This window comes from Streptomyces sp. NPDC059092 (assembly GCF_042756365.1).
Lineage (GTDB): Bacteria > Actinomycetota > Actinomycetes > Streptomycetales > Streptomycetaceae > Streptomyces.
The window spans coordinates 42382-100052 of the sequence record NZ_JBHZEJ010000020.1 but is presented as its reverse complement, the minus strand read 5'-3'; the positions used below and the strand labels follow the sequence as shown (position 1 = coordinate 100052).

Sequence of the window (57671 nt, the reverse complement as noted above, 5' to 3'; positions counted from 1 at the left end):
CTCCACCGCGCGCCCGCTGATCCTGACGTCTCCGTCCGCCATTCGGTCATCCGGCCCGGGATTCGCGTGCACGGCGAATCGCGGGTCGCGCGCCAGGTCCTGCGCCTTCCGTGAATGGGGCATCATCCCGATCCACAACTCCCCCCACCGGAAGGTGACTTCGAGCCCGGTGACGCGCGGGGAGCCGTCCTTCCTGAGGGTGGCGAGCACATGGTGGCGGTACTTCTCGAACCGCGACTGAACGGTCCCGGCGAAGCGCGGCTCCGCCGAGACGAAATCAGCCCAGGTAAATGTCATGGGCAACAGCCAATCGGCAATACCGGACACCTGCTGTCGCCATTTACCACGCGTTCAGCCGTGCGCGCCCACCGACCCCCAGGCCCCACTGGTCACCCGCCGTGGGTGGGGGCGGCGGAGGGGCGAAGGGCATGAATTGCATCACAATGCCGCGAGTCGGACCAGCTCTGCCGTCCGGGGCGCGGTGGCGGCAACGGCCCATCCCTGTCGGCCGTTCCGGGAGCGCCGAGCCATGGGGTCCGAAGCAACGGTGCCCCGGACCGTTTCCGGAGGGGCTCAGGCGACCCTTCCCTGTCGCTGGGGGCGCCTGGTAGAGAGGAGTGGGGGCTCTGTCACCACATCGGAAGTCTCACCATGAACCAGGACAACGCACCCAGCCTCATACCCTTCACGATCGACCTGACCTTCGAGGAAGCCCGGCGACGGGCCGAGGTCGTGGCCGCGCTCGGCCCCGACTGGGACCCGGTGGCCGCCCTTCGGGGCGAGGACGAGGCGTACGCACTCCTCTATTCAGGTCTGGACGCCGAGCAGCAGCGCACCTACGACATGCTGGTGGCGGCCGGTGTCCTGCCACGGGAGGACCCGGGCCGTGCGGCTTCCCATTGATCCGCAGGCGGACCCCGCCCGCCGCGCCTGGGTGGCCTGCCCCGTCTGCGACGACGCCCGCCACTGCGCGACCTGCGCGGACCGCCGCAACTGCGGCGACCACTGGCGTTACCTGATCTCCAACAACGGGCCGATCGTCCACCTTCAGTGCCCGCGTTGCACGCACATGTGGTCCTGGAACACCCGCCCCGGCGTCCCCCGCCCCGGCGACGGCGGCCCCTGCCCCTGATTCCGGACTGCACGACTGACTGTGTACCCGCAGTCCCGCCTATGTGCGCTCCGGGTACACAGGCTCACAACCGGCCAGCCGGACAGGGCCAATTGGCACACATTGCCCCCATTCACTCCCGCCCCCCACCCACGGCGGGTGACCAGCGGGGCATGAAGCCCAGCGCACATGCGGTGGCGAGCCGCTTGGCGAAAGCCGGGCCACCCCACTCCACTACCGCGTGCCCCGCAGGGCGAACCGGCCCGGCGGCCTGGGTCCGGCCCCAGCAACAAACATGGCCCCCAGGGGCCCCCGGCCGCCCCCTCCCACTGCCCTTTCCAGCGGTGGAGGGACGGGAGTCAAGGGTGGAGCGAAGCGACATCGGCGAAGCCGACGCGACGTCAGGAGCGCCCTTGACGCCCGGCACGCAACCGCGAACACCGGATCAGGGAGGGGGCGGCCCTCCGGTGACCCCTCGAATCCGGCCCACCCCGTCCCCCTCGGCACCCGTTACCCCCGTAACCCTCGGCACCCCCGTCACCCCTCGGCGGCAACCCCGAGCCGGCCAGTGCGCGCCACCACTGCGCACCACCACTGAGCGCCGTCACTGCGCGCCGCCGCTGCCCGCCCGTCACTACGCGCCGTCGGTGAGGCCGGGATTCAGGTCCTCCAGGGTCATGGGCTCGCCCGGGAGCGTGAGGTTCGACGGGGTGCGCAGGGAGTCGAGGAGCAGGGACATGGCGCGCTCCGACATCTGCCAGGACGTGATGCCCGGCGGGGCGCCCAGTGGCCGGAGCAGCAGGGAGAGCAGCGCGGCCACGTCACCGCTGCCCACGTCCGGGCGTAAGGTGCCCTCCCGCTGGGCCGAGAGGACCAACGCGTCAAGGAGCACGAGCAGTTCGCGCTGTAACCAGGCGACCTCCGGATCCGCCAGGGCGGCGGGGGACACCGGTGGGGAGAGGATCGTGAGGTGCACGCTCAGCTGGAGCTCGCGTGACGTACGGACCACTCTGACCAGCGCGTCCCAGGCGCTGCGCTCTTCCGTGACCGCTGCCCTGGCCTCCGCGAGGACCTTCGCGAAGCTGTCGTGCGCGACGGCCAGGACGAGTGACGCCCGGTCGGGGAAACGCCGATAGAGCGTGCCGATACCGACCCCGGCCTGCCGGGCGATCTCCTCCATGGGTACGTCGGGCCCACGCGCGCCGAACACCCGCTTGGCCGCGGCGAGAATCTGGTCGCGATTACGCCGGGCGTCGGCCCGCAGGGGCCTTGCGGAATCCTTTGCCATGGCACCGCCTCTCCGTAGGGGCTCCATAAGGGATGGCTGATTCTGCCCCCTCATCTGGACGAAAAACCTCCACTTAGTTATTGCCGAAGGTGTGCGCGAGCGGTCCCCTTTTGGCCGGTACACATGAAATGGAGTGATCCGATAGTCAACATCCCTGATGTTGACTATCGCCCCGACACGAACGGGCGGTCCGAGGTAAACGGCCCGCACGGTACGAACGGCCGGCGCGTCGGGACCGATCTGTCCGACGCGCCCGATCGGTCGGCCCGACGGGCCCGATGCGCCCGATCGCTCGGTCCGACGCGCCCGATTAGGCCGACACGACACTCTCCCTCCCCGTACCTTCCCGACCCATGGCCAATGAGGAGAATTCGGGATGGGGAATTACATGATGCCCAAACCGCCCAAGCCGGAGATAAACTTAACCGCCGGTAACCGGATCTCAAGCGGGTCGAAATTTACCGGCACTCGTGAGCGCTGGGCACGATTCCCGCCAGGCTCACACCACGTCGTTGACACGGCTGGGGAGATCACCCAGACTCAAATCCGGTACCGCCACTGGATCTCAGACTGACTCCGGATTTCAGGATTACGCGAAACTCGGGAACAGCACACACCGTTTGACCTGCGGTGATGTTAGTGATCATGGACTTTCGCATAAGCCTCCATGCATCGAGATTTTACTGAACGGCGAAGTCGAGCAGGAGGTGAACAAGGCATGATGACATATATGCAACATGTTCAACGCATTGACAAGTGTTCAGCGGTTCAATTCGCGAACGACATGTGCTTCACTCGCGCGACCGAAGGAATATCGCGATGAGTACACACGTCTCCTCGCCTGCTGGGCCGCAAGCCCTCCTGTCGCCGAGCGTAGTGCGATCCACGGTATTGCCCGTTATTCAGCAGCAGGTTTCCGCGCTGGAGCCGACGCTGGCACGGGTCTGCCGTTACCACCTGGGTTTCATTGACGAACATGGTGACCCCAGCAGCGGTGGGGACGGCAAAATGACCCGCGCCAGCCTCATGACGGCGGTGGCCGATGGAGTCGGCCTGCGGCCGGAGGACGTGCGGTCCCAGGCGGCAGCGGTGGAGTTGCTGCACAACGCGACCCTGCTCCACGACGACATCGCCGACGCGGACGAACTGCGTCGCGGCCGCCCGGCCGCGTGGAAGGTATTCGGCGTAAGTCTGGCCATACACGCCGGGAACGCGCTACAGGCTCTCGGGCTGCGGATGGTCGTGGACGACTCCGGCCCCGGCCACAACGAAATCGCCAGCTCGTTCGCCGAGGCCCTCGGTTTGGTTCACGCGGGCCAGGCTCGCGAGCTCACCCTCCGGCCGGACCCGGGCCACAGCCTCGCGACGTACGAGCAAATGGTGCTGGAGAAGGCTTCAGCACTGCTGGAGTGCTCACTGGGTGCGCCGGCGCTGCGGGCGGGCAAACCGGAGAACGTCCTGGCCGCCCTGCGCGACGCGGGCCGGCACTTGGGCATCGCCCTGCAGATCTCCAATGACGTGGAGGACATCTGGGGCGATCCCGCGGTGACCGGCAAGCCCATCCGGGGAGACATCAAGCGCCGCAACCTGACCTTCCCCACGCTGTCCGCCCTGTCCGCAGACAGCCCGGCCGGCGACCGGCTGAGCCGGTTGTGGCAGGCGGATGACATCACGGCGGAGCACCTGCAAGCGTTGGCCGACCTCATCGACGAGGCCGGTGGCCGTGACTCGGCCCAGAAGCTGTCCCGCCATCACCTGGACTCGGCTGTCGAGCACCTCGGACGAGCCGGACTGTCCCCGACCGCGGCCGCCGAACTGACCACTCTGTTCGACCGCATCGTCAATCGCGCAGCATGACCCGCGCCGCCCGACAGGGCCGGCAAGTGAATCGGAGCATACCAACATGACCACGACCCACGACACCACGGCCTCCCCTGTCATCCGCAGCGAATTCGAGCGCCGGGCGCAGGCCCACTACGAGACCAAGACGCAGGACCCGATCAACCTGCTGCTGGGCGAAGAGGACGGGCTGTACCACCACCACTACGGCGTCGGCCCCTACGACAAATCCGTGCTGGAGGTTCCCGAGCCCGAGCGGGACGCGGCGATTCTCACGGAAATGGCCCGGATAGAGAACGAGCAGGTCGAACTGGTGCTGCACGGGCTGGGCTCGCTCTCGCCCGACGCGAGGGTGCTGGACGGCGGATCGGGGCGCGGCGGCACGTCCTTCCTCGTCAACCGGCGGTTCGGGTGCGAGGTGGTCGGTGTCAACTTCTGCGCCCACCACATCGAGTTCGCCGAGCGTCTCGCCAAGGAGAAGCACGGCTGCGACGACAAGGTCTCCTTCAAGTTCGCCAACATGTGCGACACCGGTCTGCCCACCGGATCGTTCGACGCCGTGTACACCAACGAGACCACCATGTACGTCAAGCCCGCGGAGGCCTTCGCGGAGTTCGCCCGGCTCCTGCGCCCGGGAGGCCGCTACGTCTGCGTCACCTGGTGCGCCAACGACACGGTGTCGACCGACAGCGCGGCGGTGAAGGCCATCGACGAGCACTACGACTGCCACATCAACAGCCGCAGCGAGTACTTCCAGGCGCTCGCCGACAACCACCTCGTGCCCTCGCAGGTCTGGGACCTGACCGAAGAGGCCATCCCTCACTGGGAGCTGCGATCCCAGTGGGGACTGGCCACCGGCGTGGAGCAGCCGTTCCTCGACGGGCACAGGAGCAATGAGCTCAACTACATAGTCGTGGTCGCCGAGTACACACCGCCGGCCTAGAGAAACCGTCGCTCCTCGGACACGGGAGCGAAGAACTGGGGCTGCCCGGCCGTTGTCGCCGAACCCGCAAGGGCGGCGAACGGCTCGGGTGTGCCAGGTCAGGCCGGAGTTACCCGCACCGCGCGCACGGCGGGTGCCCCCGAGACGATGCTCGGTGCTCGGGTGGTGCCCGCCGTTCCGGTGATCAACCGGTCGGATCGTGGGTACGGCGGTGGGGCGTTTCGACGGGACCGGGTCCCGTACCGCGCGGGGGCGACTGCCTGGTCGCACTCGGCGTCGGCGCCGGCGGAGGTTGTCACGGGTCATAACGATGTGGAGATTGTCAGTGAACACCCCAGCTCAATTGCCCTTCGAGCAGACGCATCTGCTGCATGTCGCGCCACAGTTGCGCACGCTCCAGTCCCAGGGCACGGTCCATCGGGTCCGTACCGTCGACGGGGACGAAGCATGGCTGGTCACCGGTCATGCTCAGGTACAGCAGTTGTTGGACGACGACCGGCTCAGCCGCTCCAATCCCGACCCGGGGACCACCGCTCGTGACAAGGGGTCCGCGTTTCTCGACAGCCTGCTGGGCGATCTCGCCGCCGACCACGCCCGGATGCGTTCGGTGCTGGAGCCGCCCTTCTCACCCGAGCTGATGCTGGCGCTGCGGTCCCACGTCGAGTCACTGACCGAGCAACTGCTGGACGAACTGGCCGGGCAGACGCAACCGGTGGATCTGCGCCTGGCCTTGGCGCTGCCGCTGCCGATTCTGGTGATGTGCGACTGGCTCGGCGTGCCCCATGAGGACAAGGACAAGTTCAGCATTTGGACCCAGGACGCCGCCAATGTGCAGGACCCCGCCCGGTCCAAGCAGGGGATGGGCCAGCTGTTCGGCTACTGCCAGCAGCTTGTGGCTGACAAGCGGAAAAATCCGGGCGATGACGTGATTTCGAGGCTGTGCGCGACGGAGGGCCTCAACGACAAAGAAGTCGTGGGCCTGACCGCGTTGCTGCTGTTCGGTGGTTACGAGACCACGGTGGCCCGCATCGGCACGGGCGCGCTGCTGTTGCTGACCAACCCTGAGCAGCGGCAGAAATTGCGGGACGACCCGAGCCTCGTCCCGGGCGCGGTGGACGAGATCCTGCGGATGTCCATGCCGAACCCGCACAACGGCGGGATGCCCCGTTATGCGCTGAAGGACCTGGAGATCGACGGCACCACCATCCGGGCCGGAGAGCTTCTGCTGCTCAACATCATCGCGGCCAACCACGACGAGACGGTCTTCGCCGACCCCGAGCGGGTCGATGTCACCCGTCATACCGCGGGGAGCCTCACCTTCGGACACGGCATGCACTCCTGCGTCGGCGCGCCGCTGGCCCGGATGCAGTTGCAGGTGGCGCTCGCCCGGCTGGTCGAGCGATTCCCGACCATGCGTCTGGCCGTCGAGGTGGATGATCTGAGGCTGCGTCACGACACGCTGACCGGCGGGCTGGTCGAACTTCCGGTGACGTGGTGAGCGGTGCCTCCGCGGCTGCGGGCCGCAAAAGTCCCCCGAAGATATCTGAGCGCCTGGTCAAAAGCAGCCCTGAGCCACTCCGCCTCTATCTCATTCTGATGCGGCTGCACGCACCCACGGGTGTCGTGCTCTACCTCCTTCCAGGCTTGTGGAGTGTTTCCCTCGCCTCCGAGCGACGACCGGACCTGCTGTCGGTGGTACTGCTCGCCCTCGCGGCCGTGCTGGTGCGCGGCGCGAGCTGCGCGGTCAACGACGTCGTCGACAAGGACATCGACGCCCAGGTCGCCCGTACGGCGTCGCGTCCTGTCGCGGCGGGGACGATCAGCGTCGGGAAGGCACTGCTCTTCGGCGCCGCACAGGCTGTTGTCTCACTGCTGCTCCTGGCGATGGTGAACGGGGAGACAGCCCTGGTCGTCGCGGTCTCGTACCCGTTGCTCGTCGCGTATCCCTACATGAAGCGCATATTCCCGTGGCCCACGGCGTGGCTGGCGTTGGTGATCAACGCTTATGTGCTGGCCGGCTGGTCAGCGGTGACCGGGAGTATCGACTATCCGGCGGCAGTGTTCGGCCTGTACGCGTGCGGGTTCTTCTGGACCCTGTTTCACGACACGGTCTATTCCCACCAGGACAAGGAGTACGACCGGAAAATCGGCGTCAGGTCTTCTGCTCTGATGTTCGGGAGGTCCAGCAAGGCGTGGCTGGCCGTCTTCATCGCGCTGAGCGTCGCCGGCGCACTGTGGGCCGGTGCCGAGGTGGGTACGGGTTGGGCTTTTCACGTGCTCGTCCTGGCCGCGGGGAGCCTGCTGGCGTACCAGGTCGTACGGGTGGATCTGGACGATCCGAAATCCTGCTGGGACACCTTCGTCACCAATCGCTATTACGGCTGGATCATTCTCGCGGCGACGGTCGCCGGACAGTTCACCTGACGGAGCCGCATCCGCGTGGTACGCGACCGCGATGTCGCGGCCCCGGTATGTGATCAGGTCAAAGACTGAAGGATGGGATACGAATGACGGATTCGATGTGGCAGGGCAGTGGCGTCGACCTGGACGCATACCTGTCTCGTGTGGGATATCCGGCCGACGTCGCTCCGGATCTCGCCACGCTGCGGGGCCTGCACGCCGCCCACGTCGGGGCGATCGCCTTCGAGAACATTGACGCGGTGCTCGGGCGGCCGGTGCCGTTGGACCTGGACAGCGTCCAGGACAAGATCGTGCGACGGGGCCGTGGCGGCTGGTGTATGGAACACGTCGTCCTGGTGGCAGCCGTGCTGGACCGGATCGGGTTCACGTTCTCGGCGCTCTCGGCCAGGTCCAGGGTCCGCACCGGAAGCAAGGTGGGGCCGGCTGTCCACGTCGCCCTGTGCGTCGAGCTGGACGGTGATCGCTGGCTCTTCGACGTGAGCTTCGGTGGGTACGGGCTGCATGAGCCGATCCGTCTCGCCGAGAACTCACGGCTGGACGGCGACTGGCCCTTTGACATGGTGCGGGAACCGCACGGCGAATACGTACTGCGATCCGTGCGGCCCCAGGGAGCGGTGGAGCTCTACGGTTTCACCACGGACCCGCGCTATCCCTCGGACTTCGAGCTCCTCAACCACTTCTGCCTGACCCATGCTCGCTCACCGTTCAACCACCGGATGGTCCTCCAGCGCACACAGCCCGCGGTGAGGCACGTTCTCATCGGCAACACACTCACGGAAATGCGACTTGGAGAGCCGCCGGCGCAGCGGGAACTCGACGAGGACGAGACGCTTTCCGCTCCCGAGAAGATCTTCGGGATCGCATTGGAACCGAGCGATGTCCAGTCCCTCAAGGCCACGTCAGGCACGACGGGGACCGGTCTCTGACCTGGACCGGGCGTGCGCCCGGCTCATCCATGGGCAGTAGGCGAGATCATAAGGATCAATATGGACGAGATGCCCATTAACCCGGAATTCGGAGCATTCTCCGTGGTGGAACGGCTGCGGTCGCTCCCGGAACACGATCCGGATGACGCGGTGGAGAACGCCATCCTCAGCAGGCTCGCCGGCAACTGGGACCGGCGCGCCACCGTCAGGCGGCGGGAGGACACTCTGGACGACGTGTTCGAGCAGGACAAGCCGGACTTCCCGGTGGCCCTGCTGCCTTTCCGGAATCACCCCACATTTCTCGGTCTCGACGACAAGGTCAAGGCACGGATACTTGCGTGGGGTTGGGTGGCCTTCAACAAGAACGTCATGGACATCGAGCAATTCGTGGTCAACCCGGGGTTCAGCCTGATCACCAACGGCGCCTTCGACACGGGGCTGGGCGATTCGATGGCCATCGCGGTGACGCAAGCCATGGTTGATGAGCAGTACCACACGCTGATGCACCTGAACGCCAGCGCCGTGACGCGTCGGCAACGCGGCTGGAAAATGCCGGAGTCCGCACTTCCCTTCGGCCGCAAAACGCGCCGGCACGCACACCAGCTCGCCGCCGCTGAGACACCTGAGCATCAGGCTCTGGTCTCACTCGCCTTCACCACGGTCGCGGAAATCTCCATAAACGCCCACCTGGACCTCATTGCCGAGGATCAGGAGATCCAGCCCATCAACCGTCTGACGGCCGTCCTGCACAACCGTGACGAATACTGTCACGCCTCGATCGCGAGCACCGTCGCGCAGGAGACATGGAAGCGTTTCACCGGCGGACAACGCGACTACTTCCTCACCGCGCTGGCCGACGGGATGGAGGCGTTCGCCGCCCACGACTTCACGACCTGGGCGAGGATCCTGGAAGTGCTCGGAGTGGAGGGGGGCGGACAGATGCTGCACGACATCGAGAACGCCTCCGGCGGTGGACGGCTCCTTCAGGACTTCAGCGGATTGCGGCAACTGTGCCAAGAGCTCGATGTCCTCGACTCCCTCCCCTTCGACTGGTCGACGGTGACGACCGGAACTCCCTGACGACCTCCGACCACGCCGCACCTGATGTCCAAGCCCCGTAGGCCGAGCAGCGATCCAGCGGACCGGGCGGTGCCCGCCGAAGCTCAGAGACAACGCACTCCCCCCTCTTCCGCTCTTTGGCTTTCCGCCTCCGACAACCCCTGGTGCTGACCCATGCGCGTCTTGCTCATCGACAACTACGATTCCTACACCTACAACCTGTACCAGCTCCTGGCGAAGGTGTACGGCATCGCGCCCGTCGTCGTACGGAACGACGCCACCGCCTGGGACCACCTCGACCTGGACACCTTCGATGCCGCGGTCATCTCGCCGGGACCGGGGCACCCGGCCGTCCCTCGCGACTTCGGCCGTTCCCGCGACGTCCTGGAGGACACCCGGCTCCCGGTCCTGGGTGTGTGCCTCGGGCACCAGGGCATGGGGCTCCTGGCGGACGCGCGCATAGCCCCCGCCCCACAGCCCCGACACGGATACCTGTCCACGATCCGGCACAGCGGTGACGGACTCTTCGCCGGCATTCCGCAGGAGTTCACCGCCGTGCGCTACCACTCGCTGAGCATCGCCGAACCCGTGCCCGACCACCTCCGGATCACCGCGCGGGCCGAGGACGGAGTGGTCATGGGCCTGGCCCACCGTGACCGGCCCTGGTGGGGGGTGCAGTTCCACCCCGAGTCGATCTGCACGGAGCACGGCGCCCGCCTCGTGGCGAACTTCCGTGACCTGGCGCTCGCCTCGGGCTCACGTGAGGGCGGTGTCAGCATCCGTGACCGCCGGGTCGGCGCCGGCACCGGTGACATGCCCGCGCCTGTCGCACCGCCGGCTCCGCCCGCACACCCCGTACAACTCCAGGCGCGGATCCACACCCTGGACAGGGCCGTCGACACCGAGGCCGCCTTCCAGGCCCTGTTCGGTGCCGGCTCACGTTCCTTCTGGCTGGACAGCTCACACGTCGAACCGGGCCTGGCCCGCTTCTCCTTCCTCGGCTCCGCGGAAGCTCCCGGAACCGAGATGCTGACCTACCGGGTGGAGGACGAGCACGTCGTCGTGGAACCCGCGGAAGGGATCCGGCGACTGGAGGGCGGCACCATCTTCGACGCCCTCAACCGCCGCACCGACCGTGTGGTCGCCGGCGTCGAGGAGTTGCCCTTCGATTTCGCCGGCGGCTACGTCGGTTACTTCGGTTACGAGTTGAAGGCCGATCTCGGCGCCCGTCGCACCCACCGGTCGGAGACCCCGGACGCCGTGTGGCTCCAAGCCGACCGCTTCATCGCCGTGGACCACGCCGAGAACCGTACCTATGTCGTCGCCGTGTGCGAGGAGCAGGACTCGGACGCCGCCCAGAAGTGGATCAGCACGGTGGTACCCGAACTGGCCGACCTGCCCACCGCAGGGCCCGACACGTCTCCCCCGCCCCGCGCCGAGAACCACGACGCGTCGAGACGGCTGGTCCGCTCGCGCGACCAGTACCTGGCCGACATCGGTGAGTGCGATCGACGACTGCGGGAGGGCGTGAGCTACGAAATATGCCTCACCAACAAACTCCGCCTGCCCGCGCCGGCGAACGATCTCGCCTACTACCAGCGCCTGCGCCGGCTGAACCCCGCTCCTTACGCCGCGTTCCTGCGCCTCGGCGAGGTCTCGGTCTTCAGCTCCTCACCCGAGCGATTCCTCAAGGTGGACGCCACCCGCACGGTGGAGACCAAACCGATCAAGGGAACAGCGCCCCGCCACCCGGACCCGCGGACCGATGACGAGATACGGCGCTCCTTGCAGATGGATCCCAAGACGCGCGCGGAGAACCTCATGATCGTGGACCTGCTCCGCAACGACCTCGGACGGATCTGCGAGATCGACACCGTCACCGTCCCGTCCCTCATGGTGACGGAGTCCTACGCCACCGTGCACCAGTTGGTCTCCACGGTCACCGGGACGCTGCGTGATGACACGTCCGCGGTGGACGCGGTACGGGCATGCTTTCCCGGCGGATCCATGACGGGCGCGCCGAAGCTACGCACCATGGAGATCATCGACACCTTGGAGAGCGAAGCCCGCGGGGTCTACTCCGGAGCCCTCGGCTTCATCGGATACACCGGAACCACCGACCTCAGCATCACCATCCGCACCGCTGTGAGCCAGGATGGCGAACTGACCATCGGTGCGGGTGGCGCCATCGTGCTCGACTCCGACCCCGTCGCGGAGTACGAGGAGATGCTGCTCAAGGCCGAGGCGACCCTGCGGGCACTGCCCAAGGCGAGGGTCCCGGGCTCGTAGACGCAGCGGGCACGGTCGTACCGGTGGCGGCGTGGGTCACCGGTACGGAGAGCCGTGGCACCGCCTCTTTGTAGGGGCTCCGTAAGGGGTGGCCGATTCTGCCATCCCTCATCTGGACGAAAAAAATCCACTTGGTTAGTGTCGAAGGCGTGCGCGAGTGATCCCCTTTTGGCCGGTACGCCTGAAATGGAGTGATCCGATGAGCAGCATCCCCGATGTTGACCGTCACCACGACACGAACGCCCGGCACCGCATGAACGGCCGGTCCGACGGACCTGATCGGTCCGACATGACGCTGCCCGTCCACCGCACCTGCCCCTACGCCCCGCCCGACGAGTACGGGCGGCTGCGCGAGGAGACTCCGGTGGTGCGGGTCACCCTGCCCACCGGCGCCACCGCCTGGGCGGTCAGCCGCCACGAGGACATCCGTACGGTGCTGGCCGATCCCCGGTTCAGCTCGGACCGGACCGCTCCCGGATTCCCCGCGCTCAGCGAGGGCGCACGGCAGATCGCCGCCGACGCACGGCCCACGATGATCGGTCTGGACCCGCCCGAGCACGGCCCGGCCCGGCGTACGGTGCTCGGTGAGTTCACCGTGCGGCGGATGCGGGCGCTCCAGCCGCGGATCCAGCAGATCGTCGACGAGTGTCTGGACGCCATGCTCGCCGGGCCCCGGCCGGCGGACCTGGTGACGGCGCTGTCGCTGCCCGTGCCCTCGCTGGTCATCTGCGAGCAGCTGGGGGTTCCGTACACGGACCACGAGTTCTTCCAGCGCCATTCGTCCCAGCTGATCAGCCGCACCGCGTCGGCCGGCAAGAGGGTCCACGCGCTGGACGAGTTGCGGGTGTATCTGGAGAACCTGATCGCGGACAAGGAGCGGGAGCCCACCGACGATCTGCTCGGCCGGCAGATCCTGAAGCACCGCGAGGACGGGACGTACGACCGTGAGGACCTGATCGGCCTGTCGTTGCTGCTGCTGATCGCGGGCCACGAGACCACCGCGAACATGATCTCGCTCGGCACCATGGCGCTGCTCGAACACCCGGAGGAGCTGGCGGCGCTCCGCGCGGACCCGACGAGAACCCCGGCGGCGGTCGAGGAGATGCTGCGCACCTTCACCATCGCCGACACCGCGGTCCTGCGCGTGGCCAAGGCGGACGTGGAGGTCGGCAGGGTGCTCATCCGGGAGGGCGAAGGGGTACTCGTCCTCAGCAACGCGGGCAACCACGACCCGTCGGTCTACCCGCGCCCGGACGTGCTCGACATCGAGCGCGGAGCCCGTAACCACCTCGCCTTCGGGTTCGGCGCGCACCAGTGCCTGGGGCAGAACCTGGCCAGGATGGAGCTGCAGATCGTCTTCGACACCCTGTTCCGGCGGATCCCCGGGCTGAGGCTCGCGGCGGCCGTCGAGCAGTTGGCGTTCAAGGACGACAGCACCGTCTACGGCGTGTACGAGTTGCCGGTCACGTGGTGACCTGTCGGTGATCGGTCGGTGAAAGGAGCATCCGGTGGGTACAGAACTGCGGATCGTCGCGGATCGCGCGCGCTGTGTCGGCGCCGGTCAGTGCGTCCTCACGGCGCCTGAGCTGTTCGACCAGAGTGAGGAGGACGGGACGGTGGTCGTCCTGGCCGACGAGGTCGGGGAGGACGACCTCGACCAGGTACGGGAGGCGGTGCACATCTGCCCGAGCGGGGCGCTCGCGCTGAAGGCGCGCGAGGCCGGCCCGCTCAGCGCGACGGGGCCGGCCGGACACTCCGGCACGTGACGGGCGCCGGGCACCCCTCGCCGCGGCGGGTCACCGTACGATGCCCTGCGCCCGCGCGGCCGTCAGCCAGTGCGGGAATTCGGCGGTCAGCCGGTCGTACAGCTCACCGTCCGGGAGCTCGCGCGGGTTCTGGCCCGCGTGGAAGAAGCCCGCGTTGTCGACGGCGCGTTTCTCCGGCACCGGAAGGTCGTCGAGCTTGCGGAGGAAGTCGAACTGGCTGCTGTCCGGGTCGCCGAAGCCGATGAACTGCCAGAACAGCGGCAGCTTGGCGGCCTTGCAGAGGTAGCGCTCGGCGGCCGGCCGGCTGATCGGGCCGCCGTCCGTCTGGAAGACGACCAGGGCGGGGGCGGTCGAGCCGCTGTCCAGGTAGTGGTCGATCACGGCGTCCATCGCCAGGTGGTAGCTGGTCTTCCCCATGTGCCCGAGGGAGGCGACGATCTTGGCGATACGGTCCTGGTGACCGGCGAGGGAGATGTCCGTCTGCGCGTCGATGTCGGTGGAGAAGACGACGACCGGGACGATCCCGTCGTCGTCCAGGTTCGCCGAGAGACCCAGCACCCGGTCCGCGAGGGCCTGGACCGTGCCGTCCCGGTAGTACTCGCGCATCGAGCCCGAGTAATCGAGGACGAGGTAGACGGCGGCGCGCTCCCCGCTCAGCCCGTTCTTCTCCAGCGACACCTTCGCGCTCTTGTAGAGGCTGACCAGCGCGGGGGCCGTCTCCTCCACCTTGCGCAGGCTGATACCCGGGGCGGAAGGGACGGAAGGGGCGGAGCCAGGAGCGGTGACCATGCGCGGTCCTCTGCGGTCGACGGGGCTGAATTCCCCTGATTCTCCCACTGGTTCGGACGCACCGGTCCCCGGACGCACGCCACGGCGCCTGCCATGGGTCCGGTCGGGGACTGGAGGCAGGCGCCGCGTCTTGCGGGAGGGCCCGGGAGACGCTCCCCGGGCCGACACCGCCCGTACGCCTTTGTACGGGAGTCTCTTGAATGGTACGGGTCAGGCCATCAGCGCCCGGTCCGTCGGGCGGATCGGCGACGGGAGGTCGCTGGCCCCGGTGAGGTGGCGGTCGACGCCGGCCGCGGCCGAGCGGCCCTCGGCGATCGCCCACACGATCAGGGACTGGCCGCGGCCCGCGTCACCCGCGACGTACACGCCGGGCACGTTGGTCGCGTACTGCGCGTCGCGCGCGATGTTGCCGCGCTCGTCCAGCTCCAGACCGAACTGCTCGACCAGGCCGTTCTGCTGGTCGGTGCCGGTGAAGCCCATCGCGAGGGTGACGAGCTGGGCGGGGATCACGCGCTCCGTGCCCGCCTTCTGGTTCAGCTTGCCGTCCTTGAACTCCACCTCGATCAGGTGCAGTGACTGGACGTTGCCGTCCTCGTCGCCCTCGAAGTGGGTGGTGGAGACGGAGTAGAGCCGCTCGCCGCCCTCCTCGTGCGCGGAGGTGACCTTGTAGAGCATGGGGAAGGTCGGCCACGGCTGGTGCGCGGCCCGGTCGGTGCCGGGCTGCGGCATGATCTCCAGCTGGGTGACGGAGGCGGCGCCCTGGCGGTGCGCCGTACCGACGCAGTCCGCGCCGGTGTCGCCGCCGCCGATGACCACGACGTGCTTGCCCTCGGCGGTGATCGGGGAGACGGTCAGGTCGCCCTCCTGCACCTTGTTGGAGAGCGGCAGGTACTCCATCGCGAAGTGGATGCCGTTGAGGTCGCGGCCCGGGACGGGCAGGTCGCGCGAGATGGTGGCGCCCGCGGCGATGACCACCGAGTCGTACCGCTTGCGCAGGGTCGACGCGGTGATGTCCCGGCCGATCTCCGTCTCGGTACGGAACTTGGTGCCCTCCGCCCGCATCTGCTCGATGCGGCGGTTGATGTGCGACTTCTCCATCTTGAACTCGGGGATGCCGTAGCGCAGCAGCCCGCCGATGCGGTCGGCGCGCTCGTACACCACGACCGTGTGACCGGCCCGGGTGAGCTGCTGGGCCGCCGCGAGGCCGGCCGGGCCCGAGCCGATGACGGCGACGGTCTTGCCGGAGAGCCGCTCGGGCGGCTGCGGGGTGACGTCGCCGCTGTCCCACGCCTTGTCGATGATGGAGACTTCGACGTTCTTGATGGTGACGGCCGGCTGGTTGATCGCGAGGACGCAGGCGGACTCGCAGGGCGCCGGGCAGAGCCGTCCGGTGAACTCCGGGAAGTTGTTGGTGGCGTGCAGGCGCTCGCTCGCCGCCGTCCAGTCCTCGCGGTAGGCGAAGTCGTTCCACTCGGGGATCAGGTTCCCGAGCGGACAGCCGTTGTGACAGAACGGGATGCCGCAGTCCATGCAGCGCCCGGCCTGCTTGCTGATGATGGGGAGCAGCGAGCCCGGAACGTAGACCTCGTTCCAGTCCTTGACGCGCTCCTCGACGGGGCGGGACGTGGCGACTTCGCGCCCGGTGGTGAGGAAGCCCTTCGGGTCAGCCATTGGTCGCCGCCTCCATCATCTTCTCGGTGGTCTCGGTCTCGGAGAGACCTGCCAGCTCGGCGGCGTCCTTGGCGGCGAGCACTGCCTTGTAAGTGGTCGGGATGATCTTGCTGAAGCGGTCGGCGGCGGTCTCCCACTCGGCCAGCAGCTTCCCGGCGACGGTGGAGCCCGTCTCCTCCTGGTGGCGGCGCACCACGTCGTGCAGCCACTGCTTGTCGGTGTCGTCGAGGGGTTCGACGGCCGCCAGGTTCCCGGCGTTGACGTTGTCCGGGTCGAGGTCGATGACGTACGCGACGCCGCCGGACATGCCGGCCGCGAAGTTACGTCCGGTCTCGCCGAGGACGACGGCGTGGCCGCCGGTCATGTACTCGCAGCCGTGGTCGCCGACGCCTTCGGAGACGACCGTGGCGCCGGAGTTGCGGACGCAGAAGCGCTCGCCGGTGCGGCCGCGCAGGAACAGCTCGCCGCTGGTGGCGCCGTAGCCGATGGTGTTGCCGGCGATGGTCGAGTACTCGGCGAGGTGTTCGGCGCCGCGGTCGGGGCGTACGACGACCCGGCCGCCGGAGAGGCCCTTGCCGACGTAGTCGTTGGCGTCGCCCTCCAGGCGCAGGGTGACTCCGTGCGGCAGGAACGCGCCGAAGGACTGGCCGGCGGAGCCGGTGAAGGTGATGTCGATGGTGTCGTCGGGCAGACCGGCGCCGCCGAACTTCTTGGTCACCCGGTGGCCGAGCATGGTGCCCACGGTCCGGTTGATGTTGCGGATGGCGACCTGGGCGCGGACGGGCTGGGCTGCCTCGGCGCTGTCGGCACCGAGCGCGTCGGCGGCGAGCTTGATCAGCTCGTTGTCGAGGGCCTTCTCCAGGCCGTGGTCCTGGGCGATGACCTGGTGGCGCGGGGCGTTCTCGGGCAGCTGGGGGACGTGGAAGAGCGGCGCGAGGTCGAGCCCCTGGGCCTTCCAGTGGTCGACGGCGCGCTCGGTGTTGAGGAGTTCGGCGTGGCCCACGGCCTCTTCGAGGCTGCGGAAGCCCAGCTCGGCGAGGAGTTCGCGGACCTCTTCGGCGATGAACTGGAAGAAGTTGACGATGTACTCGGCCTTGCCGGAGAAGCGCTCGCGCAGCACCGGGTTCTGGGTGGCGATGCCGACCGGGCAGGTGTCCAGGTGGCAGACGCGCATCATGACGCAGCCGGAGACGACGAGCGGCGCGGTCGCGAAACCGTACTCCTCGGCGCCGAGGAGCGCGGCGATGACGACGTCGCGGCCGGTCTTGAGCTGGCCGTCGGTCTGGACGACGATACGGTCGCGCAGGCCGTTGAGCAGCAGTGTCTGCTGGGTCTCGGCGAGGCCCAGCTCCCAGGGGCCGCCCGCGTGCTTGAGCGAGGTGAGCGGGGAGGCGCCCGTACCGCCGTCGTGTCCGGAGATCAGCACGACGTCGGCGTGTGCCTTGGAGACACCGGCGGCGACGGTGCCGACGCCGACCTCGGAGACCAGCTTCACGTGGATGCGGGCCTGCGGGCTGGCGTTCTTCAGGTCGTGGATGAGCTGGGCGAGGTCCTCGATCGAGTAGATGTCGTGGTGCGGCGGCGGGGAGATCAGGCCGACACCGGGGGTGGAGTGCCGCGTCTTGGCGACCCACGGGTAGACCTTGTGGCCCGGGAGCTGACCGCCCTCGCCGGGCTTGGCGCCCTGGGCCATCTTGATCTGGATGTCGTCGGCGTTGACCAGGTATTCGCTGGTGACGCCGAAGCGGCCGGAGGCGACCTGCTTGATGGAGGAGCGGCGGGCCGGGTCGTACAGCCGCTCCGCGTCCTCGCCGCCCTCGCCGGTGTTGGACTTGCCGCCGAGCTGGTTCATGGCGATGGCCATGGTCTCGTGGGCTTCCTGCGAGATCGAGCCGTACGACATGGCGCCGGTGGAGAAGCGCTTGACGATCTCGGAGGCGGGCTCGACCTCGTCCAGCGGTACGGGGGCGCGTCCGGAGGTGAAGTTGAACAGGCCGCGCAGCGTCATCAGCCGCTCGGACTGCTCGTTCACCCGGCCCGTGTACTGCTTGAAGATGTCGTAGCGGCGGGTGCGCGTGGCGTGCTGGAGGCGGAAGACCGTCTCCGGGTCGAACAGGTGCGGCTCGCCCTCGCGGCGCCACTGGTACTCGCCGCCGATCTCCAGCTTGCGGTGGCTCGCGGAGATCCCGGAGGCGGGGTAGCCCTTGGCGTGCCGGGCGGCGACCTCCTGGGCGACGATGTCGAGACCGGCGCCGCCGATCTTGGTGGCGGTGCCGTTGAAGTACTTGTCGACGAACGTCTGGTCCAGGCCGACTGCCTCGAAGACCTGCGCGCCGCGGTAGGAGGCGACGGTGGAGATGCCCATCTTGGACATCACCTTGAGGACGCCCTTGCCGAGCGCGTAGATCAGGTTGCGGATCGCCTGCTCGGCCGTCAGGCCCTCGATGAACGTACCGGCGCGGACCAGGTCCTCGACGGTCTCCATGGCGAGGTACGGGTTGACGGCGGCGGCGCCGAAGCCGATGAGCAGCGCGACGTGGTGCACCTCGCGTACGTCGCCGGCCTCGACCAGCAGCCCCACCTGGGTGCGCTGCTTGGTACGGATGAGGTGGTGGTGGACGGCCGCGGTGAGCAGCAGCGAGGGGATCGGGGCGTGCTCGGCGTCGGAGTGCCGGTCGGAGAGCACGATGTTCCGGGCGCCGCTCTCGATGGCGGCGTCGGTCTCGGCGCAGATCTCCTCTATGCGGGCGGCGAGGGCGTCGCCGCCGCCGCTGACCCGGTAGAGGCCGGAGAGCGTGGCGGCCTTCATGCCCGGCATGTCGCCGTCCGCGTTTATGTGGACGAGTTTGGCCAGCTCGTCGTTGTCGATCACCGGGAAGGGCAGGGTGACGCTGCGGCAGGACGAGGCGGTCGGCTCCAGCAGGTTGCCCTGCGGGCCGAGCGAGGAGCGCAGCGAGGTGACAAGTTCTTCGCGGATGGCGTCCAGCGGCGGGTTGGTGACCTGCGCGAAGAGCTGGGTGAAGTAGTCGAAGAGCAGCCGGGGCCGGGCGGAGAGCGCGGCGATCGGCGAGTCCGTACCCATGGAGCCGATGGGCTCGGCGCCCGCGCGGGCCATGGGCGCGAGCAGGACGCGCAGCTCCTCCTCGGTGTAGCCGAAGGTCTGCTGGCGGCGGGTGACCGAGGCGTGGGTGTGCACGATGTGCTCGCGCTCGGGGAGGTCGGACAGCTCGATCTCGCCGGTCTCCAGCCACTCCTTGTAGGGCTGCTCGGCGGCGAGGGACGCCTTGATCTCGTCGTCCTCGATGATGCGGTGCTCCGCGGTGTCGACGAGGAACATCCGGCCGGGCTGGAGACGGCCCTTGCGGACGACCTTCGCCGGGTCGATGTCGAGGACGCCGACCTCGGAGGAGAGGACGACGAGTCCTTCGTCGGTCACCCAGTAGCGGCCCGGACGCAGTCCGTTGCGGTCGAGGACGGCGCCGACCTGGGTGCCGTCGGTGAAGGTGACGCAGGCGGGGCCGTCCCACGGCTCCATCATCGTGGCGTGGAACTGGTAGAACGCGCGCCGGTCGGCGTCCATGGAGTCGTGGTTCTCCCACGCCTCGGGGACCATCATCAGCACGGAGTGCGGCAGCGACCGGCCGCCGAGGTGGATCAGCTCCAGGACCTCGTCGAAGGAGGCGGAGTCGGAGGCGTCGGGCGTACAGACGGGGAAGATCCGCTCCAGCTTCGCGGTGTTCTCGGGGGTCCCGTCGCCGAAGAGGCCGGAGGAGAGCTGGGACTCGCGGGCGCGCATCCAGTTGCGGTTGCCCTTGACCGTGTTGATCTCGCCGTTGTGCGCGACGAAGCGGTACGGGTGGGCGAGCGGCCAGCTCGGGAAGGTGTTGGTGGAGAACCGGGAGTGGACCAGCGCGACGGCGGTCGCGAACCGGCGGTCCGAGAGGTCGGGGAAGAACGGTTCGAGCTGGCCGGTGGTGAGCATGCCCTTGTAGACGACGGTCCGGGCGGAGAGGGAGGGGAAGTAGACCCCGGCCTCACGCTCGGCGCGCTTGCGCAGCAGGAAGGCCTTGCGGTCCAGGGCGATGCCGGCGCTGGTGCCGTCCGCGACGAAGAGCTGGCGGAAGGCCGGCATCGTCGAGCGGGCGGTGGAGCCGAGCAGCTCGGGGGCGACGGGGACCTCGCGCCAGCCGAGGACGTCGAGGCCCTCCTCGGCGGCGATCGTCTCGATCCGCGAGACGGCGTGCGTGGCGTCGTCGGCGGGCAGGAAGCCGATGCCGACGGCGTACGAGCCGGCCTCGGGCAGGTCGAAATCCGCGACCTCGCGGAGGAAGGCGTCCGGCACCTGGAGCAGGATTCCCGCGCCGTCGCCGGAGTCGGGCTCGGAGCCGGTGGCGCCGCGATGTTCGAGATTGCGCAGTACGGTCAGCGCCTGCTCCACCAGCTCATGGCTGGCAACACCGGTGAGGGTGGCCACAAAGCCGACGCCGCAGGCGTCGTGCTCGTTACGGGGGTCGTACATCCCTTGCGGGGCGGGGCGACCGTCCATGGGCGACCAGGCGTCGGAACGCATCGGCTCTCCCGTCGTCGTGTGTATCGGCTTGGCATATGCGATTACCGAGGGACGACGCTGGCCCTCCAAGAAATTTCGTGCAGGTTACATGATGGAAAGCTTCTCGGGAAGCGGATACCGCGTTCCAGCATGTGGACACCGCTCGTAGCGGTGGATGTGGGGGCGCAGACGGACAGATCGTCGTCCGTTCGGCTGTGGCGGAGCTGGCTTCATTGCCTGCGGCGCCTACGGCTCATGCCCGTTGATGAACGACTCGAAACCGCCGAGTAACGGCTGCATATGTGGCGCCAGGCATAGTGTCGCACCCGTACGGCCGGAACGCCCAGGGACGTAGGTCACAGGGTGGACGATTTCCCCCGCCGTGCTGGGCCGGGCGGGGGAAAGATTTCGGCCGCGCCCTGTGTCGTACGCATGTACGGCGCGTACCGGCGGCGTACGGGGCGGATGTACGGGGCGAGCGTTACGGGTCGGGCGCGCCGGGGCGGATGTGCGGCGTGAGCGTTACGGGGATACGAGGAGGTCGCGTCAGAGCGCGGCGCCGAACAGCGCGCCGAGCCCGTACGTGAGCGCCGCCGCCGTACCGCCGAGGACGAGCTGCCGCAGCCCGCTGTACCACCAGCTCCGCGCCGTCACCCGGGCCACCAGCGCGCCACAGGCGAAGAGCCCGGTCAGGGCGAGCAGTACCGCGGGCCACAGCACGGTGGCGCCGAGCAGATACGGCAGGAGGGGCAGCAGCGCGCCCAGCGCGAAGGAACCGAACGACGACACGGCGGCGACCAGCGGCGACGGCAGGTCGTCGGGGTCGATGCCCAGCTCCTCGCGGGCATGGATCTCCAGCGCCTGCTCGGGGTCGCGCGAGAGCTGCGTGGCCACCTCAAGGGCCAGGTCGGGCTTCACGCCCCGGGAGACGTAGAGCGCGGCCAGCTCGGCCAGCTCGTCCGCCGGATGCTTGCGCAACTCCCGCCGCTCGACATCGAGTTCGGCCTGGACCAGCTCCCGCTGGGAGGCCACGGAGGTGTACTCGCCCGCGGCCATGGAGAAGGCGCCCGCGGCGAGCCCCGCCAGTCCGGTGATCACGATCGTCTGCTGAGAGACGGCGCCGCCGGCGACCCCGGTCATCAGCGCCAGGTTGGAGACCAGCCCGTCCATCGCGCCGAACACCGCGGGACGCAGCCAGCCGCCGTTCACATCACGGTGCGTGTGATTGTCGCGGTGGGCCTCGTGGAGGGTGGCCTCGGTTTCGATGATGGACATGCTTCTCCCCTTCACGGGGGCGGATCCCGGATCCGTCCGCGGATCGGTCCACACCCCCCAATGCTTCGAAAATACGCACGAAAAATCGCTCCCGCCAGCAAGGAAGGCCGTACTTACCAGCAGGAGGAAGGGGGTCAGGTGCCCGGATCGCCGAACGGTGGATCGCGGTGGAAGACGGCCATGGGCCGCCCCGGCCCGTCGTGGTCGGCGACGATCTCCACGGAGAAACCGAGACTGCGGTGGAAGGCGATGGAGCCGGCGTTGCCCACGGAGGTGACGGCCTTCAGCCGCTGCGCGCCCTGGTGCCGCGCGGCCTCGGCGAACGCCCCGTACAGCCGTCGCCCGAGTCCGGTGCCCCGCGCGTCGTCCCGGACGGCGACGAGATGGACGTACCCCGTGCCGGTCGGGGTGACGAACCCGAAGAGGTACCCGCGGATGCCGTCCTCACCGCGCGCCACCAGGCATGTCGGGCCGAACTCCCGCACCAGCGCGAGCAGGTGCAGCGACCGGAGGTCGCGCTCGCCCCAGTAGCGGGGATGGTCGGCGAGCACCTGGTGGACGTCCGCCATCCGCGCCGGTTCGATCCGTGTGCCGTCCGCCTCCGCCGTCATGGTCGCGAGCATGGCAGGTGATGCGCGTCCGCGGATGCCACCCGGGTGACAGCGGGGTGCCACCCGACTCGTCCGGTGTCCGGCGTGGCAGGGATGCCAGAACGAGGACGCAAGGACACGAGGGCGCAGTGGGTGCAGTGGGTGCAGAGGCCGAGGCGAGGGGGCACACCATGGAACGGACCGCGTGCGACCCCGCCGCCGAGATCGCGGTGGTACGGGACCGGGCGCGCGGCGCGCTGCTGGGACTGGCCGTCGGTGACGCGCTCGGCGCGCCCGCCGAGAACATGCGGCCCTCCGAGATCCGGCGCCGCTGGGGCCGGATCGAGGGGTACGTGGCCGAGCATCCGGCCGGTACGGACGACACCGAGTACGCCATCTTCTCCGGGCTGCTGCTCGCCCGGCACGGCTCGGCCCTGACCGTCGCCCATGTCGAGAAGGCGTGGCACCACTGGCTCGCGGACCACGACGAGGGCCCCTTCCGCGGGGCCGGTTTCAGCGAGCGCGGCACCCTGGAGAACCTGAGGCGCGGGCTCGCCGCGCCGATCACCGCCCAGCACCGGCACGCCTGGAGCGACGGGCTGGCGATGCGCGCCGCGCCGTTCGGGGTCTTCGCGGCGGGCCGCCCGGAGGAGGCGGCGCGGCTGGTCGCCGTCGACGGCCGGGTCAGCCACGACGGCGAGGGCATCTACGGCGGCCGGGCGGTCGCGGCGGGCGTCGCCGCCGCGATGACGGGCGCGGGACCCGCCTCGGTGATCGCCGCCGCGCTCTCCGTCATCCCCATGGACTCCTGGACGGCCCGCACCCTGCGCCGCGGCGTCGTCGCCGCGCAGCGCGCCTACCCCGACACCCTCACCAGGGAACGCGCGGTCCGCTCGGCGGTGGTCATCGGTGGCTACCCGTGGACCGACCTGGCGCCCGAGGCGGTCGGCCTGGCCTTCGGCGCGTTCGCGGCGGCGCGCGGCGACTTCCGTACGTCCGTGCTCACGGCCGTCAACATGGGCCGCGACGCGGACACCACGGCGGCGGTCGCGGGCGCACTGGCGGGCGCCCTGTCGGGGGCCCGGGCGATCCCCGCGGAATGGGCCTCGGCCATCGGCCCGGTGCGGGGAAGCTGTCTGCCCTCGATGCGCGGCTACCACGTCCTGGACATCGCTGACCTGCTCACTCCCTACGACGACGAACGGTTCGACAAGGTCCCGTGCGCCGCCGATCCGTACGGCGAGGGTCCGTCTGACGCCGATCCGTACGACAACGAAGAGGCGGCCACATGACAACGGAACAGGACGACGCGGCGGCCGTGGCGGGACCGGGGACGGGGACGGGGGGCGGACCGGGCGGGAGCGTGCGGGACGGTTCACGCGCCGGGGGTGGTTCGTACGGAGACGGTTCGCACGCCGGCAGCGCGTACACGGAAGGCAGGCACGGGCCCGGCCTGGCACCCGCCCCGGACACCGACGGTACGCACGGGCCCGGCCTGACACCCGCCCCGGACACCGACGGTACGCACGGGCCCGGCCTGACACCCGCCCCGGACACCGACGGTACGGGCGCGCCGGTGCGGCGCCTCGCGTGGGCGGCCGGACGCGGCCCACGCGACGGCCTCCCCCGCGCCGAGGCCTCATACGGGGGCGCTTCCGCCGCCGTATCCGGTACGGACGCTTCCCGTGCCGGCGTTTCCCCCGCCGCCGCCCGTGACGCCGCCGCCCGTGACCCGCTCCGGCGGATCGAGGGCCTGCTCCTCGGGCTCGCCGCCGGGGACGGGGCCGGCTGGCCCGCCGCGCGCCACCGGGCGGCCCGGATGCCCGAGTGGACCCGGCGGCTCACCCGCGAGCTGGACACGTTCGCCGAGCAGAACGCGACCACCACCCTCCCCGTCCCCATCGCCCTCAACCAGCCGCCGGAACCGCTCCGGCTCGGGCCCTCCGACGACGCCGAATGGGCCGCCTTCGCCGCCGGGTGCGTACTCGCCGCCGCCGGCCGGCGCTTCGACGGGTTCACCGCGGCCCGCAGGATCCGGGTCGCCGTCGACCAGGCCTGGAACTCCCTGGCCGGCGAGATCGCCGCCGCCGCGGCCCGCGCGCCCGAGGTCGAGTCGGCCGTGCCGCCGCTGCGGGCCCGCATCTCCGTACGCGCGGGCCTCGGCAATCTCGCCACCGGGCTGCGCCCGCCCGCCACCGGCCACGACAATCCGCACTTCTTCGACGACGCGGCCTGTGTCCGCGCCGCCGTCCTCGCCACCGTCCACCCCGGCGACCCCTCCGGCGCCGCCGCGCTCGCGGAGTTCGACGCCCGGTACACCCAGGACGGCGACGGGGTGCACGGCGCCCGCGCGATGGCCGCGGCCGTCGCCGCCGCGCTGGGCGGCGCGGACCCCGAGGCCGCCGTGGACGCCGCGCTCGCCCAGCTCCCCGGCACCACGGAGATCGGCCGCAACGCCCGCCACGCCGTCAAACTGGCCCAGGACTTCGCCCATGAACCGGCCGGCGCCTTCGCCCTCGTACCGCTGCTGGAGCATCAGATCGTCGACCACGTCTACAGCTACGGCATCGCCGCGGCCGAGACCGTCCCCGTCGCCCTCGCCCTGACCCTCGCCGCCCGGGGCGAGGTCAGCGGCGCGGTGCCGGCCGCCGCCTGTCTCTCCCGGGTCGCCGACTCCGCCCCCGCGCTGGCCGGCGCGCTGACCGGCGCGCTCGGCGGCGGGGACGCCGTACCCGCCGCCTGGCGCGACGCCTGCCGCACACTCGCGGGGTGCGCGCTGCCCCGGCTCGCGGGGACGGATCTGGTGGAACTCGCCGGGCTGCTCACAGCCACGGAACTGACCTTCCCGGGGGGACAATTCCGACATGACGACGCTGAGCACTCCCCCGACGCCCGGCACGCCCCCACCTCACACACCGCCCCAGACTCCCTCCCACACTCCGCCTCACGTCACACCTGACTCCTCCGAGCCTCCCGGCACACCGGCCCTCGCCGACCGGATCACCGGCGCACTGATCGGCGCGGCCGTCGGCGACGCGCTCGGCGGCCCGGTCGAGGGGTACTCCCCCGAGCAGATCGTGGAGCGGCACGGCGGCCGGGTGACCGGCATCGTCGGACCGTGGAACGAGGACTGGCGCACCGCGCGCCCCCTCGCCCCGTACCACAAGGGCGACGGGCACATCACGGACGACACCCTGATGACCCACGCCCTGATCCGGGTGTACGCCCAGGTCCGCGACCACCTCGACGCGTACGCGATCGCCGAGCACCTGGTCCCGGACCTGATCTCCACCCCGCGCTGGATCCCCGAGCTGGAGGCCGAGGCGCTGCCCCTCCAGCGGATCTTCCTCGCCGAGAAGTGGCTGGTCGCGCGGGTGCACTACGGGCATGTCGACCCGCGCGAGGCGGGCACGGGGAACATCGTCAACTGCGGCGCCGCGATGTACATGGCGCCGGTGGGACTGGTCAACGCCGCGCATCCGCGGGCCGCGTACGCCGAGGCGATCGATGTGGCGGGCGCGCACCAGTCCTCGTACGGGCGTGAGGCGGCCGGGGTCTTCGCCGCGGCCGTCGCCGCCGCCTGCGCGCCGGACGCCACGCCCGCCACGGTGGTGGAGACCTGCCTCGCCGTCGCGAAGGACGGCACGCGCGCCGCGATCGAGGCGGTGTGCGAGGTGGCCTCCCGCCACCGCTGCACGGAGTCGGCGCTGCGCGGGCTGCGTGAGGCCGTCGCCCCCTTCGACACGGTGGGACCGCTCTACCGCACGCCCTCCCTGGGCGCCCGCAGGCCCTCCCGGCTGCACTCCATCGAGGAACTCCCCATCGCACTGGGCATGTTGCTGATCGGCGCGGGCGACTACCGCCGTACGGTGCTCGGTTCGGTCAACTACGGCCGGGACTGCGACTCGATCGCCACGATGAGCGGCGCGCTCGCGGGGGCGCTCGGCGGCGAGGTGGCGGTCCCGACGGAGTGGGCGGACCGGGTGGCCGAGGCGAGCCGCCTCGATCTGCGCTCCCCCGCACGGGAGTTGACGGAGGTGGCGTACGAGGTGTTCGCGCGGGACACGGAGCGGCACCGGGCCCACGCGTCGGCCTTCGTCCGGCTGACCGGGCGTCAGTCGCGGGAGGTACGGTGACGGGCCTGCGGCTCACCTGGGTGCAGCCCGAGGACCTGGTGGGCCATGAGCTGCGCCAGGCGGCGGAGGACGGCCGCGACGCCACCGAGATCGCCCACCGCTGGCGGGCGGCGGGCGGGGCTCCAGCCCCGGGGCGCGCGGGCGCCTCTCCGGAACCCGCTACGCCTCAACTACGCGTGCTGGCTGCCCAGTTGCTGGACGAGCTGGCCGAGCTGCCCGCCCCGCACGCCGAGGCCGAGCCGACGGATCTCGCCGCGGTCCGGGCGGCCTGCCCGTCCTGGCCTCCCGGACCGCGGGGAGCACGTGACGAGGAAACCCGCTCCGCCTCTCCCTCGCTCCCCCAACCCGCCCTCACCCAGCCCGCGTTGCACGCCGCCTGGCTCGGTCGCGCCGCCGGCTGTCTGCTCGGCAAGCCCGTCGAGAAACTCCCCCTCGCCGGTATTCGCGCCCTCGGCCGCGCCACCGGCAACTGGCCCCTGCGCACCTGGTTCACCGCGCGCGGGGTGCCGGCCGAACTGGCCGCCGCGTACCCGTGGAACCGGCGCTCCGGACCGACCTCGCTCGCCGAGAACATCGACGGGATGCCCGAGGACGACGACCTCAACTATCCGCTCCTCAATCTGGTGCTTCTCCGGCGCCACGGACCGGAGTTCACCACCGCGCAGGTCGCCCGGGTGTGGCTGGACGAGCTGCCGGCCGGGCGTACGTTCACCGCCGAGCGGATCGCCTACCGCAATCTGCTCGCGGGGATCGAGCCGCCGGACACCGCCCGGTACCGCAACCCGTTCCGGGAGTGGATCGGGGCGGCGATCCGGGCCGACCCGCACGGCTGGACCCACCCCGGCGACCCCGCGTCCGCCGCCACGCAGGCCTACCGGGACGCGACGCTCACCCACACCGCCAACGGGGTGTACGGCGCGATGTTCCTCGCCGCGGTCATCGCGGCGGCGGCCCACAGCGCCGATGTGCACGCCTGTCTGCGGGCCGGGCTCCGCGTCGTACCACCACGCTCCCGGCTGGCCGAGGCCGTGTGTCTCGGCATCGAAACGGCCGGTGCCCAGGGGGACTTCGACGCCGTGGCCGATGTGCTGCACGCCGAACTCGGCCACTACCACTGGGTTCACGCGGTCCCGAACGCCGCGCTGCTCGCCGCCGCGCTCACTCATGCGGAGGGCGACTTCAGCGGCTCCATCTGCCGTGTCGTGTCCGGGGGCTGGGACACCGACTCGAACGGCGCGAGCGCCGGTTCGATCGCCGGACTGCTGGCCGGGCATCCGGCCAGGCTGCCCGACCGCTGGACGGCGCCGCTCAAGAACCGGCTCGCGACCTCCGTCGCCGGCTTCCACGGCATCGGCTTCGACACCCTCGCGGAGCTGACCCGCGAGACCACCCGCGCCGTACGCGGCGGAGCCGCCCCCGACCGCACCGAGACCGAGGTCCGATGACGCGCAGAACGTACGAGACGCACGAGACACACGGGGCGGACAGGGTGTACTCGGCGCACGGGACGACCGCCGCCACCGCGCCCGGAGCCCCCGCCCGCCCCTTCCCCCTCGCCGGGATGCGCGTCCTCGATCTCGCGACGCTCTTCGCGGGGCCGCTGGCCGCCACCCTCCTCGGTGACTTCGGCGCCGAGGTGATCAAGGTCGAGCACCCCACCCGCCCCGACCCGTCGCGCGGGCACGGCCCCGCCAAGGACGGCGTGGGCCTGTGGTGGAAGCTGCTCGGCCGCAACAAGCGGACCATGACGCTCGATCTCTCCACCCGGGGCGGCCGTGAGCTGCTGCTCGGGCTCGCCGCGCGCACGGATGTGATCATCGAGAACTTCCGGCCCGGCACCCTGGAGAAGTGGGGCCTCGGCTGGGACGAGCTCTCCCTGGCCAACCCCCGGCTCGTACTGGCCCGGGTGACCGGCTTCGGCCAGTTCGGTCCGTACGCGCACCGCCCCGGCTTCGGCACGCTCGCCGAGGCGATGAGCGGTTTCGCCGCCGCCACGGGCGAGCCGGACGGGCCGCCCACGCTCCCGCCCTTCGGCCTCGCCGACTCGATCGCCGCGCTGGCCACGGCGTACGCGGTGATGACGGCGCTCGGCGGGCGGGACGCGACGGGCCGGGGCCAGGTGGTCGATCTGGCGATCATCGAGCCGATCCTGACCGTTCTGGGGCCGCAGCCGCTCTGGTACGACCAGCTCGGCTACGTCCAGCCCCGTACCGGCAACCGCTCCCGCAACAACGCGCCCCGCAACACCTACCGCACCGCCGACGGCTCCTGGCTGGCGGTGTCCACCTCGGCGCAGTCCGTCGCCGAGCGGGTGATGCGGCTGGTCGGCCGCCCGGAGCTGATCGACGAACCGTGGTTCGCGACGGGCGCCGGGCGCGCCGGCCACGCGGACACACTGGACGACGCGGTCGGCTCCTGGATCGCCCGCCACACCCGTGACGAGGCGCTGACCGCGTTCGAGAGGGCCGAGGCGGCGATCGCGCCCGTCTACGACATCCGCGACGTGATGACCGATCCGCAGTACCGGGCGCTGGACACGGTCACCGAGGTCCAGGACCCCGAGCTGGGGCCGCTGCGGATGCAGAACGTCCTCTTCCGGCTCTCCGAGACCCCCGGCGCGATCCGCTGGGCGGGCCGGCCGCACGGCGCGGACACCGACACGGTCCTCGCCGAGCTGGGCCTGTCGGCGGCGCGGATCGCCGGGCTGCGCGCGGAGGGCGCGCTGTGAGCGGCGTGCCCACCCCGCTGACCTGGCTGTACGTTCCCGGGGACCGGCCGGAGGTGATGGCGAAGGCGCTGTCGTCGGGCGCGGACGTGGTGATCGTGGACCTGGAGGACGCGGTGGCGCCGGAGCGCAAGGCGTACGCACGGGCCGCCACCGCCGAGTTCCTGGCCGGGCCCCATCCGGTCCCCGTCCATGTCCGGGTCGCCGACGAGACGGACCTCCCCGCCGTCGCCGCGCTGCCGGGGCTCGAAGGACTCCGGCTGCCGAAAGTCACCCACGCCTCCGACATCCACCGCGCGGCGGCCCGCGCCCCCGGGGTCGCGCTCTACGCCCTGCTCGAATCGGCCCTCGCCGTGGAGCACGCCCACGCCATCGCCTCCGCGCACCCGGCGGTCCGTGGCATCGCCCTGGGCGAGGCGGATCTCCGCGCCGATCTGGGGGTACGGGACGACAGCGGCCTGGACTGGTCGCGCGGCCGGACCGTGGTGGCGGCCCGCGCGGCGGGGCTGGCGCCCCCGGCCCAGTCGGTCTTCCCTGACGTACGGGACCTGGACGGGCTGGCGGTCTCCTGCCGCCACGGCCGGGCGCTGGGCCTGCTGGGCAGGGCGGCGATCCACCCGCGTCAGCTCCCGGTGATCGAGCGCGCCTACCGGCCTTCCCCGCAGGAGATCGCGTCGGCGGAGGAGATCGTCGAGGCGGCGGCCGAGGACCCGGGCGCGCAGGCGCTGGTCGACGGGCGTTTCGTGGACGCGGCGATCGTGGCGGCGGCGCGACGCACCCTCGCCCTGGCGGTACGGGGACCGGAGGCGCTCACCTGACGCGACCGCCGGCCCGCCAGGCGCCGTCGCCGCCTCTCACCACGGCGCGAGGTCGAAATCCGGACCGGCCCGACCGGTCAGCTCGACGCTGATGTCCCACAGGGCCGCCCTGACGGGCTCCTGCGGTCGGCGAGCGGGGGTGTTCCCGGCCGGTGGTGGCCAGGGCCTCACCCAGGCGGCACCGACCGCCGGCTCACCGACGGAGGCCCGCCGTATCCACCGGCGGACGTCCGCCGTACCCCGTCATCACACGCCGACGGCGGCCCGGCACAGGCCGGACCGCCGTCGTACACCGCTTGTCCGCCGCAGGCTACCCGGCGGGGGTCTTCCCGGCGTCCGTGGAGCCGGAGCCCGCGTCGGCCTTGGCATCAGCCTTCGTGGCGGCCTTGGTGGCGCCCGCCACCTTCGCACCGGCCTTCGCGTCGTCCGCCTCGCCGTCCGACTTGGCCCCGGACCCGCCGTCCGCCTTCGCGTCGGCCTTCGGGTCGAGGTCGGGCTCCACGATCTCCTCACGCCCCGGCCGCAGCCGCGACGAGATCACGATGTAGGCCACCGCGAGCAGGAAGACGAGCGCCGCCGTCCAGACGTTCAGCCGGAGGCCCAGGATGTGGTGCGCCTCGTCGACACGCATGTACTCGATCCAGGCACGCCCCACGCAGTACGCCGCGACGTACAGGGCGAAGACCCTGCCATGGCCCAGCTTGAAGCGGCGGTCCGCCCAGACGACCAGGGCCGCGACGGCGACGCACCACAGCGACTCGTAGAGGAAGGTCGGGTGGTAGAGACCGGCTTCCCGGTTCGGGCCCGCGCTGATCTCCAGCGCCCACGGCAGATCCGTCGGCTTGCCGTACAGCTCCTGGTTGAACCAGTTGCCCCACCGCCCGATGGCCTGCGCGAGGACGATCCCGGGCGCGATGGCGTCCGCGTACGCCGGGAGCGGGATGCCCCGGCGGCGGCAGCCGATCCAGGCACCGACCGCGCCCAGCGCGATCGCACCCCAGATACCGAGGCCGCCCTCCCAGATCTTGAAGGCGTTGACCCAGTTCTCGCCCTCGCTGAAGTAGAGCTGGTAGTCGGTGATCACGTGGTAGAGACGGCCACCGACCAGTCCGAAGGGCACCGCCCAGACAGCGACATCGGCCACGGTGCCGACTTTTCCGCCCCGGGCGACCCAGCGCTTGCCGCCGTACCAGACGCCGACGAAGACACCGATGATGATGCAGAACGCATAGCCGCGCAGCGGTAGTGGTCCGAGGTGGAGCACTCCGGTCGACGGGCTGGGAATGTAGGCAAGGTCCATATCAGACCCGACGGTACAGGGCCGGGCGGGAGCTGAGGCAACCCGCCCGGCTTTTTTCTCCCTGACCGGCGTCCCTGAAGGGCAGCGGCCGGGCCGCTTCCCCACCGGTCGCCCCGGTATCCCCGGCACCGTCGGTGTCCCCTTGTTCAGGCGGCGGGCAGTGTGCCCGGCTGAGCCTGGGGCTCGGACGCGGACCCGGTCGCCGACTCCGGCGCGGGTGCCTCGTCGGGGCCGCGCTGGCCCCTCTGCGGGGCGCCCGCCGGGATCGAGGAGGGCGCCGTGGGCGTGGCCGTGCCCGGTTTCTTGCCCTTGTTGGCCTCCTGGACCCACTTCTTCAGATTCTGCGGGGTGATGTCCTCGCCGCCCTTCTTCGGGAAGACCGCCTCCCCGTTGAGCAGCACGGTCGGCGTCCCGGAGAAACCGCCCGTGCGGAACGCCTCGGCGGCCTTCGCCACCCACCGGTCGTGCTCGCCCTTCTCCACGCACTGCCGGAAGCCGGGCGCCGACTCCAGGCCGTTCACCTTGCCCGCCAGCTCCAGCAGCTTGCTGTTCCGCGCGAAGGCGTCGTCCGTCTCCAGCGGCTGGTTCGCGTACAGCAGGTCGTGGTACGGGGGGAACTTCCCGGCGTCCTGCGCGCACGCGGCGGCGTTGGCCGAGCGCAGCGAGCCCGTACCGCCCATGTTGCCGTCGATGATCGTCGCCAGGTGGTACTCGACCTTCAGCTCGCCCGACCGCTCCAGCCCGTGGATCACGCTCCGGAAGCCGTTCTCGAACTGGGCGCAGGCCGGGCAGCGGAAGTCCTCGTACACCGTGAGGGTGGACGGCGCGTCCGCCGCCCCCACGGGGATCGCCAGGTCGTCCTTGCCGTTCACACCGGACGGCGCGCTCACCGCGGCCGCCGCTTCCGCTCCTCTGTTCTTCTTCACGTTCGCCGCGATCACCCCGACGACACCGACGAGGCCGAGCACACCGGCCACGGCCGCCGCCATGATCAGCGTGCGCCTGCGCTTCTCGCGCGCCCTGTCCGCCACGCGTTCCTGCTGGAGCCGCTCTCTCGCGCTCCTCATTGACTCTCGGTTCTTCTCGCTCACGCCCACACAAACGAACCGGGGAGGCGCCTGCGCACCTCCCCGGTCCCACTTCCACCCGTACGGGTGACCCAGCCACCCGGTGCTCCCGGGGTCGGGCGGTCAGCGTTTGCGTACGCCCTCGGCAAGCTCGGCGGCCAGCTCGCGCACCGCGACCAGCCCGGCCGCCGCGTCGGGCGCGTCCAGCATCCGCTTGACGAACGCGGAGCCGACGATGACCCCGTCGGCGAAGCCCGCGACCTCGGCGGCGTGCTCGGCGTTGGACACCCCGAGCCCGACGCAGACCGGCAGCTCGGTGGTGGCCCGGGTCCGCGCCACCAGGTTCTGCGCCTCCAGGCCCACGGAGGTCCGCGTCCCGGTGACGCCCATCAGCGACGCCGCGTAGACGAAGCCGCTGCCGGCCGCGGTGATCGTGGCCAGCCGCGCGTCCTTGCTGCTGGGCGCCACCACGAAGACGGTCGCCAGACCGTGCTTCTCGGCGTGCTCGCGCCATACGGCGGACTCCTGGACGGGCAGGTCGGGCAGGATGCACCCGGCGCCGCCCGCCTCGGCCAGTTCGGCGGTGAACCGCTCGACGCCGTACCGGTCGACCGGGTTCCAGTACGTCATCACGAGCACCGGCTTGCCGGTCGCCTCGTACGCCTCACGGACCGTGCGCATCACGTCGGCGATCTTCACGCCGCCGCGCAGCGCGATGTCGTCGGCGGTCTGGATGACGGGGCCGTCGAGCACGGGGTCGCTGTGCGGCAGCCCGACCTCGACGATGTCGGCGCCGCCCTCGAACACGGCCTTCACGGCCGCGATGGAGCCGTCCACGGTGGGGAAGCCCGCCGGGAGGTAGGCGATCAGCGCGGCCCGGTTCTCGGCCTTGGCGCCGGCGAGCGTGTCGCTCAGCAGCCCGATGTTCCCGCTCACTTGGCGTCCTCCCCGTTACCGGTCCCGTTACCGTCGCCCTCGCCGGTGGCGCCGTCGTCGTACAGACCGAAGTACTTGGCGGCGGTGTCCATGTCCTTGTCGCCACGCCCGGAGAGGTTGACGACGATCAGGCCGTCCTTCCCCAGTTCACGCCCCAGATCCAGCGCCCCGGCCAGCGCGTGCGCGCTCTCGATCGCCGGGATGATGCCCTCGCTGCGCGAGAGCAGCAGCAGCGCCCGCATCGCGTCGTCGTCGGTCACGGCCCGGTACTCGGCGCGCCCGCTGTCCTTGAGGTACGCGTGCTCCGGGCCGATGCCCGGGTAGTCGAGCCCCGCGGAGATCGAGTACGGCTCGGTGATCTGGCCCTCCTCGTCCTGGAGGACGTACGACCGCGAGCCGTGCAGGATGCCGGGCTCGCCCGCCGTCAGGGTGGCGGCGTGCTCGCCGGTCGCGATGCCGTGTCCGGCGGGCTCGCACCCCACCAGGCGGACGTCCGCGTCGGGGATGAACGCGTGGAAGAGCCCGATCGCGTTCGAACCGCCGCCCACGCACGCCACGGCGGCGTCGGGCAGCCGTCCCGCGCGCTCCAGGATCTGGCGGCGGGCCTCGACGCCGATGACGCGGTGGAAGTCGCGGACCATGGCGGGGAAGGGGCGCGGGCCCGCGACCGTACCGAACAGGTAGTGCGTACGGTCGACGTTGGCGACCCAGTCACGGAACGCCTCGTTGATGGCGTCCTTCAGCGTCCGGCTGCCGGACGTGACGGGGACGACCTCGGCGCCGAGCATCCGCATCCGGGCCACGTTCAGGGCCTGGCGCCGGGTGTCGATCTCGCCCATGTAGATGGTGCATTCGAGCCCGAACAGCGCGCACGCGGTCGCGGTCGCGACCCCGTGCTGTCCGGCGCCGGTCTCGGCGATGACCCGGGTCTTGCCCATCCGCTTGGTCAGCAGGGCCTGGCCGAGCACATTGTTGATCTTGTGCGAGCCGGTGTGGTTCAGGTCCTCCCGCTTGAGGAAGATCCGGGCGCCGCCCGCGTGCTCGGCGAACCGGGGGACCTCGGTCAGCGCACTGGGCCGGCCCGTGTAGTGGACCAGGAGCTCGTCCAGCTCGGCGGCGAAGGCGGGGTCGCTCTTCGCCTTGTCGTACTCGACGGCGACCTCGTCGACGGCGGCGACCAGCGCCTCGGGGATGAAGGTGCCGCCGAAGGCGCCGAAGTACCCCTCGGCGTTCGGGACATGACCCTCGGGGTCGGGAATGAAGAACTCGGACACGCGGGAACTCCTCGGAAGCAACGGACGGAGAGCACCGTAGTGCGCCGGGCGGGCGTCGTCGCGCACCTCGTGGCGACCACCTGCTCCGGCGCGCACCGCGCCGAGGCCCTGGCGGAGGACCTATCGGTCCGCCGGGGCCCGGGGCGCGGTTACGGGCGCCATCGCATTCCGTTGACCTGGCCGGGTTCGTCCCCGATCACGTACCGCACCCGTCGTCCGTGCACCCGCCGGGCCGGCGCGCGGCAGCCACGCGGGCGGCACCCGCGCGCGAGCGGCGCGTGGGTGTCCGGCGTGACGGCCGCGGAGCGGGCGGTGGCGGCGGGCATGGCGGGGTCAGTCCCTCCCGTGCCGCAGCGCGGGGTGCGCGCCCGCGGCGACGAGGTCCGCGACCGCGGACTTCGGGTCACGGCCGGTGACCAGGGATTCACCGACGAGTACGGCGTCGGCCCCGGCGTTGGCGTACGCGATCAGGTCGTGCGGCCCGCGCACACCCGATTCGGCGATCTTCAGGATGCCGGCCGGGATCTCCGGGGCGACCCGCTCGAACGTGGAGCGGTCGACCTTGAGGGTCTTCAGATCGCGCGCGTTGACACCGATGATCTTCGCTCCGGCGTCGGCGGCGCGCTCGGTCTCGTCCTCGTCGTGGACCTCCACGATCGGGGTGAGCCCGATGGACTCGGCCCGCTCGATCAGCGAGACGAGCGCCGGCTGTTCGAGCGCGGCGACGATCAGCAGCACCAGGTCGGCGCCGTGCGCGCGCGCCTCCCAGAGCTGGTACGACGTGACGATGAAGTCCTTGCGCAGGACCGGGATGTCGACCCGGGCGCGGACGGCCTCCAGGTCGGCCAGCGAACCGCCGAAGCGGCGCTGTTCGGTCAGTACGGAGATGACGGCGGCGCCGCCCGCCTCGTAGTCGGCCGCCAGGGCGGCGGGGTCGGCGATCGCGGCGAGCGCGCCCTTGGAGGGGCTGGAGCGCTTGACCTCGCAGATCACCTGGACGCCCTCGCCGCTCAGCGCGGCGACGCCGTCCTTCGCCTGGCGCGCCTTGGCCGCGCGCTCCTTGAGCTCGTCGAGGCCGACGCGCGCCTGCCGCTCTGCGAGGTCGGCGCGTACGCCGTCGATGATCTCGTCGAGCACACTCACGCGAGCGGCCCCCTTCCAAGACGGGTGCGGTTCAGTTACGGATCGTACCGACGGCGGCCGGGGCCGCCATCGGGTCCTGTTCGGCCATGTCGTCGTGTCGCCCTCCCGATGCTAGCCGGAAGTGGCCGAAGGGCTCGCATCCGGTCGGCCGCGCGTGCCACCGCGGCGGCCCGTCAGGGCGCGAGCGACGCCCCGAAGGGGAGGTTCCTGATGACGCTGAAGGCCACGACGACCACGCCGAGGGTCCACCACCAGAGGGGCCGCTGGGTGATGCGCAGGGGGAGCCCTTTTCCGGCTCTCACCACCCAGATCACCCAGACGACGGCGAAGATCCCGTAGCCGGCGAAGGCCAGCGCGTTGTCGCCGAGCGAGGTGAGCGGGTCGCCGTGGGCGAGGGCGTGGGCGCCGCGCAGACCGCCGCAGCCGGGGCAGTACAGGCCGGTGAGGCTGTAGAGCGGGCAGGGCGGGTAGTGGCCGGATTCGTTCGGGTCGACCAGGCCGACGTAGCTGAACGCGGCGGCGACCCCGGCGAGGATGGCGAGCGGCGTCAGCAGCCGCCTGGTCCGGGACGCGGACCGCGGCACCTCGTACGGCGCGTACGACGTGTACGGCGGCGCGGCCGCGGGCGGGTGCGGGGCGTCCGGCGCGTTCCGGGGGTTCGGGGCGTGGTCCACCCGGTGATTGTCGCCGGTCCCACGGAAAGACGCAGCCCGGCCTGGCCGGACTGCGTCGGGTACAGCGGACTGCTGGACGTACGGGTCAGACGGTCTGAACCTGCGCCTGGGCGGTGAGCGGCGCGGCGGCCTCGTGCGTCGCGTGCGGCTCGGTCCGGGCCAGGATCTGGGCCCTGATGTCCTCGGAGCGCAGGTTCACCTGCTTGTTCGCCGCCGCGTTCCGGGCCGCGGTCAGCTCCGGCGACTCCTTGGGCATGCCCATGCCCGCAGCGCTCATCGCCATGCCCACGATCCCACCGAGCACGACCACGGCGAGGCCGCCGTAGAACGCGACGAAGTTGACCGCCACCATGCCGACTCCCGAGACGCAGAAGCCGATGAAGGCGATGGTGACGCCGGTCCAGGCCGCCGGGGTGTGTCCGTGGCTGCTGCCCGCCATGAGTTGCTCCTCGTTGCTGTTGCGCCGGATGCGCTGGGTGAGTCGGACGCTCACGCCATATTGTCCCGCATGCGCGGGCCGGACGGATCCCGGGGGTGGCCCGGTGTGAGCCAGCTCTCGGTGCGTCAGCTCTCGCGGGTCGGGTCCTCGCCGCGGTCCAGGGCCTTCCACAGGTCCTCGGGCCGGTCGGGGTCGACCACGGGCGCCTTGCGCGCGGCACGGCCACGCCCCGGGGCGCCGCCGGGACCGGCCGCGGCGGCCTGGCCCGGCCGCTCGTAGCGGCCGGACATCGCGGGCCAGCGGCTGCCGTACACGAGGGCGAGCACCCCCGCGAGCAGGATCAGCGCGCCGGCCGCGGTGGTCACGTAGGGCCAGGCGGTGTGGCTCAGCCCGGAGACGGTGGCGGCCGTGTCGCCGGTGGTCCGCGCGGCCTTGTCGTTCAGCGCCGCGCTGTCGGAGGCGCCGAGGAACGCGGAGACGGCCGCGCCCGCACCGCTCAGGGCGAGCAGCGCGGAGACGAGCAGCCGCCCGGCTCCGCGGACGGCGAAGACCGCGACGAGCGCGGCGAGGCCGACGATGGCCAGGGCCGCCGGGACACCGGTGATGTCCCGGCCGTCGGCGTCGAGCGGCAGCGAACCGCCTCCGACGGCCGCCGCGCCCTCCGCCCAGGTCTGGCCGGAGGCGATCAGCACCACGGCGGCGCCGAGGGCACCGAGGAGCAGGGCCGCGGCGAGACTGCGGCGGCTACCGCGCGTGTCGGTGGCCGCGGCGGCTGCGGCGGTACGGGGCTGGGGTACGGGTACGGCACTCACGTACCCCACTATCCCCTACCGCCGCAAACCCCCCGGAGCCCGGGGCCGTCGTCGTCGGGCCGCGCGTCGCCGTAACGGCTACGCGCCGCTCATCCGGTTCGCGGTGTGGACGGCCCGGAGCACCGCCGCCGCCTTGTTGCGGCACTCGGTGTCCTCGGAGACCGGGTCGGAGTCGGCGACGACGCCCGCGCCCGCCTGGACGTAGGCCGTACCGTCGCGCAGCAGCGCCGTACGGATGGCGATGGCCGTGTCCGAGTCCCCGGCGAAGTCGAGATAGCCGACGCATCCGCCGTACAGACCGCGCCGGGTGGGTTCCAGCTCGTCGATGATCTGGAGGGCGCGCGGCTTGGGCGCGCCGGAGAGGGTGCCCGCCGGGAAGCAGGCGGTCAGCACGTCGAAGGCGGTACGGCCGGCGGCGACCCGGCCCGTCACGGTGGACACGATGTGCATGACGTGCGAGTACCGCTCGACCGACATGAAGTCGACGACCTCGACGCTGCCCGGCTCGCAGACCCGCCCGAGGTCGTTGCGGCCGAGGTCGACGAGCATCAGGTGCTCGGCGCGCTCCTTGGGGTCGGCGAGGAGTTCGTCGGCGAGCGCCTGGTCCTCCTGCGGGGTGGCGCCGCGCGGCCGGGTGCCGGCGATGGGGTGGACCATCGCATGGCCGTCCTCGACCTTGACGAGCGCTTCGGGGCTGGAGCCGACGACGTCGAAGGCGGCCCCGCCGTCCTCGGTGCCGGGGAACCGGAAGAGGTACATGTACGGGCTCGGGTTGGTGGCCCGCAGCACCCGGTAGACGTCGAGCGCGCTCGCGGTGACGGGCGTCTCGAACCGCTGCGAGGGCACGACCTGGAAGGCCTCGCCCGCCCTGATCCGCTCCTTGATGTCCTCGACGGCGTCCTGGTAGGCGCCGCCGCCCCACAGCGCGGTGAACTCGGGCAGTTCGGAGGCGGGCAGCTCGGCGGGGCGGGCGTGGAACGGCCGGTCGAGGTCGGCGGCCATCGCGTCGAGGCGGGCGACGGCGTCCGCGTACGCCTCGTCGACCCCGGTGTCGAGGTCGTTGTGGTTGATCGCGTTGGCGATCAGCAGGACGGAGCCGTCCCAGTGGTCGAGGACGGCGAGGTCCGAGGTGAGCAGCATGGTCAGCTCGGGGATGCGCAGGTCGTCGCGGGCGTGGTCGCCGACCTTCTCCAGCCTGCGGACGATGTCGTACCCGAGGTAGCCGACCATGCCGCCGGTGAAGGGCGGCATGCCGGAAGCGAGGTCGCGGGGGGTGTGCAGGGTCTCCACCGTGGCGCGCAGCGCGGCCAGCGGATCGCCGTCGACGGGGACGCCGACGGGCGGGGTGCCCAGCCAGTGCGTGCGCCCGTCGCGTTCGGTGAGGGTGGCGGCCGACCGTACGCCGACGAACGAGTAGCGGGACCAGGAGCGGCCGTTCTCCGCGGACTCCAGCAGGAAGGTGCCGGGGCGCTCGGCGGCGAGCTTGCGGTACAGGCCGACCGGGGTGTCCCCGTCCGCCAGGAGGCGCCGGCTGACGGGGATGACGCGGCGGTCCACCGCCAGCTTGCGGAAGGTCTCAAGGTCCATGGCGGCTGACCCTACTCGGTTGCGCGTACGGGGAAGGGAGGCGTGCGGAGGGGCGTCAGGCCCTCCCGCTCACCGGCCCGAGGGTCAGGACGTCGGCGTCGAAGCAGGTGCGCGCGCCGGTGTGGCAGGCGGCGCCCACCTGGTCGACCTGGACGAGGACGGTGTCCGCGTCGCAGTCCAGGGCGACGGACCTCACGTGCTGGACGTGGCCGGAGGTGTCCCCCTTCACCCAGTACTCCTGGCGGCTGCGGGACCAGTAGGTGCAGCGGCCGGTGGTCAGGGTGCGGTGCAGGGCCTCGTCGTCCATCCAGCCGAGCATCAGCACCTCGCCGGTGTCGTACTGCTGGGCGATCGCCGGGACCAGGCCGTCGGCGCTGCGCTTGAGACGGTCGGCGATGGCGGGGTCGAGCCCTCCGGTCGGGGACGGGGCCCCGGTCGTGCTGGTCATACGGCCATTGTGCCGCGCCCGCCCGGCCGGCCGGGCCCGGCGTCCACTGGGCGGACGGGTGGGGGCCGCCGTACGCTGGAGGCATGTCGACCCATGCCAAGCGTGAACGACTTCTGCTCGCCGACCTGTTGGAGGCCGCGGGCCCCGAGGCACCGACGCTCTGCGACGGCTGGCTCACCCGCGATCTCGCGGCCCATGTGGTGGTCCGCGAACGCCGCCCCGATGCCGCGGGCGGGATGATGCTGGCCGCGCTCAGGAACCGGCTGGAGCGGGTGCAGGCCGAGTATGTCGCGAAGCCGTACGAGGAGCTGATCCAGCTCATCAGGTCGGGGCCGCCCCGGATGTCGCCGCTCGGCATCAAGCAGCTCGACGAGGTGGCGAACACGGTGGAGTTCTACATCCACACCGAGGACGTCCGCCGGGCGCAGCCCGACTGGACACCCAGGGAGGTGGACCGCGTCTTCGCCGACACCCTGTGGTCACGGCTGGAGAAGGGCGGCCGGATGATGGGCCGCAAGTCCCCGGTGGGCCTGGTCCTGCGCCGCCCGGACGGCCAGACGGCGGTGGCGCACCGGGGCACCCCGGTGGTGACGGCGACGGGCGAGCCGAGCGAGCTGCTGCTGTTCGTGTCGGGGCGGCAGGAGGCGGCCCGGGTGGAGCTGGCGGGGGACAAGGAGGCGATCGAACGGATCCGGGACGCGAAGCTGGGCATCGCGTAGGGGTACGGCGTAGCAGTACGGGGGGGGAGGCGCGGCCCGGCGGCCTCAGCGCGGGAGTTCGGCCCGGCGCAGTGGCGTCGAGCTGAGCCCGATGAGGCCCCCGGACGCGCAGACCGCGGCGCAGGCGAGGAAGACCGGGCCCGCGCCCCACAGGCCGACCGCGGCGCCGACGACCGGGTAGCACAGGGGCGCGATCCCGAGGGTGACGAGCGTCGAGACGGAGGTGACCCGGCCCAGGTAGGCCGGGTCGGCGGTGGTCTGGAGGAGCGCCGCGCACAGCGCCCCGCCCAGCCCGGCGAGCAGTCCGATCAGGGCGCCCGCGACCACGGCGTACGGGACGGACGGGGCGTATCCGACGGCGGCGACGCAGACGGCGCCGCCGCACAGGCCGAGGGACAGGACGAGCCCGGCGCGCGGTACGCGTCCCCGTACGGTCAGCAGCAGTGCGCTGAGGCCGGCGCCGGCGCCGAAGGACGCGACGATCCATCCCATGCCGTCGGCGCCCCAGCCGCGTTCCCGGACGAGGAGCGTGAGCCCGATGTTGAGCGGTCCGACGAAGCCCAGCTCTCCGACGGCGACGGTGGCCATGAGCGGGGCGAGCACCCGGTGGCGGCGGACGTGGCGCAGCCCGTCCCGCAGCTCGCCCCAGGCCCCTGCCCCGGGGCCCGTGCGGCCGTCCGCCGGGTCCTTGACCGGTCCCGGCGTCATGCGTACGGCGATGAGCAGCGGCAGCGACACGGCGAAGAGCGCCCCGGCGACGGCGAACGCGGCCGCGGGTCCGCCGAGCGCCACCGCGAGCCCGCCGAGCGGCGCCCCGGTCACCCCGGCGAGCCGCTGGGCGAGACCGCGCAGCCCCTGGACGCGGGCGAGCTGGCCGGGGGTGGTGATCCGGGGCGGCAGGGCGCCGACGGCGGGCAGGAAGAGCGCGTCGACGGCGCCGAAGACCAGGGCGACCGCGAGGAGCGTCCAGAGCGCGGGGGTGGTGAAGAGCAGCGCGAGGGCGACGCCCAGGATGACGGCGCAGCGGACGGCGTCCCCGCCGATGACGACCCGGCGGGGCCCGAAGCGGTCGGCGATCACTCCCCCGCCGAGCATCAGCAGGGCGCGGGGGACGGCGCCGACGGCGAGGACGAGCCCGGCCTGCGCGGGGCTGCCACCGCGGACGGCGGCCCAGGACAGCGCCATGAAGTACACGTTGTCGCCGACCGTCGAGGCGGTGTAGGCGCCGAGCCAGCGCAGCACGTTGGCGTCCCGGTGGGCGGGGCGCTCGACGGCGGGGGCGTTGGGGGCGGCGCAAGGGGCGGGTATCGGTCTGAGGGGTGCGCTCACGGCGGTGCCGTCCTCTCTCAGGTGCGGAAGGGGAAGCCGTACAGGTGGAGCGCGACGGTCTCGCGTCCTTGGGTGTCCCCCGCGTCCTCGGCGGCGCGCCCGCGGTCCTGGTAGCGCATCGCCAGCTCGTGCAGCTCCCGGTTGAACTCCTCCAGCTCCGGCGCGCTGAGCGGGGCCAGGTACTCGCTGCTGAAGGAGGCGGTGCGCCACTCGGAGGGCCAGGCGTTCTGGCTGTCGAGGAAGGCGCGGTACTGGGCGGCGCGCTGTTCGAAGACGAGCCGGCCGACGGCGCTGTACGCGGCGACCTCCTCGGGCGCGTCGCTGAAGTCCTCGTGCCCCCAGCTCACTCCCTCGGAGGCGACCCGCCACCAGCGCTCGCGCCCGTCCGCCCCCTGCCGCTCGGCCTCCACGATGAGCCCGTGCTCGGCGAGTTTGCGCAGGTGGTAACTGACGAGTGAGACGGCCTCGTCGACCTGGTCGGCGAGGTGTGAGGCGGTGGCCTGACGGGCGATGAAGAGCGCCCGGTAGAGGCTGAGCCGCAGGGGGTGGCCGAGGGCCTTGAGGGTGGCGAGATCGGTGATCCTGCGCCGTTCCTGGTCTGCCATGGCCCCGACCGTAGACAGAAAAGAAAAGTTGCGCAACATTAGTTGCACAATAATTCCTGCGGATCCGCACCGGCTCAAGAGCGAGGAGAGGGAAACAAACAGGGAGAGGGAGGGGGCCGGAGAGGGAGGGGGCCGGGAAACGCGAACGGGCCGAGGGGCGCCCTTCCGGCCGCCCCTCGGCCCGCTCTCACGCCGGTCCGTCCTCAGCGCACCGGATGTCCCGCCTGCCGCAGCGCGTCCTTGACCTCGCCGATGCGCAGGTCGCCGAAGTGGAAGACCGATGCCGCCAGGACGGCGTCGGCGCCCGCCTCGATCGCCGGGGCGAAGTGGGCCAGCCGTCCCGCGCCGCCCGAGGCGATGACCGGGACCGTGACGTGCGCGCGTACGGCCTCGATCATCTCCGTGTCGTAGCCGTCCTTCGTGCCGTCGGCGTCCATCGAGTTGAGCAGGATCTCGCCCGCGCCCAGCTCCGCCGCCTCGTGGGCCCACTCGACGGCGTCGCGGCCCGTGCCCTTGCGGCCGCCGTGCGTGGTGACCTCGAAGGAGCCCGAAGGGGTCCGGCGCGCGTCGACCGACAGCACCAGGACCTGGCTTCCGAAGCGCTCGGCGATCTCGCGGATCAGCTCGGGGCGCGCGATGGCCGCGGTGTTGACACCGACCTTGTCCGCGCCGGCCCGCAGCAGTTTGTCGACGTCCTCGGTGGTCCGTACGCCGCCGCCGACGGTGAGCGGGATGAAGACCTGCTCGGCCGTGCGGCGCACCACGTCGTAGGTCGTCTCGCGGTCGCCGGACGAGGCGGTGATGTCGAGGAAGGTCAGCTCGTCGGCGCCCTCGGCGTCGTACAGCTTGGCCATCTCGACGGGGTCGCCGGCGTCGCGCAGGTTCTGGAAGTTGACGCCCTTGACGACCCGGCCGTTGTCGACGTCCAGGCAGGGGATCACCCGTACGGCCAGCGTCATGCGGTGCCTCCCCGCGGGTTCACGGCGCCCCGGTACGCCTCCACCTCGACCTCCACCACCAGGCTCGGGTCGATCAGACCCGCCACCACGAGCATGGAGGCGGCGGGCCTGGCCGCGTCGAAGAGTTCCTTGTGGGCGCGGCCGACCTCGTCGGCGTCCCGTACGTGCGTGAGGTACATCCGTGTCCGTACGACGTGCTCCGCGCCGAGCCCCAGCTCCTCCAGCGCCTTGAGGGCCACGCCGAACGCGGTGACGGTCTGCTCGTACGGGCCGCCCTCGGCGATCCGGCCGCCGACCACGGACGTGCAGCCGGACACCAGGACGAGCCCGTTCGGCAGTTCCACCGCGCGGGAGTAGCCGAAGCTCTCCTCCCAGGGGCCGCCGGACGAGATCTTCCGTACGGCCGCGGGGTCGCCGCTCATCCGGACACCGCCGCGAGCGCCTCTTCCAGCGTGAACGCCTCGGCGTACAGCGCCTTGCCGACGATCGCGCCCTCGACGCCCTCGGGCACCAGGCCGGCGATGGCCCGCAGGTCGTCCAGCGAGGAGACCCCGCCGGAGGCGACGACGGGCCTGTCGGTCGCGGCGCAGACGTTCTTCAGCAGCTCCAGGTTGGGGCCCTGGAGGGTGCCGTCCTTGGCGATGTCGGTGACGACGTACCGCGCGCACCCCTCGGCGTCCAGCCGGGCCAGCGTCTCGTAGAGGTCGCCGCCGTCGCGGGTCCAGCCCCGGCCGCGCAGGGTCGTGCCCCGTACGTCGAGGCCGACCGCGATCTTGTCGCCGTGCTGGATGATGACCCGGGCGACCCACTCCGGGGTCTCCAGCGCGGCCGTACCGAGGTTGACGCGGGTGCAGCCGGTGGCGAGGGCCGCGGCGAGCGAGGCGTCGTCGCGGATGCCGCCCGACAGCTCGACCTTGAGGTTCATGGCGTCGGCGACCTCGGCGATCAGCTTCCGGTTGTCACCGGTGCCGAAGGCCGCGTCGAGGTCGACGAGGTGCAGCCACTCGGCGCCGGCGCGCTGCCAGGCGAGGGCGGCTTCGAGGGGGGAGCCGTACGAGGTCTCCGAGCCGGACTCGCCGTGGACGAGGCGTACGGCCTGGCCGTCACGGACGTCGACGGCGGGGAGGAGTTCCAGCTTCGGGACATCGGACTTCGGCGCGTCGGACGTCGGCACGGAAGGCATTCCAGAATCCATTCAGAGGGTTCCGATCCAGTTGGTCAGCAGCTCGGCGCCGGCGTCGCCGGACTTCTCGGGGTGGAACTGGGTGGCACACAGGGCACCGTTCTCCACGGCCGCGACGAACGGCTCGCCATGGGTGGCCCAGGTGACCCGGGGGGCGCGGATCTTGGCGTTGGTGACCTCCAGGCTCCACTCCCGCGCGGCGTACGAGTGCACGAAGTAGAACCGGGCGTCGGGGTCGAGGCCGGCGAAGAGCCGGCTGCCGTCCGGCGCCTCGACGGTGTTCCACCCCATGTGCGGGACGACGGGGGCCTCCAGCGGCCCGACCGTACCCGGCCATTCGCCGAGTCCCTCGGTCTCCACGCCGTGCTCGATGCCCCGGTCGAAGAGGATCTGCATCCCCACGCAGATCCCCATGACGGGACGGCCGCCGGCCAGTCTGCGGCCGATGATCCACTCGCCGCGCGCGTCGGCGAGCCCCTTCATGCAGGCGGAGAAGGCACCGACACCGGGGACGAGGAGTCCGTCGGCGTTCATGGCCTTGTCGAAGTCGCGGGTGATCTCGACGTCGGCCCCGGCGCGGGCGAGGGCGCGCTCGGCGGAGCGGACGTTCCCGAACCCGTAGTCGAAGACGACCACGTTCTTGGCGGTCTTGGTCATCCCCAGATCCCTTGGATCCGCAGGACGCCCGCCACCAGGCAGAGTACGGAGCAGAGCCCGAGCAGCACGATCACACCCATCGGCAGTTTCTGCTTGTGGAAGGAGTACACACCGCCGGCGAGGAAGAGCCCCACGACGATCAGGATGGTCGACAGACCGGTCACAGGGCGCCCTTGGTCGAAGGAAGGATTCCGGCGGCGCGCGGGTCGCGCTCGGAGGCGTACCGCAGGGCGCGGGCGAGCGCCTTGAACTGGCACTCCACGATGTGGTGCGCGTTGCGCCCGTACGGGACGTGCACGTGCAGCGCGATCTGGGCCTGGGCGACGAAGGACTCCAGGATGTGCCGGGTCATCGTCGTGTCGTACTCGCCGATCATCGGCGCCATCTTCTCGGGCTCGGTGTGCACGAGGTACGGGCGGCCCGAGAGGTCCACGGTGACCTGGGCGAGCGACTCGTCCAGCGGCACCGTGCAGTTGCCGAAGCGGTAGATGCCGACCTTGTCGCCGAGGGCCTGCTTGAAGGCGGCGCCGAGCGCGAGGGCGGTGTCCTCGATGGTGTGGTGCGAGTCGATGTGGAGGTCGCCCTCGGTCTTCACCGTGAGGTCGAACAGGCCGTGGCGGCCGAGCTGGTCGAGCATGTGGTCGTAGAAGCCGACCCCGGTCGACACATCGACCTTGCCGCTGCCGTCGAGATCGATCTCGACGACGACAGAGGTCTCCTTCGTCGTGCGTTCCACGCGGCCGATGCGGCTCATGCGCTCTGCTCCTTCTTGAGATCACGTACCGCGTCGAGGAACGCGTCGTTCTCGGACGGGGTGCCCGCGGTCACCCGCAGCCAGCCCGGTACGCCGTTGTCACGGATGAGGACACCCCGGTCGAGGATCTGCCGCCAGGCGGTGCGGGAGTCCTCGAAGCGGCCGAACTGGACGAAGTTCGCGTCCGAGTCGGTGACGTCGAACCCGATGGTCCGCAACTCGGTGACCAGGCGGTCCCGCTCGGCCTTGAGCGTCTCGACGTACCCGAGCAGCGTATCGGTGTGTTCCAGCGCGGCGAGCGCGGTGGCCTGGGTGACGGCGGAGAGGTGGTACGGCAGGCGCACCAGCTGGACGGCGTCGACCACGGCGGGGTGCGCGGCGAGGTAGCCGAGGCGCAGTCCGGCCGCGCCGAACGCCTTGGACATCGTCCGCGAGACGACGAGGAGCGGGCGGCCCTCGACGAGGGGCAGCAGGGAGGGGCGGTGGCTGAACTCGACGTACGCCTCGTCCACGACGACCAGCGTCGGGCGGACCGCCTGCGCGGCCTCGTACAGCGCGAGGACGGCGTCGGCGGCGACCGCGGTGCCCGTGGGGTTGTTGGGGGAGGTGATGAAGACGACGTCGGGGCGGTGCGTGGCGATCGCCTCGCGGGCCGCGCCCACGTCGATGGTGAAGTCCTCGTTGCGCGGCCCGGAGATCCAGCCGGTGCCGGTGCCGCGCGCGATGAGGCCGTGCATCGAGTACGAGGGCTCGAAGCCGATGGCGGTACGGCCGGGGCCCCCGAAGGTCTGGAGGAGCTGCTGGATGACCTCGTTGGAGCCGTTGGCGGCCCAGACGTTCGCGGCGGTCAGCGGGTGCTTCCCGGTGCGGGTGAGATACGCGGCGAGCTGGGTGCGCAGCTCGACCGCGTCCCGGTCGGGGTAGCGGTTGAGCCCGCGGGCGGCCTCGCGGACACGCTCGGCGATCCGCTCGACCAGCGGCTCGGGCAGCGGATACGGGTTCTCGTTGGTGTTGAGCTGCACGGGGACGTCGAGCTGGGGCGCGCCGTACGGGGACTTGCCGCGCAGCTCGTCCCGTACGGGCAGGTCGTCGATCCCGAGGGGCCGCGGTGACGCGTCGGTGTTGCTCACTTGCCGGGTACCTTCCATCCGAACCTCGCTTTGAGCGCCGCGCCGTGCGCGGGCAGGTCCTCCGCCTCCGCCAGCGTCACCACATGGTGGGCGACCTCGGCGAGGGCGTCCTCGCTGTAGTCGACGATGTGGATGCCGCGCAGGAAGGACTGGACGGACAGGCCCGAGGAGTGGCAGGCGCAGCCGCCGGTCGGCAGGACGTGGTTGGAGCCGGCGCAGTAGTCGCCGAGCGAGACGGGGGCGTACGGGCCGACGAAGATCGCGCCCGCGTTGCGGACCCGCTCGGCCACCGCGGCGGCGTCGGCGGTCTGGATCTCCAGGTGTTCGGCGCCGTACGCGTCGACGACGCGCAGGCCGTCCTCGACGGAGTCGACGAGGACGATGGCCGACTGGCGTCCGGTGAGCGCGGGCCGTACCCGGTCCTCGATGTGCTTGGTGGCCGCGACCTGCGGTTCCAGCTCCTTCGCCACGGCGTCGGCCAGCTCGGTCGAGTCGGTGACGAGGACGGCGGCGGCGAGCGGGTCGTGCTCGGCCTGGCTGATCAGGTCGGCGGCGACGTGCACCGGGTCGGCGGTCGCGTCCGCGAGGATCGCGATCTCGGTGGGTCCCGCCTCGGCGTCGATGCCGATCCGGCCGGTGAAGTAGCGCTTGGCGGCGGCGACCCAGATGTTGCCTGGGCCCGTGACCATGTTCGCGGGCGGGCAGCCGTCGGGGCCCGTGGTGCCGTACGCGAACATCGCGACGGCGGAGGCGCCGCCCGCCGCGTACACCTCGTCGACGCCGAGGAGCGCGCAGGCGGCCAGGATCGTCGGGTGGGGCAGGCCGCCGAAGTCCTTCTGCGCGGGGGAGGCCAGCGCGATGGACGGGACGCCCGCCTCCTGCGCCGGCACCACGTTCATGATCACGGACGACGGGTAGACGGACCGGCCGCCGGGCGCGTAGAGCCCCACACGCTCGACCGGCACCCACTTCTCGGTGACGGTGCCGCCGGGCACGACCTGGGTGGTGTGCGCGGTACGGCGCTGCGCGCGGTGGACGAGCCGGGCGCGCCTGATCGACTCCTCCAGCGCGGCCCTTACGGCGGGGTCGAGCCCCGCGAGGGCGTCGGCGAGGGCGTCGGCGGGCACCCGTACGCGCTCCAGCCTGACGCCGTCGAACTTCTCCGCGGCCTCGATCAGCGCCGCCGTGCCCCGATGACGGACGTCCTCGCATAGGGGCCGCACCTTCTCCAGGGCGGCCGCCACGTCGAACTCGGCTCGGGGCAGCAGGTCACGCAGAGCGACGCCCTCGGGGAGGGCTTCGCCGCGCAGATCGATTCGTGAGATCACGCGGTCAATTCTCGCAGACCGGATCAGGCCGCCGGACGTCTGTATCACTGGCTGATACATGTCCCGGACGCCACTCCTCACTACTAGTGTTCAGTTCGTCACCGAGCGGGCACAACGAGGGTAAGGACCGTTTCGCCTCTCCGGTCTGTACACCTCTCTGTACATCGCACCACACCTCTCTGTTTCATCGCTCCACACATCCATGATCAGCACTCACACCCTGTACGCACACTCACACCCTGTACGCACACGGGGAAGCGGAGGAGCGGCCGTGACCGAGCCGCAGTACGACGAATGTCCCGACTGGCTCAGCGCCGCGGAAGTCGGCATGTGGCAGTCGTTCCGCAACGGCAGCGTGTACGACCTGAGTACGTCGGACCCGCTCCTCAACGATCCCTTCTCACCCCGCCCCTGGGGCACGGAACGCAGCGTGCGCGCCCGGGTGATGGCGCTGCTGCTGCTCAGCGGGCCCGCAGCGCTGCCGGGCCGGGTCGCGGCGCTCAAGCTGCGCGGCCTCCAGGTCACCGGGACGCTCAATCTCGCGGGCGGCGAGATCGCACCGTACGTGGAACTGGAGCGGTGCCGGTTCGAGAACGAGGTGATCCTGCCCGAGTCGCACTTCACCACGCTGCGGCTGGTCGCCTGCGCGATCCCCCGGCTGGAGGCCGCCCGCCTGCGCACCCAGGGCGATCTGCACCTGCCGCGCTGCCGGGTGGAGCGGGGGATCCGGCTGACCGACGCGCAGATCGGTACGGATCTGCTGATCAGCCAGATCGACGTGGGGCCCGACCGGCTCGGCCGGGCGATCGCCGCCGACGGGCTGTCCGTCGCGCAGGACTTCACAGCCGATCAGATCGAGACGTTCGGCGAGGTCAGCCTGCGCGGCGCGAAGGTCGGAGTGTCGCTGAGCCTGCGCGGCAGCCGGCTGCGCGCGGCGGAGGAGCGGCGGGCGCTCAACGCCCCTCAGCTCACGGTGGAGCGTTCGCTGTACATGGCGGGCGCGTGGATCGGCGACTCCCCCGACTTCCCCGGCTCCCCCGACATCACCGCGGTGACTCCCCCGTACGGCGTCGGGCAGGTCGCCGCGCCGCTGCTGGGCACGCGATTACAGCGGTTCGAGTGCCGGGGCGGGGTCCGGCTGGACGACGGCAGGTTCGGTGACGCGCTCGACGTGGACGGGGCCCGGTTCTTCCTGGCGCCGACGGAGGAGCTGTCGCTGCGCCGGATCAGCACGCCGGAGCTGCGGTTCAAGTGCGAGCGCGTGGAGGAGGGCCGGGTCGTACTGAGCGGCGCGCGGATCGTGACGCTCATCGACATGTCGACGAGCTGGCCGGGTCCCGGCGGCCTCGCCATGGGCGGCTTCGTCTACGAGAACATCGTCCCGTTCGGTCACTTCCCGCTGCTGCGCCGGCTGGAGTGGCTGTCGGCGGCGACCCCGGAGTACTCCCCCGAGCCGTACGAACGGCTCGCGCAGGTGCTGCGGAACAGCGGCGAGGACGCGGACGCGCGCGAGGTGCTGCTGGCGAAGCAGCGGCGCCGCCGGGAGACGCTGCCACTGGCGGCGAAGCTCTGGGGCTACCTCCAGGACTGGACGGTCGCGTACGGCTACCGCCCGGGCCGGGCGGCGCTGTGGATGGCGCTGCTGTGGGGCGCGGGCACCATCGCGTTCGCGCGCCACCCGCCGCCCCCGCTGCGGGCGGACGAGCACCCGATATGGAATCCGGCGCTCTACGCGCTGGACCTGCTGATCCCGGTGATCGACCTGGGCCAGGACGGCTTCTGGCTCCCGGAGGGCACCTGGCAGTGGACGGCGGCGGGGCTGGTGGTGCTGGGCTGGATCCTGGCGACCACGGTGGCCACGGGAGCGACACGGGTGCTGCGCCGGGGGTGAGCCGGGGCCTGGTGCGACGCCCGTGGTCCGGGCGCCGCACCAGGAGCTGCCGGACCCGGCTCCGCCAGGAACGCCCCCGCGGCCGCACCGGTCCCGCACCGCCGGGGAACCCACCGCCGTTTCTTTACTCTCCCTTGACCTCCGTCAGGACAACCTTTCCCCCGCCACCAAAGCTTCACAGCAGCCCTCTGGCGCCCCCACCACCTGCGGATTTCAATGGTCTGCACCATGTCATTGCTTCGTGCCCTGATCAGCACCGCGCGTATGGTCCGGCACACCCCGCACCTCGCCGTCGGGCTGCCGCCGGACGACGAGGTGCTGCTCGACGCCCCCGACGACCAGCTCGCGCCCGCGCTGGTCTCCGCCGCGCTCGGCGAGTACGAGCAGGCCGCGAAGGTGCTCGCGGCGACGCGGGAGGCCGCCGCGTGGGAGGACCGGGACCGCTACGTCATGCGGCTGGCCGCGTTCGCGCACGGCCGGGACGGCTGGCTCGCCGCCTGGCTGCACGCCGCGCCGCACGACCCCGACGCCCTGCTCGTACGGGCCGAACTGGCCGTACGCAGGGCCTGGGAGTCCCCGGCCCGCGCCGAACTGCTGCGCGAGACGGGGCCGCTGATCGACGCCGCCGCGGACGGCGACCCGCGCGACCCGGTGCCCTGGCGGGTGGCGCTGGACCACGCGCGGGGCACACACGCCCCGCACACCGCGTTCGAGTCGCTGTGGGCGCAGGCCGTACGCCGGTCCTCGCACCACTACGGCTGCCATGTCGCGGCCCTCCAGTACCTCTCGGCCCACTGGTACGGCTCGCACCAGGAGTGCTTCGACTTCGCCGAGGACGCGGCGCGCGACGCCCTGCCCGGCTCGCTCGTCCAGGCGCTGCCGGTACGCGCGGCCTTCAGCCGGCTGCTGAGCGGCACGCCCGGCGCCGTCCACGGGGACCGTATCGACGCCGCCGCCGATCTCGCGATCACGGTCTCCGCCCGGTACGAGGCGGGCGACCCCTGGCCGGCCGAGGTGCGCAACCTCCTCGCGTACGTCCTGGTGGAACGGGGCCGCTGGGCGGACGCGCTGGAGCAGTTCCGGCTGATCGGGCCGTACGCGACGTCCTTCCCCTGGACGAGTTTCACCGACGATCCGCTCGGCCGGTTCCTCGAAACACGTGACGGTGTACGGATCCAAGTCGCCTCGACCATGCCTTTGCGCACCAGGACCGACCGTGGAGGGCCCCGCGGCCATTACGCTTGACCGTTGTGACCACCGCACGCCTCCCTCTCTTCCCGCTGAACGCGGTGCTGTTCCCGGGCCTCGTCCTGCCCCTGAACGTCTTCGAGGAGCGGTATCGCGCGATCATGCGTGAGCTGCTGAAGACGGACGAGTCCGAGCCGCGCCTCTTCGCCGTGGTCGCCATCCGCGACGGGCACGAAGCGGCGGTGACCGCCCCCGGCATGCCGGAGGGCGCGTCGCCGCCCGAGCGTGGCCCCGCCGACGGCTTCGGCCCCGATCCGCTCGAAGCGTTCCACCCGGTCGCCTGCGTCGCGGACGCGGCGACGATCCGGGAACGCCCCGACGGCACCTTCGAGGTGGTCGCCACCGGCACCACCCGCGTCCGGCTGCGCTCCGTCGAGGCCAGCGGCCCCTACCTGACGGCGGAACTGGAGGAACTGCCCGAGGAGCCGGGCGACGGCGCGGCCACGCTCGCCGCAGGCGTCCTGCGCGCCTTCCAGAACTACCAGAAGCGGCTGGCCGGGGCGCGCGAGCGCTCGCTCTCCCGGATCGAGGACCTGCCGGACGAGCCCTCGGTCGTGTCGTACCTGGTGGCCGCCGCGGCCGTGCTGGACGTCCCGACGAAACAGCGGCTGCTGGAGGCGCCGGACATCGCGGCCCGGCTGCGCGCCGAGCTGAAGCTGCTGCGCGCGGAGACCGCGGTGATCCGCCATCTCCCCTCGCTGCCCGCGGTGGCGCTGACGCAGGCGCCGACCGCCCTCAACTGACCACGCGGCCGCACCGCCCAGGGGGATCCGCACCGTGGCGAAGAAGTCCAGGAAGCAGCAGCAGTCCGGCTCCACCCCGGCGACGGTCGCGCTGACCGCGTCGGGCACGGCGTACACCCTGCACGCGTACGAGCACGACCCCTCCTCCCCGTCCTACGGCGAGGAGGCCGCGCAGGCGCTGGGCGTCTCCCCCGACCGGGTCTTCAAGACGCTCGTCGCCGACGTGGACGGCGAACTCACCGTCGCCGTCGTGCCCGTCGCCGGCTCGCTGGACCTCAAGGCCCTCGCGGCGGCGGTCGGCGGCAAGCGCGCCGCCATGGCCGACCCGGCTGCGGCCGAACGGACCACGGGGTACGTACGGGGCGGGATCTCCCCGCTGGGCCAGCGCAAGCGGCTCCGTACCGTCCTGGACACCTCGGCCGACGCCCATCCGACCGTGTGTGTCTCGGCGGGCCGCCGCGGTCTGGAGGTCGAGCTGGCCCCGGGGGACCTGGCCGCGCTCACGGCGGCGGTCGTGGCTCCCATCGGCCGCGCCTGAGAGCGCCCGTACCCCCCCTGACACCCGTACGGGTGCCGTTCCACGCCGTCAGGCGGTACGGCGGGGCGACGTCTCCGGGGTCACTTCTCCGGGGCGCCCCACGACGCGTTCTCGTCGCCCGGCCGGGGCGCGCCCTGGTACGGCGTGTTCCACTCCCACTCCGGTTCCGGGTCACGCGGGCCGAACAGGGCCGTCAGCGCGAGATGCACCACCATCGCGGCGACCGGCCACGCCAGCAGCGCGCCCTTCGCGTGGAGTTCGAGCGGCGCGTCGAAGGTGACGCCCTTGCCGACCTGCTTGGCGTGCGCCACGACGTCGGAGGTCGGGCCGAGCATCGCGCCGAACTTCCAGGCCAGCACCGCGCCCAGCACTCCGCCCAGCGCCAGACCGACGACCAGCGCGATCCCGCCACGCCGGTGGAAGAGGAAGACCAGGCCCGCGCTGACCAGACCGAAGGCGAGCGCCAGCAGCAGGAACACACCGTCGGCGGCGATGGCCTCCTCGCCCTCCGTGTCCTTCAGGAAGACGGCGGTGGCGTCCGAGACCAGCGGAACGCGCGGGGCCAGCCACATCCACAGCAGCCCCAGCAGCAACCCCGACACCGCGGTGACCACGAGCACCACCGCGGCCTGCCGCACCTCGGTCTTCATGTCGGGCCCCTTCTCCGCGTCGGCCGCGACCGACGCGTCCGCCGCGCCATCGGGCGACACCCCGGCCGGCGGTGTCTGCCAGGGATCGTCGTGCTGCGGCTGGTGGGGAGGCGTCAGAGGTGCGGTCACGGTGCCATCGTGCCAGGCCCCGGCGGTGGGCGCCGCATCGGACGGTCGCGGGGGCCGGGGACCGGACACCGGGCGCCGCCGCTCAGCGGACCGCGGCCCGCCGGTACGCCCAGGTCGCCACGGCCAGCGAGACGACCCCGACGACGGCGCAGACCCCCAGGTCGAACGCGACGGCCGCCCAGTCGGGGCGCGCGTCGAACGTACGGGCCAGCGCCTCCACCCCGTACGTGGACGGCAGGAGATCACGCGCGTACCCGATCGGCCCCGGCAGCCGGTCCGCCGGCAGCACCCCGAGCAGCAGTGCCGCGGACATCCCGAGCTGGCCCAGCAGGGTGGCCAGTTCCTGACGCGGCGCGAGCAGACCGAGCGCCGCGCCGAGCCCCGCGAGGGCCGCCCCGGAGAGCGGGATGACCGCGGCGAGCACCCACAGATGGGTGAGCGGAAGCTGGAAGAGCACACTGCCGACGACCGCCGTGACCGCCGTCCCCGGCACGGTGAACGAGGCGTACGCCCCGGCCGCGCCCAGCACCACGGCGGCGGGCGGCACGGGCAGGGTGGCGTAGTGGTCCAGGCCGCCGCTCGCGCGCAACTGGCCGAAGTACTGGGCGAGCAGGTTGAGCGCCACGAACGCCACGACGAGCACGCTCGAACCGGCGACGACGGCCCGCGCCTCGGCCCCGCCCTCCACGACACCCCGCATCAGGATCATGATCCCGACGGACTGGAACGTCGCCACGAAGAGCAGCGGGATCCGGGCCACCCGCGCCCGGGAGAGCTGGGCGCGGTAGACCGCGGCGAGCGAGGGCAGCAGCCGCGCCCGGGGCGCGAGGGGCGCGGGCGCGCCCCCGGCCGCCTCGGTGGGAATGTCCTTCGCCGTCCGGATCCTCGCGGACACGGCCTCCGCGGGCACGATGCTCACCTGGCGCTGCTCCTGTTCGGTACGTTCGGGTCCGGGGCCTGGTGGCGGACGCGCGGCCGGCGGCCGCGGAGGGCGCTCCGCCCCGCCGCAGGGCCCCACCCTGCCACGGGGTGCGAGGTCGCGGGACACCTCCGGGAAAAGGCCCTGGCGCTCATGCCTTCACCAGCCCCTGCGCCCGGCCGCCGAGCGCCAGATAGACATCCTCCAGGCTCGGCGTCGCCAGCGTGAAGTCGTCCAGCGACGCGAAGGCCGCGCCGCCGGTCACCGCGGCGACCGCGGCCCGCGCCTCCTCGGGCGCGAGCCGCAGCACCCAGCGGCGCCCGGACTCCTGCGCGGACCCGCGCAGCGCCGCGACCTCGGGAACGTCGAGCGGCGCACGCTCCCGCCACACCAGCTCGACGCGGACCTCCCCGGCGACCTGCTCCTTCAGCCCCGAAGGCGTGTCGCAGGCGATGACGTTGCCGCGCTCCAGCACGGCGACCCGGTCGAGAACCGTCTCGGCCTCGATGACGTTGTGGGTGACGAGCAGGACCGTCACCCCGTGCTCGGCGCGCCGCCGGTCGACGGCCGCCCACACGGCGCGCCGCGCGACGGGGTCCATCCCGGTGGTCGGCTCGTCCAGGACGAGTACGGGCCGCTCCCCCACCAGCGCGGCGGCGAAACACGCCAGACGCCGCTGCCCGCCGGAGAGCTTCTTCAGCGCGCGCCCGGCGATCTCGGTGAGCCCCAGCTCCGCGAGCACCCGGTCCCGCTCCGCACGCGCCGCCCGGAGCGTGAGCCCGCGCAGCCGCCCCGTGGTCTCCGCGGCGAGCGCCACGGTCAGCTCGTCGAGCGCGCTCGACTCCTGGCCCAGATAGCCGATGAGCCGCGAGGCGCGCTCGGGATGGCGTACGAGATCGTGCCCGAGCACCTCGACGGCGCCGGAATCGGGCCGCATGAGCCCGGTGATCTGCCGTACGAGCGTGGACTTGCCGGCGCCGTTCGGCCCGAGCAGGCCGAAGATCTCACCGCGCCGCACATCGAGCGAAATCCCGTCGGTGGCACGTACCTCGGGCGTCCCGGGCACCCCACGCCTGCCGCGCGCGGCGGGGTACGTCTTGACCAAGTCGCGCACCACACACACCGTACTCACGAGGAACGACCATACGTTGCGCGCCCGCCGCACCTCTTTCTGGGGGCTCGATTCGACCGTCGGCGCCGACTTGAAGCGCCCCCGAGGCGAACCGAGCCCTTAAAAAATCACGCCTCTTCGGCGGCTCGGACGTCGATCTCGCGCCAGAAGCCCGCCCGGATCGCGTACCGGTCGTGCTCGTCGATCTGGTCGTCCTTGTGGGCCAGCAGGCCGAAGCGGGCCGCGTACCGGAGCAGTTCGCCGTCGATGCGGTGCGGGACGCGCGGGTACATCACGGACAGTTTCTGCACATGGGCCGTTTCGGGCAGTCGTTCCATCCAGCGGCGGGCGAAGACCTGTCCCACTTCGAACGGGTCGCCGCCGACCGTGGTGATGTCCTCCTCGCGGTCCGCCCATCGCTGCTCCGCGCTGGTGAGCTGGGCCAGGGTCGGCAGGGAGGCCGTCTCGGGTGGTTCGCCGGATGTGCCGCTGCCCGGGCGCTCCACCCAGCCTTTGTCGGAGGACCAGCGGAGCGTCGCGCCTCCCGGGTGCTGGGGCTGGAGTGGTGCGGGCTGCCGGTCGGGGCCGGGGGCGCGCAGACCTGCCAGGTCTTTGGGGGTGGGGACGGCTTTGGTGCCCGGGGGTGTGGGGTGCTGCTCGGTGCCGTGGTCGGTGGGGGGTGCCGTGGAGCCGTTGCGGGCCACGGGGGCGGGGGTCCGCGCCTGGGCCTGGGCCGCGCGTTCCGCGGAGGCGGCGAGGGCCGATTCGGGCAGTGGCGCGGAGAGGATCGCCGCGATCTCCGGGCGCGGGGCGGGGGCGGGGGCGCAGATGCCGCCGAGGTCCTTGGCACGTACGGCTTTGGTGATCCACGCGCGGTCCAGTACGCGCCGTTCGTCCGCCTCGGCGACCAGATCCTCGGACTGGTTGTAGTCGCCGTCGGCGGCTTGGACGGCCCAGAGGTGGACGGCGACGCCGTGCTCCTTGGCCGACATCAGGCCGGGCAGCAGATCGCCGTCGCCGGTGACCAGCACCACGTCGGAGCAGGCGCGGTTTCTGGCCAGTTCGGTGAGTTCTGCGTGCATCGCCGCGTCGACGCCTTTCTGCGCCCAGCGGCCGTCACTTCTCGTGAGGGCTCCGAGGCGGACGGTGACGCGCGGCATGACCCGTAGCCGGCGGTGCTCGGGCTGCGGGACCCGGTCAGGGGCGCCGTCGAACCAGTAGATCCGGAGCAGGGGCTGTTCCGTATCGGCCTGGGCGCGCTCCCTGAGGCCTTGGATCAGGGCCGCGTGGTCGACGGTGATGCGGGATCGGGCCGGTTCTCCGGCCAGCAGGCTCGCGGCGGCGCCCAGCAGGTAGCCGGCGTCCACCAGGACGACGCAGCGGTCCACGCGTTCCACCCTCTTTCGGGAACCTCGGTGTCGGGAGATCGGGAGTTACTGCGGGTTTGATTCGAGTCTGCCCGACGGCAAGAGGCTTGACGTCCGGAACTCGATCATCGGCGTGGCGGATCGGTGACGGACCCACTACGGAGCGGGCGGCAGGGCACCACTACACACGGCAATGATCCAAAATGCGGGCTTTTGTCGCCTATGTGAGTCTTAACTCGGCCCCTGGTCCTCGATGAACCTTCAGGAGGCAGCGCCATGTCGAAGAACAAGAATCGGGATCGCGGCAGTAAACAGCAGCCCCGCTCGGAGTCGGAGCGCGGCACCCAGGAGTCGAGGTCCTCGTCGATGGAGGACCGGTCCGACCAGGTGGAGCAGAGGATCACGCCATCGGACGTCGCCCACAAGCGGCAGAAGCGCTTCGGCCACAACTGACACCCGTACGAGCGTACGTACGTGGAGGGGCGGGCGCCGCCAACCCGCGCGCCCCCCCCAAAGGGGGCGCGGGGGCCGGCGGT

At 71.5% G+C, this 57671-nt stretch carries 54 protein-coding genes and 1 pseudogene (1 of these 55 running past the window's edge); 23 read left to right on the top strand and 32 right to left on the bottom strand.

Features of this window, described 5'->3' with window-relative positions; all coding sequences use genetic code 11:
- Window positions 1-297, bottom strand: partial view of a pyridoxamine 5'-phosphate oxidase family protein gene (locus ACFXPL_RS14970; protein WP_384918127.1) — the 5' portion only. Its footprint begins 216 nt before the window's first position; 297 of the gene's 513 nt are visible here — the first part of the coding sequence; its start codon is at window positions 295-297; the stop codon falls past the left edge of the window.
- A gap of 354 nt (window positions 298-651) precedes the next feature.
- On the opposite strand from ACFXPL_RS14970, the gene ACFXPL_RS14965 reads away from it, so the two are divergent.
- Complete coding sequence (locus tag ACFXPL_RS14965; RefSeq protein WP_384918124.1) at window positions 652-903, top strand: DUF6400 family protein; 252 nt, start codon at window positions 652-654, stop codon at window positions 901-903.
- Window positions 887-1132, top strand: coding sequence for a hypothetical protein (locus ACFXPL_RS14960; RefSeq protein WP_384918121.1), 246 nt, complete (start codon window positions 887-889; stop codon window positions 1130-1132). The genes ACFXPL_RS14965 and ACFXPL_RS14960 overlap by 17 nt, the downstream gene beginning before the upstream one ends.
- A gap of 613 nt (window positions 1133-1745) precedes the next feature.
- Here ACFXPL_RS14960 and ACFXPL_RS14955 read toward each other — a convergent pair.
- Window positions 1746-2399 carry a TetR/AcrR family transcriptional regulator gene (locus ACFXPL_RS14955; protein WP_384918118.1) on the bottom strand — a complete coding sequence of 218 codons (654 nt, stop codon included), beginning with the start codon at window positions 2397-2399 and terminating at the stop codon, window positions 1746-1748.
- An 819-nt stretch (window positions 2400-3218) separates the two neighbouring features.
- Between ACFXPL_RS14955 and ACFXPL_RS14950 the strand changes: the two genes are divergently transcribed.
- From ACFXPL_RS14950 to ACFXPL_RS14910, 9 genes are all read left to right on the top strand, one after another.
- On the top strand, window positions 3219-4256 hold the full coding sequence (locus ACFXPL_RS14950; protein ID WP_384918115.1) for a polyprenyl synthetase family protein: 1038 nt from the start codon (window positions 3219-3221) through the stop codon (window positions 4254-4256).
- Between the two features lie 46 nt (window positions 4257-4302).
- Window positions 4303-5181, top strand: coding sequence for an SAM-dependent methyltransferase (locus ACFXPL_RS14945; protein WP_384918112.1), 879 nt, complete (start codon window positions 4303-4305; stop codon window positions 5179-5181).
- Window positions 5182-5506: 325 nt separating this feature from the next.
- The gene (locus ACFXPL_RS14940; RefSeq protein ID WP_384918109.1) at window positions 5507-6679 is read left to right on the top strand and encodes a cytochrome P450; all 1173 of its coding nucleotides are present in this window, start codon (window positions 5507-5509) and stop codon (window positions 6677-6679) included.
- Window positions 6680-6777: 98 nt separating this feature from the next.
- Window positions 6778-7605, top strand: a complete 828-nt coding sequence (locus ACFXPL_RS14935; protein WP_384918106.1) for a 4-hydroxybenzoate octaprenyltransferase — start codon at window positions 6778-6780, stop codon at window positions 7603-7605.
- Window positions 7606-7688: 83 nt separating this feature from the next.
- Window positions 7689-8528, top strand: coding sequence for an arylamine N-acetyltransferase (locus ACFXPL_RS14930; RefSeq protein ID WP_384918103.1), 840 nt, complete (start codon window positions 7689-7691; stop codon window positions 8526-8528).
- 60 nt (window positions 8529-8588) lie between these two features.
- On the top strand, window positions 8589-9608 hold the full coding sequence (locus ACFXPL_RS14925; protein WP_384918101.1) for a diiron oxygenase: 1020 nt from the start codon (window positions 8589-8591) through the stop codon (window positions 9606-9608).
- 153 nt (window positions 9609-9761) lie between these two features.
- A complete protein-coding gene (gene pabB, locus ACFXPL_RS14920) occupies window positions 9762-11876 on the top strand; it encodes an aminodeoxychorismate synthase component I (protein ID WP_384918098.1) in 2115 nt (704 codons plus the stop codon).
- Between the two features lie 253 nt (window positions 11877-12129).
- Entirely contained in the window at window positions 12130-13350 is a 1221-nt protein-coding gene (locus ACFXPL_RS14915) for a cytochrome P450 (RefSeq protein ID WP_384918165.1), read from the top strand.
- Window positions 13351-13384: 34 nt separating this feature from the next.
- Window positions 13385-13642: a ferredoxin gene (locus ACFXPL_RS14910; protein WP_384918095.1), complete on the top strand. Its 258-nt coding sequence runs from the start codon at window positions 13385-13387 to the stop codon at window positions 13640-13642.
- 30 nt (window positions 13643-13672) lie between these two features.
- On the opposite strand, the gene ACFXPL_RS14905 is transcribed toward ACFXPL_RS14910, so the two are convergent.
- From ACFXPL_RS14905 to ACFXPL_RS14885, 5 genes are all read right to left on the bottom strand, one after another.
- Window positions 13673-14431: a vWA domain-containing protein gene (locus tag ACFXPL_RS14905; RefSeq protein WP_384918092.1), complete on the bottom strand. Its 759-nt coding sequence runs from the start codon at window positions 14429-14431 to the stop codon at window positions 13673-13675.
- 210 nt (window positions 14432-14641) lie between these two features.
- Complete coding sequence (locus tag ACFXPL_RS14900; RefSeq protein ID WP_384918089.1) at window positions 14642-16102, bottom strand: glutamate synthase subunit beta; 1461 nt, start codon at window positions 16100-16102, stop codon at window positions 14642-14644.
- On the bottom strand, window positions 16095-20672 hold the full coding sequence (gltB, locus tag ACFXPL_RS14895; protein WP_384918086.1) for a glutamate synthase large subunit: 4578 nt from the start codon (window positions 20670-20672) through the stop codon (window positions 16095-16097). The genes ACFXPL_RS14900 and gltB overlap by 8 nt, the downstream gene beginning before the upstream one ends.
- Before the next feature lie 525 nt (window positions 20673-21197).
- Complete coding sequence (locus ACFXPL_RS14890; protein WP_384918083.1) at window positions 21198-21926, bottom strand: VIT1/CCC1 transporter family protein; 729 nt, start codon at window positions 21924-21926, stop codon at window positions 21198-21200.
- A 134-nt stretch (window positions 21927-22060) separates the two neighbouring features.
- Entirely contained in the window at window positions 22061-22537 is a 477-nt protein-coding gene (locus tag ACFXPL_RS14885) for a GNAT family N-acetyltransferase (RefSeq protein ID WP_384918080.1), read from the bottom strand.
- Between the two features lie 170 nt (window positions 22538-22707).
- On the opposite strand from ACFXPL_RS14885, the gene ACFXPL_RS14880 reads away from it, so the two are divergent.
- From ACFXPL_RS14880 to ACFXPL_RS14855, 6 genes are all read left to right on the top strand, one after another.
- Complete coding sequence (locus ACFXPL_RS14880) at window positions 22708-23808, top strand: ADP-ribosylglycohydrolase family protein (RefSeq protein WP_384918078.1); 1101 nt, start codon at window positions 22708-22710, stop codon at window positions 23806-23808.
- Window positions 23809-24260: 452 nt separating this feature from the next.
- On the top strand, window positions 24261-25475 hold the full coding sequence (locus tag ACFXPL_RS14875) for an ADP-ribosylglycohydrolase family protein (RefSeq protein ID WP_384918162.1): 1215 nt from the start codon (window positions 24261-24263) through the stop codon (window positions 25473-25475).
- Window positions 25381-26652 (top strand): ADP-ribosylglycohydrolase family protein, encoded by a 1272-nt coding sequence (locus ACFXPL_RS14870; RefSeq protein ID WP_384918075.1) that lies wholly within the window; start codon window positions 25381-25383, stop codon window positions 26650-26652. Before ACFXPL_RS14875 ends, ACFXPL_RS14870 begins: the two co-directional genes overlap by 95 nt.
- Window positions 26649-28097, top strand: coding sequence for an ADP-ribosylglycohydrolase family protein (locus ACFXPL_RS14865; protein WP_384918072.1), 1449 nt, complete (start codon window positions 26649-26651; stop codon window positions 28095-28097). The genes ACFXPL_RS14870 and ACFXPL_RS14865 overlap by 4 nt, the downstream gene beginning before the upstream one ends.
- Window positions 28098-28213: 116 nt before the next feature.
- Window positions 28214-29380: a CaiB/BaiF CoA transferase family protein gene (locus tag ACFXPL_RS14860; RefSeq protein ID WP_384918159.1), complete on the top strand. Its 1167-nt coding sequence runs from the start codon at window positions 28214-28216 to the stop codon at window positions 29378-29380.
- Window positions 29377-30195, top strand: a complete 819-nt coding sequence (locus ACFXPL_RS14855; RefSeq protein ID WP_384918069.1) for an HpcH/HpaI aldolase/citrate lyase family protein — start codon at window positions 29377-29379, stop codon at window positions 30193-30195. Before ACFXPL_RS14860 ends, ACFXPL_RS14855 begins: the two co-directional genes overlap by 4 nt.
- Before the next feature lie 310 nt (window positions 30196-30505).
- On the opposite strand, the gene lgt is transcribed toward ACFXPL_RS14855, so the two are convergent.
- The 11 genes and pseudogenes from lgt to hisI all read right to left on the bottom strand — a co-directional run bounded on the left by lgt (window position 30506) and on the right by hisI (window position 39875).
- Complete coding sequence (gene lgt, locus ACFXPL_RS14850) at window positions 30506-31495, bottom strand: prolipoprotein diacylglyceryl transferase (protein WP_384918067.1); 990 nt, start codon at window positions 31493-31495, stop codon at window positions 30506-30508.
- Window positions 31496-31641: 146 nt separating this feature from the next.
- Window positions 31642-32586, bottom strand: a complete 945-nt coding sequence (locus ACFXPL_RS14845; protein WP_384918064.1) for a DsbA family protein — start codon at window positions 32584-32586, stop codon at window positions 31642-31644.
- A gap of 99 nt (window positions 32587-32685) precedes the next feature.
- Window positions 32686-33498, bottom strand: coding sequence for a tryptophan synthase subunit alpha (trpA, locus tag ACFXPL_RS14840; protein ID WP_384918062.1), 813 nt, complete (start codon window positions 33496-33498; stop codon window positions 32686-32688).
- Window positions 33495-34772 carry a tryptophan synthase subunit beta gene (trpB, locus tag ACFXPL_RS14835; RefSeq protein WP_384918059.1) on the bottom strand — a complete coding sequence of 426 codons (1278 nt, stop codon included), beginning with the start codon at window positions 34770-34772 and terminating at the stop codon, window positions 33495-33497. Before trpB ends, trpA begins: the two co-directional genes overlap by 4 nt.
- A 149-nt stretch (window positions 34773-34921) precedes the next feature.
- On the bottom strand, window positions 34922-35098 hold the full coding sequence (trpM, locus tag ACFXPL_RS14830; protein WP_384918056.1) for a tryptophan biosynthesis modulator TrpM: 177 nt from the start codon (window positions 35096-35098) through the stop codon (window positions 34922-34924).
- A 7-nt stretch (window positions 35099-35105) separates the two neighbouring features.
- Entirely contained in the window at window positions 35106-35915 is an 810-nt protein-coding gene (trpC, locus tag ACFXPL_RS14825) for an indole-3-glycerol phosphate synthase TrpC (protein ID WP_384918053.1), read from the bottom strand.
- Window positions 35916-36088: 173 nt separating this feature from the next.
- Complete coding sequence (locus tag ACFXPL_RS14820) at window positions 36089-36589, bottom strand: DUF2752 domain-containing protein (protein WP_384918050.1); 501 nt, start codon at window positions 36587-36589, stop codon at window positions 36089-36091.
- A gap of 199 nt (window positions 36590-36788) precedes the next feature.
- Window positions 36789-37028 (bottom strand): annotated as a pseudogene (locus tag ACFXPL_RS14815) (HGxxPAAW family protein); the annotation flags it as partial.
- A 125-nt stretch (window positions 37029-37153) separates the two neighbouring features.
- Complete coding sequence (locus ACFXPL_RS14810) at window positions 37154-37849, bottom strand: TIGR02234 family membrane protein (protein ID WP_384918047.1); 696 nt, start codon at window positions 37847-37849, stop codon at window positions 37154-37156.
- A 69-nt stretch (window positions 37850-37918) separates the two neighbouring features.
- A complete protein-coding gene (locus tag ACFXPL_RS14805) occupies window positions 37919-39427 on the bottom strand; it encodes an anthranilate synthase component I (protein ID WP_384918044.1) in 1509 nt (502 codons plus the stop codon).
- Between the two features lie 55 nt (window positions 39428-39482).
- Window positions 39483-39875, bottom strand: coding sequence for a phosphoribosyl-AMP cyclohydrolase (gene hisI, locus ACFXPL_RS14800; protein ID WP_384918041.1), 393 nt, complete (start codon window positions 39873-39875; stop codon window positions 39483-39485).
- A gap of 83 nt (window positions 39876-39958) precedes the next feature.
- Here hisI and ACFXPL_RS14795 point away from each other — a divergent pair, with 83 nt between their 5' ends.
- The gene (locus tag ACFXPL_RS14795; protein WP_384918038.1) at window positions 39959-40594 is read left to right on the top strand and encodes a TIGR03085 family metal-binding protein; all 636 of its coding nucleotides are present in this window, start codon (window positions 39959-39961) and stop codon (window positions 40592-40594) included.
- Between the two features lie 45 nt (window positions 40595-40639).
- Here the strand turns inward: ACFXPL_RS14795 and ACFXPL_RS14790 are convergent, their stop codons facing one another.
- The 10 genes from ACFXPL_RS14790 to hisD all read right to left on the bottom strand — a co-directional run bounded on the left by ACFXPL_RS14790 (window position 40640) and on the right by hisD (window position 48539).
- Complete coding sequence (locus tag ACFXPL_RS14790; protein ID WP_384918036.1) at window positions 40640-41923, bottom strand: MFS transporter; 1284 nt, start codon at window positions 41921-41923, stop codon at window positions 40640-40642.
- A 17-nt stretch (window positions 41924-41940) separates the two neighbouring features.
- On the bottom strand, window positions 41941-42528 hold the full coding sequence (locus tag ACFXPL_RS14785) for an ArsR/SmtB family transcription factor (RefSeq protein WP_384918033.1): 588 nt from the start codon (window positions 42526-42528) through the stop codon (window positions 41941-41943).
- Between the two features lie 203 nt (window positions 42529-42731).
- The gene (hisF, locus tag ACFXPL_RS14780) at window positions 42732-43487 is read right to left on the bottom strand and encodes an imidazole glycerol phosphate synthase subunit HisF (protein ID WP_384918030.1); all 756 of its coding nucleotides are present in this window, start codon (window positions 43485-43487) and stop codon (window positions 42732-42734) included.
- Window positions 43484-43909, bottom strand: a complete 426-nt coding sequence (locus ACFXPL_RS14775) for a RidA family protein (RefSeq protein WP_384918027.1) — start codon at window positions 43907-43909, stop codon at window positions 43484-43486. The genes hisF and ACFXPL_RS14775 overlap by 4 nt, the downstream gene beginning before the upstream one ends.
- Entirely contained in the window at window positions 43906-44670 is a 765-nt protein-coding gene (priA, locus tag ACFXPL_RS14770; RefSeq protein WP_384918024.1) for a bifunctional 1-(5-phosphoribosyl)-5-((5-phosphoribosylamino)methylideneamino)imidazole-4-carboxamide isomerase/phosphoribosylanthranilate isomerase PriA, read from the bottom strand. Before priA ends, ACFXPL_RS14775 begins: the two co-directional genes overlap by 4 nt.
- A 12-nt stretch (window positions 44671-44682) precedes the next feature.
- Complete coding sequence (gene hisH, locus ACFXPL_RS14765) at window positions 44683-45327, bottom strand: imidazole glycerol phosphate synthase subunit HisH (RefSeq protein WP_384918021.1); 645 nt, start codon at window positions 45325-45327, stop codon at window positions 44683-44685.
- Window positions 45324-45491, bottom strand: a complete 168-nt coding sequence (locus ACFXPL_RS14760; protein ID WP_384918018.1) for a hypothetical protein — start codon at window positions 45489-45491, stop codon at window positions 45324-45326. Before ACFXPL_RS14760 ends, hisH begins: the two co-directional genes overlap by 4 nt.
- Window positions 45488-46081: an imidazoleglycerol-phosphate dehydratase HisB gene (hisB, locus tag ACFXPL_RS14755; protein WP_052576231.1), complete on the bottom strand. Its 594-nt coding sequence runs from the start codon at window positions 46079-46081 to the stop codon at window positions 45488-45490. The genes ACFXPL_RS14760 and hisB overlap by 4 nt, the downstream gene beginning before the upstream one ends.
- Entirely contained in the window at window positions 46078-47211 is a 1134-nt protein-coding gene (locus tag ACFXPL_RS14750) for a histidinol-phosphate transaminase (RefSeq protein ID WP_384918014.1), read from the bottom strand. Before ACFXPL_RS14750 ends, hisB begins: the two co-directional genes overlap by 4 nt.
- On the bottom strand, window positions 47208-48539 hold the full coding sequence (hisD, locus tag ACFXPL_RS14745; protein ID WP_384918011.1) for a histidinol dehydrogenase: 1332 nt from the start codon (window positions 48537-48539) through the stop codon (window positions 47208-47210). Before hisD ends, ACFXPL_RS14750 begins: the two co-directional genes overlap by 4 nt.
- 271 nt (window positions 48540-48810) lie before the next feature.
- Between hisD and ACFXPL_RS14740 the strand changes: the two genes are divergently transcribed.
- The 4 genes from ACFXPL_RS14740 (at window position 48811) to ybaK (ending at window position 52959) form a co-directional block, all read left to right on the top strand.
- Window positions 48811-50430, top strand: a complete 1620-nt coding sequence (locus ACFXPL_RS14740; RefSeq protein ID WP_384918008.1) for an oxidoreductase — start codon at window positions 48811-48813, stop codon at window positions 50428-50430.
- A 216-nt stretch (window positions 50431-50646) separates the two neighbouring features.
- Window positions 50647-51675, top strand: a complete 1029-nt coding sequence (locus ACFXPL_RS14735; RefSeq protein WP_384918005.1) for a hypothetical protein — start codon at window positions 50647-50649, stop codon at window positions 51673-51675.
- A 5-nt stretch (window positions 51676-51680) separates the two neighbouring features.
- Window positions 51681-52421: an LON peptidase substrate-binding domain-containing protein gene (locus ACFXPL_RS14730; protein WP_384918002.1), complete on the top strand. Its 741-nt coding sequence runs from the start codon at window positions 51681-51683 to the stop codon at window positions 52419-52421.
- A gap of 34 nt (window positions 52422-52455) precedes the next feature.
- Complete coding sequence (gene ybaK / locus ACFXPL_RS14725; protein ID WP_384917998.1) at window positions 52456-52959, top strand: Cys-tRNA(Pro) deacylase; 504 nt, start codon at window positions 52456-52458, stop codon at window positions 52957-52959.
- Between the two features lie 80 nt (window positions 52960-53039).
- Here the strand turns inward: ybaK and ACFXPL_RS14720 are convergent, their stop codons facing one another.
- The 4 genes from ACFXPL_RS14720 to ACFXPL_RS14705 all read right to left on the bottom strand — a co-directional run bounded on the left by ACFXPL_RS14720 (window position 53040) and on the right by ACFXPL_RS14705 (window position 57165).
- Window positions 53040-53738 (bottom strand): DUF2567 domain-containing protein, encoded by a 699-nt coding sequence (locus ACFXPL_RS14720; protein ID WP_384917995.1) that lies wholly within the window; start codon window positions 53736-53738, stop codon window positions 53040-53042.
- Between the two features lie 82 nt (window positions 53739-53820).
- The gene (locus ACFXPL_RS14715; RefSeq protein ID WP_384917992.1) at window positions 53821-54657 is read right to left on the bottom strand and encodes an ABC transporter permease; all 837 of its coding nucleotides are present in this window, start codon (window positions 54655-54657) and stop codon (window positions 53821-53823) included.
- Window positions 54658-54808: 151 nt separating this feature from the next.
- A complete protein-coding gene (locus tag ACFXPL_RS14710) occupies window positions 54809-55780 on the bottom strand; it encodes an ABC transporter ATP-binding protein (protein WP_384918157.1) in 972 nt (323 codons plus the stop codon).
- A gap of 116 nt (window positions 55781-55896) precedes the next feature.
- Entirely contained in the window at window positions 55897-57165 is a 1269-nt protein-coding gene (locus tag ACFXPL_RS14705) for an NYN domain-containing protein (protein ID WP_384917989.1), read from the bottom strand.
- 246 nt (window positions 57166-57411) lie between these two features.
- Here ACFXPL_RS14705 and ACFXPL_RS14700 point away from each other — a divergent pair, with 246 nt between their 5' ends.
- Complete coding sequence (locus ACFXPL_RS14700) at window positions 57412-57588, top strand: hypothetical protein (RefSeq protein WP_384917987.1); 177 nt, start codon at window positions 57412-57414, stop codon at window positions 57586-57588.
- The last annotated feature ends 83 nt before the right edge of the window (window positions 57589-57671 follow it).

Coding starts and splice junctions, on each gene's coding strand:
- ACFXPL_RS14965 (WP_384918124.1), top strand. CDS start 652: ATGAACCAGGACAACGCACCCAGCCTCATACCCTTCACGATCGACCTG.
- ACFXPL_RS14955 (WP_384918118.1), bottom strand. CDS start 2,399: ATGGCAAAGGATTCCGCAAGGCCCCTGCGGGCCGACGCCCGGCGTAAT.
- ACFXPL_RS14950 (WP_384918115.1), top strand. CDS start 3,219: ATGAGTACACACGTCTCCTCGCCTGCTGGGCCGCAAGCCCTCCTGTCG.
- ACFXPL_RS14945 (WP_384918112.1), top strand. CDS start 4,303: ATGACCACGACCCACGACACCACGGCCTCCCCTGTCATCCGCAGCGAA.
- ACFXPL_RS14935 (WP_384918106.1), top strand. CDS start 6,778: ATGCGGCTGCACGCACCCACGGGTGTCGTGCTCTACCTCCTTCCAGGC.
- ACFXPL_RS14930 (WP_384918103.1), top strand. CDS start 7,689: ATGACGGATTCGATGTGGCAGGGCAGTGGCGTCGACCTGGACGCATAC.
- ACFXPL_RS14925 (WP_384918101.1), top strand. CDS start 8,589: ATGGACGAGATGCCCATTAACCCGGAATTCGGAGCATTCTCCGTGGTG.
- pabB (WP_384918098.1), top strand. CDS start 9,762: ATGCGCGTCTTGCTCATCGACAACTACGATTCCTACACCTACAACCTG.
- ACFXPL_RS14915 (WP_384918165.1), top strand. CDS start 12,130: ATGAACGGCCGGTCCGACGGACCTGATCGGTCCGACATGACGCTGCCC.
- ACFXPL_RS14905 (WP_384918092.1), bottom strand. CDS start 14,431: ATGGTCACCGCTCCTGGCTCCGCCCCTTCCGTCCCTTCCGCCCCGGGT.
- ACFXPL_RS14900 (WP_384918089.1), bottom strand. CDS start 16,102: ATGGCTGACCCGAAGGGCTTCCTCACCACCGGGCGCGAAGTCGCCACG.
- gltB (WP_384918086.1), bottom strand. CDS start 20,672: ATGCGTTCCGACGCCTGGTCGCCCATGGACGGTCGCCCCGCCCCGCAA.
- ACFXPL_RS14890 (WP_384918083.1), bottom strand. CDS start 21,926: ATGTCCATCATCGAAACCGAGGCCACCCTCCACGAGGCCCACCGCGAC.
- ACFXPL_RS14885 (WP_384918080.1), bottom strand. CDS start 22,537: ATGACGGCGGAGGCGGACGGCACACGGATCGAACCGGCGCGGATGGCG.
- ACFXPL_RS14880 (WP_384918078.1), top strand. CDS start 22,708: ATGGAACGGACCGCGTGCGACCCCGCCGCCGAGATCGCGGTGGTACGG.
- ACFXPL_RS14870 (WP_384918075.1), top strand. CDS start 25,381: ATGACGACGCTGAGCACTCCCCCGACGCCCGGCACGCCCCCACCTCAC.
- ACFXPL_RS14860 (WP_384918159.1), top strand. CDS start 28,214: ATGCGCGTCCTCGATCTCGCGACGCTCTTCGCGGGGCCGCTGGCCGCC.
- lgt (WP_384918067.1), bottom strand. CDS start 31,495: ATGGACCTTGCCTACATTCCCAGCCCGTCGACCGGAGTGCTCCACCTC.
- trpM (WP_384918056.1), bottom strand. CDS start 35,098: ATGCCCGCCGCCACCGCCCGCTCCGCGGCCGTCACGCCGGACACCCAC.
- ACFXPL_RS14805 (WP_384918044.1), bottom strand. CDS start 39,427: ATGGACCTTGAGACCTTCCGCAAGCTGGCGGTGGACCGCCGCGTCATC.
- hisI (WP_384918041.1), bottom strand. CDS start 39,875: ATGACCAGCACGACCGGGGCCCCGTCCCCGACCGGAGGGCTCGACCCC.
- ACFXPL_RS14795 (WP_384918038.1), top strand. CDS start 39,959: ATGTCGACCCATGCCAAGCGTGAACGACTTCTGCTCGCCGACCTGTTG.
- ACFXPL_RS14785 (WP_384918033.1), bottom strand. CDS start 42,528: ATGGCAGACCAGGAACGGCGCAGGATCACCGATCTCGCCACCCTCAAG.
- hisF (WP_384918030.1), bottom strand. CDS start 43,487: ATGACGCTGGCCGTACGGGTGATCCCCTGCCTGGACGTCGACAACGGC.
- ACFXPL_RS14775 (WP_384918027.1), bottom strand. CDS start 43,909: ATGAGCGGCGACCCCGCGGCCGTACGGAAGATCTCGTCCGGCGGCCCC.
- priA (WP_384918024.1), bottom strand. CDS start 44,670: ATGCCTTCCGTGCCGACGTCCGACGCGCCGAAGTCCGATGTCCCGAAG.
- hisH (WP_384918021.1), bottom strand. CDS start 45,327: ATGACCAAGACCGCCAAGAACGTGGTCGTCTTCGACTACGGGTTCGGG.
- hisB (WP_052576231.1), bottom strand. CDS start 46,081: ATGAGCCGCATCGGCCGCGTGGAACGCACGACGAAGGAGACCTCTGTC.
- ACFXPL_RS14735 (WP_384918005.1), top strand. CDS start 50,647: ATGGTCTGCACCATGTCATTGCTTCGTGCCCTGATCAGCACCGCGCGT.
- ACFXPL_RS14700 (WP_384917987.1), top strand. CDS start 57,412: ATGTCGAAGAACAAGAATCGGGATCGCGGCAGTAAACAGCAGCCCCGC.